This is a genomic window from Streptomyces sp. NPDC001407, assembly GCF_042895325.1.
Lineage (GTDB): Bacteria > Actinomycetota > Actinomycetes > Streptomycetales > Streptomycetaceae > Streptomyces.
The window spans coordinates 1-55,996 of the sequence record NZ_JBIAWF010000013.1 but is presented as its reverse complement, the minus strand read 5'-3'; the positions used below and the strand labels follow the sequence as shown (position 1 = coordinate 55,996).

The window sequence follows — 55,996 nt, the reverse complement described above, 5'->3', positions numbered from 1 at the left end:
TCCCGGCGACGGAAGTTATCCACAGGCTGTGACACCCCGCGACACGATGTCGGACCCGCGGCGCAGAATGGGGCCATGACTGAGAGCAACGGGGCCGAGCTGACCGGCGGGACCACGCAGGCCGAGGGGGGCACGACGGGCGAGGCGGCGACACGGGCGGCCATGCCCGACTGGGAGAAGCGCTTCCGGGCGCCGCGGATCGGACTGCCGCAGTGGGCGGAGGACGCCCCGGACCGCTCGCTGTTCGTCTCGAACGTGACGGGCACCTTCGAGCTGTACGCCTGGGACCGCGCGACGGGCGAGCAGCGCCAGGTGACCGACCGGCCGAACGGCACGACGGGCGGGGTGCTGTCGCCGGACGGCGAATGGATCTGGTGGTTCTCCGATTCCGACGGCGACGAGTTCGGCGTCTGGATGCGCCAGCCCTTCCACGGCGGGGCCGACGAGCCGGCCGCGCCGGGCCTGGCCCCCTCCTATCCCGGCGGCCTTGCCCTGGGCCGGGACGGCACCGCGGTCGTCGGCCGGTCCACGGACAAGGGGGGCTCGACGGTCCACGTGGCGCGCCCCGGCGCCGAGCCCGTCGAGATCTATCACCACGAGGAGTCCGCGGGCGTCGGCGACCTCTCCCACGACGGCACCCTGATCGCCATCGAGCACACCGAGCACGGCGATGCCATGCACTCGGCGATCCGCATCGTGCGCACCGACGGCACCACCGTCGCCGAGCTGGACGACACCCGCGGCGGCACCGAGGAGCTCGGGCTGACGGCCATGGGCTTCGCCCCGGTCGACGGCGACTCCCGGTTGCTCGTCGGGCACCAGCGGCGCGGCCGCTGGGAGCCGATGCTGTGGGACGCGGCGACCGGCGAGGAGACCACGCTGGACCTGGACCTGCCCGGTGATCTGCACGCCGACTGGTATCCGGACGGTTCCGCGCTGCTCGTCGAGCACAGCTTCCAGGCGCGCAGCGAGCTGTGGCGGTACGGCCTGGCGGACGGCTCCCTCAGCCGGCTCGACACCCCCGAGGGCACCGTCTCCGGAGCGCTGCCGCGGCCGGACGGCACGGTGGAGTTCCTGTGGTCCTCGGCGGCGACGCCGCCCGCCGTCCGCTCCACGAGCGGTCAGCTCGTGCTGGAGCCGCCGCGGGTGCCGGGCGGCATCGGCCGTGCCCCGCGCTCGGTCCCGGTCGGCGACGCCTGGGTTGAGGGGCCGGGCGGCAAGGTGCACGCCCTGGTGCAGAAGCCGGAGGGCGAGGGACCCTTCCCGACGGTCTTCGACATCCACGGCGGCCCGACGTGGCACGACAGCGACGAGTTCGCCGCGGGCCCCGCGGCCTGGGTCGACCACGGCTTCGCGGTGGTCCGGGTCAACTACCGCGGCTCGACCGGCTACGGCCGCGCCTGGACGGACGCCCTCAAGCACCGGGTGGGCCTGATCGAGCTGGAGGACATCGCGGCGGTGCGGGAGTGGGCCGTGGCCTCCGGCCTCGCGGACCCCGAGCGGCTGGTCCTCTCGGGCGGCTCGTGGGGCGGCTATCTGACCCTGCTGGGCCTGGGCACCCAGCCGGACGCCTGGGCGCTCGGCCTGGCGGCCGTGCCCGTCGCCGACTATGTGACGGCCTATCACGACGAGATGGAGGCGCTGAAGGCCCTGGACCGCACGCTGCTGGGCGGCACCCCGGAAGAGGTGCCTGAGCGCTACGCGGCGTCGTCACCGCTGACGTACGTCGACGAGGTGCGCGCGCCGGTCTACATCTCGGCGGGCATGAACGACCCGCGCTGCCCGATCCGGCAGATCGAGAACTACGTCGACCGGCTGAAGGAGCGCGCCCACCCCCTGGAGGTGTACCGCTACGACGCGGGCCACGGCTCACTGGTGGTGGAGGAGCGGGTCAAGCAGCTCCGGCTGGAGATCGCTTTTGCGGAGCGTCACCTGGGCCGCCGTCCGGACCGCTCGGAGGGGTAGGGCCGGCGCCGCCCGTGGGGCCGGACGGTCCGGCCGGTCCCGCGGGCTCGTCCGGGGCGATGCCGAGCGCGAGGTCCCGCGCGGCCTCCGCCTCGCGGCGGAAGAGCCGGAACCACATGAAGACGACGAAGCCGGCGAAGACGAACCACTCACCGGTGTAGCCGAGGTTCTGGAAGGACTTGAGGTCAAGGCCGCTGCCGGGCGCGGCGGTCGCGGGCACGGGGGTCATCGCCCCCTGGGCCTCGGGCGCCGTGATCCACGCGTCGTAGACCTCGTACGGCACGAGGTTGACCAGCGTGGCCGCGCTGATGATGCCGACCTGTCCCTTGGGCAGGCCGCTGCCCGCCCGTACGCCCTTGGAGCCGGGGCTCTCCGCGGACTGGAGGGCTCCGGTGACGGTGACATGGCCGGCCGGCGGGGCGGGGACGGCGGCGGTGTCCGACCGCGAGTCCGCGTCGCCGGGCAGCCAGCCGCGGACGACGGGCAGCGCCTTGCCGCCGTCGGTGCGCAGCAGGGTGAGGACGTAGAAGCCCTTGCGCTCGTTCAGGTCCCGGTCGGGGACGAGCAGCTGGTGGTCGGTGTCGTAGCGGCCGCTGGCGACGGCCCGGCGGCCTGAGGTCTCGGTGCTGACCGGCAGCAGGCCTGCCAGGGGCTCGGCCGCGGCGGACCGGGCGTCGTCGGCCTGCGTCTGCGCCGCGCGGTGCGAGTCGACACGGGATTCGAAGCGGCCGAGCTGCCAGCTGCCCATGAAGAGGCAGAAGGGGATGGCCAGCACGGCGAAGGCGTTGATCCCCCACCAGCGGGAAGTCAGCAGGAACCGATACACACCCCCACGGTACGGGCAGGCCACCCGCTCCCGGCCAGCGCCCCCGGATCCCGGGCCGGGCCGGAGCCCCGGCTACGGCGCCGTGGCGAGGGGTCCCGTGCGGTACACCGTGCCCGCGCAGGCTTCGTTGATCTTCGTGTCCGCTATCGCGGGCTCGCCGACGTCGGGCGTGTGGCTGAGCACCACGCTCGGCGGGGGCGGCGGCGGGGGCGGGTCGGAGACCGTCGGCTTGTTCTCGGCGGCGGAGGCGCCCGCCGACGACGAGGGTGCCGCGCTGCCGCCGCCAGGGGTGGGCGTGGCCCCGCCCGTGTTCTTCGCGCAGCCGCTGGGGCCGCCGTCGGGGGCCGGGATCCAGGCGAACTTCACCTCGTACGCCTGGCCGGGCTGGAGGATGACCTCGCTGGGCTCCGCGGTCGGGTTGGGCAGGCCGGTCGCGGCGTCGCCGGGCGTGTGGTCCACGACGGAGACGCGTGCGCTGTCGGCGCTGCCGCGCGCGCTGACGGCGACCGTGCCGGGCCCGGCCACCGTACAGACGGAGTGCGAGACGTTGACGACGCGGAAGGCGCCGTAGACCCGGCCGTTCTTGTCGGCGGCGCCGACCGTGCCGGAGCCCTTGCCCAGCTGGTCGCGGTCGCACGTGGGCGAGACGGCCGCGAAGGTGCTCGCGGGGTCGGGGATCGTGCCGCCGGGGGAGCCGGACGGCTTGATCTCGTTGTCCGGCTTGTTGCCCTCGGGCTTGCGGCCCTCGTCCGCCTGCCGGTTCTTGCCGGCGGGGGCGTCCGGCCGGGACCGCTCGCCACCCTCGGCGACGCCGTCGCTCAGGCCCTCGTCGGTCTCCGGCTGGGCGTTCTGCGCGCTGGCGGTGTTGGCGTGGCGTTCGTCGGTGGCGGTGCCGGTGGCCGCGACGTGCAGGAGCGCGGGCAGCGCCGTGCCGCCGAGGATCACCGCGGCCGCGACACCGACGAGCGCCTGGCGGCGGCGCGTACGCCGGGCGGGCACGGCGCGGCGCAGCTGCTCCAGCGCGTCCGCGGAGGGTTCGAGGTCGTCGACGGCGCCGCGCAGCAGCCGCCGCAGGGCCTGCTCGTCGAGCGACTCGGGAGACTCCGGAGCCTCGGGCGAGCCGTGGGACTCAGGCGACTCGGACGAGCCGGGCGGCGTCGGCCACCCGCTCCGGCCCTCGCCCGGACGCTCGGCGGCGCGACGCTCGTCGGCCGGGCCCTCGCCGTGCGGGGGGCCGCCGGGAAAGTGCTGGTTCATGCCGGAGCCTCCATGGCGACACGGAGCGCCGCGATGCCCCGGGAGCCGTAGGCCTTGACCGATCCGAGCGAGAGGCCCAGGGTCTCGGCGACCTGGGCCTCGGTCATGTCGGCGAAATAGCGGAGGACGAGCACCTCACGCTGGCGGCGCTGCAGTCCGCGCATCGCGGTGATCAATTGGTCTCGCTCCAGCTGTTCGTACGCACCCTCTTCGGCGCTCGCCATGTCGGGCATCGGCTTGGAGAGCAGCTTCAGCCCGAGGATGCGGCGGCGGAGCGCTGATCGGGACAGATTGACGACAGTCTGCCTCAAATAGGCGAGGGTCTTCTCCGGCTCCCGGACGCGGTTGCGCGCGGAGTGCACCCGGATGAACGCCTCCTGCACCACGTCCTCACAGGACGCGGTGTCGTCGAGAAGCAGCGCCGCCAGGCCGAGCAGCGACCGGTAATGGGCGCGGTAGGTCTCGGTGAGGTGGTCGACTGTGGTGCCCGCTGCCATCGCCTCGTCAGCGTCCCCACGCTGGGGCGGCAGCTGGGTGGTGGTGCGGGTGGCCGGCCAGGGAGCGATCACCGGCATACCGCCAGGCGTGCGCGGACGCACAGCGCTGCCGCGCCGCGGGGCGGTTGCGATGCTGATGACCTCTGCCACGCCTGTTGGACACGCTTCCCCCCGTCAGGGTTGTACGCGCGAGGCAGCCCGTCCGTCGGAACACCGCTCGACGACGCGTCATATGCCCTCATGCGTACCAGCTCTTCCTCGATGCCCCGATTTTGATGCCACCCCGAGAGACGGCAACAAAGACGCTCCCCGCCCGGCCGGCGGTTGCGGTGCGGGGCCGCGGCCGCACCGTCGGGCAGGGGTGTGAATAGTCGAACACACCATCTGCCCAGCTCAAGAGGTCTGGACCAACGACTTGATCACAGGACCTTCACACTTCCCCGGATCAGGACGGCCTCCGGATCGGGAGCCGGCCCCGGATCCGCAAGCACACCGGGAAGCGGCCGTCCGGCTCAGGGCGAGCCGAGCTCGGCCGCCACGACCTCCGCGATCTGGGCGGTGTTGAGCGCGGCCCCCTTGCGCAGGTTGTCACCGCAGACGAAAAGCTCCAGGGCCTTCGGGTCGTCCAGCGAGCGCCGTACGCGGCCCACCCAGGTCGGATCCGTGCCCACCGCGTCCGCGGGGGTGGGGAACTCCCCCTCGGCCGGGTCGTCGACCAGCACCACGCCCGGCGCGTTGGCCAGGATCTCGTGCGCCTGCTCCACGGTCACGTCCTTCTCGAAGCGCGCGTGCACGGCGAGCGAGTGCGTGGTGAGCACCGGCACGCGCACACAGGTCGCGCTGACGCGCAGATCGGGCAGCCCCAGGATCTTCCGCGACTCGTCGCGGACCTTCAGCTCCTCGGACGACCAGCCGGCCTCCCGCAGGGAACCGGCCCAGGGCACCACGTTCAGCGCCAGCGGAGCCGGGAAGGGCCCCAGGTCGTCGCCGACCGCGCGCCGCACGTCTCCGGGCTGGCCGCCCAGCTCCGTGCCGGCGACCGCGGCCAGCTGGGCCCGCAGCGCCTCGACGCCGGCCTGCCCCGCGCCCGAGGCCGCCTGGTACGAGGAGACGATCAGCTCGCTCAGACCGAACTCGGCGTGCAGCGCGCCCACCGCGACGATCATCGACAGCGTGGTGCAGTTGGGGTTGGAGACGATCCCGCGCGGCCGCAGGAGCGCCGCGTGCGCGTTGACCTCGGGCACCACCAGCGGAACGTCCGGATCCATCCGGAACGCCCCGGAGTTGTCCACGACGACCGCGCCCTTGGCCACGGCCACCGGCGCCCACTGCGCGGCCACCTCGTCCGGCACGTCGAACATCGCGACGTCGACGCCCTCGAAGACCTCTTCGCTCAGCGCGAGGACCTCGGTCTCCTCGCCCCGGACGGTCAGCTTCCGGCCCGCCGAGCGGGCGGACGCGACGAGGCGGACCTCGCCCCACACGTCCGCGCGCTGCGACAGGATGCCCAGCAGCACCGTCCCGACGGCGCCCGTGGCGCCGACGACGGCGAGGGTCGGCCTACGGCCCGTACCCCCCGAGGGGACACGGGCCGCAGAGCCGGTGCCGGTCATCGACCGGTGCCTCCGTAGACGACGGCCTCGTCGCTCTCGGTGTCCAGGCCGAAGGCGGTGTGCACGGCGCGCACGGCCTCGTTCACGTCGTCGGCACGCGTGACCACCGAGATGCGGATCTCGGAGGTCGAGATGAGCTCGATGTTCACCCCGGCGTTCGACAGCGACTCGAAGAACGTCGCGGTGACGCCCGGGTTCGTCTTCATCCCCGCGCCGACCAGCGAGATCTTCGCGATCTGGTCGTCGTAGCGCAGCGAGTCGAAACCGACCCGGTCCTTCGTCCGCTCCAGCGCCTCGATCGCCTTGCGGCCCTCCGTCTTCGGCAGGGTGAAGGAGATGTCGGTCAGACCCGTGGACGCCGCCGAGACGTTCTGCACGACCATGTCGATGTTGATCTCGGCATCCGCGATCGCCCGGAAGATCGTCGCCGCCTCGCCCGGCTTGTCCGGCACCCCGACGACCGTGACCTTGGCCTCGGAGGTGTCGTGGGCAACACCCGAAATGATCGCCTGCTCCATCGGCTGGTCCCCTCGCGGTTCGTTGCTGACCCAGGTGCCCTGGAGCCCCGAGAAGGACGAGCGCACGTGGATCGGGATGTTGTAACGGCGTGCGTACTCGACGCAGCGGTGCAGCAGCACCTTGGACCCGGAGCTCGCCAGCTCCAGCATGTCCTCGAACGAGATCCACTCGATCTTCCGGGCCTTCTTCACGACCCGCGGGTCCGCGGTGAAGACACCGTCCACATCGGTGTAGATCTCGCACACCTCGGCGTTCAGCGCGGCGGCCAGGGCCACGGCGGTGGTGTCACTGCCACCCCGCCCCAGGGTCGTGATGTCCTTCTTGTCCTGGGACACACCCTGGAAGCCCGCCACGATCGCGATGTTGCCCGCGTCGACGGACTGCTGGATCCGCCCCGGCGTGACATCGATGATCCGCGCTTTGTTGTGGACCGAGTCGGTGATGACCCCGGCCTGGCTACCGGTGAACGACTGCGCCTCGTGGCCGAGGTTTTTGATCGCCATCGCCAGCAGCGCCATGGAGATGCGCTCCCCGGCGGTCAGCAGCATGTCGAACTCACGCCCGGCAGGGATCGGGGAAACCTGCCCGGCGAGATCGATCAACTCGTCCGTCGTGTCACCCATCGCGGAAACCACGACAACCACACGGTTGCCGTTCTTCTTGGCTTCCACGATTCGCTTGGCAACCCGCTTGATGCCTTCGGCATCGGCAACGGAGGAGCCTCCGTACTTCTGCACGACAAGGCCCACGTGCGCTCCTCGCAGCTATGTGTAATGCGGTCGGCTCAGTCTAACGAGCGACTGCTTTCGGCCATGCGGATACCGCATGCTGAGACGGTTTCGCTCTCGCCGGTCCCTCTGCCCGCCGCGTCGGCTCCCACGCTCGAAGGTAACTCAGCTCACACCCCCGCCGCCGCCCGAGCCGGGCCCGCGCGCCCCCTCGCCCGGTGCCGGGGCGAGGAGTGATCCACAAAAGGGCCGGGGGAAAATACGCGCATGATGATCAAGCACTTCTGCTCCGCGCTGCGGAACATGCGCATGCTGCTGAGCTCGCGGTGAGCACCGAGCGCCCACCCGCTCCCGCGCCCGTCCCCGCCTCCGCTCCCGCAAGGGCCCGTACGGGTCGGCGGTCGACCCTGGTCGCGGCGGTGGCCGGCGCGGTCTGCGCGATCGCCTCGGCGTATCTGCTGCTGGTCACCGTGCCCGGCGCGCGGGCCGAGGAGCGGCAGTTCCGGGCCGCCGCCTCGTGCCGGGCGGACGCGGTGGCGAAGAAGTGCCTGCGGCCGGAGACGGCCACCGTGGCCGGGACCGAGACGGTGACCTCGGGCAGGTCGGCGCAGTGGTGGCTCTCGGTCACCCAGGACGACGGCACCGGCCACCGCATCCGGATGACCGGACGGCCCCGCGTCTTCCACGAGGTCAAGCCCGGTGACCGGGTGACCGTCACCTACTGGCACCACAAGAGCCGCTATGTCGACTTCCGCAACATCCGGGAGACCACGCACGACGACCCGCGGAACGGCTACCGCCTGCCGTACGCGCTCGCCCTGGCCCTGCTGCCCGCGGCCGCGGGCTTCCTCTGGGCGGCGTACTGGTGCGGCCGCCGCTCCACGGCCCCGGCACGGCCTTCGCCCCGGCAGCTCGCTCTCCCCTCGGCGGCGGCCCTCTTCGCCTGCCTGACGGCCGCCGCGTCGCCGTGGTACGTGCACGGCGTGTGGGAACCCCTGCTGATCACGGGCCTGGCCACCGTGCCCCTGCCGGTCTGCGCCGCCCTCGCCGTCCTCCGCCGGCGCAAGCGGCCGGACGGGCCGACCGCGCCCGCACCGTCCGGCGGCTGAGGGCCGAAAACCGCGCGCCTCAGGAGCGAGGGAGGCCCAGCGGGCCCCCTATCTCCGCCGCCATCACGCGCCCCGCCTCCTCGGCCAGCTGCTCCTCGGTCGCCGCCGCGTCCGTGTCCAGCCCGTCCAGCTCGTCCAGCGGCTGGTCCAGGCGCACGTGCGCGACCAGCGACTGGAGCGCCCGGAGCGTCGCGGAGGCCGTGGGTCCCCAGTTGGTGAGGTAGGAGAACTGCCACCACCACAGCGCCTCGCTCACGCGGCCGTCGCGGTAGTGGGCCATGCCGTGCCGCAGGTCGGTGATGATGTCGGCGAGGTCGTCGGAGATCCGGCAGGCGACGGGCGCGCTGCGCGGGACGTACGGGTCGAAGACCTCGGAGTAAACGTCCACCGGGTCCAGCAGCCGGGCGAACCGCTCGCGCAGCTCGTCGACGTCCGGCTCCGGGCCGACGTCCGGCTCGTAGCGCTCGTCGGGGAGGAAGTCCTCGTGCGCGCCGAGCCGCCCGCCGGTGAGGAGGAGCTGGGAGACCTCCAGCAGCAGGAAGGGCACGGCGCTGTCCGGCTCGTCGCCGCGCGACACCTCGGCGACGGCGACGATGAAGCTCTCGATCGAATCCGCGATCTGGACGGCGAAATCGTCGGGATCGCGCTTGGCGTCATGCAGCGTTGCGTCAGACATCGAGAAGTCGTCTCCCTTCGAAGGCACGCCCGAGCGTGACCTCGTCGGCGTATTCAAGGTCGCCACCCACAGGCAGACCACTGGCCAGCCGCGTCACCTTCAAACCCATGGGCTTCACCATGCGCGCGAGGTACGTGGCGGTGGCCTCCCCCTCCAGGTTGGGGTCCGTGGCGAGAATCAGCTCGGTGACGGTGCCGTCCGCGAGCCGCGTCAGCAGCTCGCGGACGCGCAGGTCGTCGGGGCCGATGCCCTCGATGGGGCTGATGGCCCCGCCGAGCACGTGATAGCGACCGCGGAACTCACGAGTCCGCTCGATCGCGACGACATCCTTGGACTCCTCCACGACACAGATCACCGCGGGGTCGCGGCGCGGGTCCTGGCAGACCCGGCACCGCTCCTCCTGGGCGACATTGCCGCAGACGGCACAGAAGCGGACCTTCGCCTTGACCTCGGTCAGGGCGTGCGCGAGCCGGCGGACGTCGGCGGGCTCGGCCTGAAGGATGTGGAAGGCGATCCGCTGCGCGCTCTTGGGCCCGACGCCGGGCAGCCTGCCCAGCTCGTCGATGAGGTCCTGGACCACGCCTTCGTACACGGATCGAACACTCCTTCTGCTTCTGCGGTTGTCGTACGGTTCCCGGGCCGGCTGTTCCCCGGCCCGGCGGGTTTTTAGGACCCGTCCTAGAACGGCAGGCCGGGCAGGCCGCCGCCCAGGCCGGCGGTCAGCGGGCCGAGCTTGTCCTGCTGGAGCTGCTGCGCGGCCGCGTTGGCGTCGCGGACGGCGGCGACGACGAGATCGGCGAGCGTCTCGGCGTTCTCCTCCGGGCTGCCCGCCTCGGGGTCCACGGCCTTGGGGTCGATGACCAGGTTCTGGAGCTCACCGGCGCCGGTGACGGTGGCCTTCACGAGGCCGCCGCCCGCGGTGCCCTCGACGGGCGTGCGCGCGAGCTCCTCCTGGGCCGCCGCGAGGTCCTGCTGCATCTTCTGGGCCTGCTGGAGCAGCTGCTGCATGTTGGGCTGGCCACCACCGGGGATCACGGTTTCGCTCCTGGCTGTCGACGTCAAACCTTCGGTAGCCCGAGCCTACGTGTTCGCCGCTGCCCGCGCCCTATGGTCTACGGCTGCGCTTCCTGTTCGATCCGCGGCTTGACCGGGAGCGGGGCACGAGTGGGGCCGCTGGGGCGCGCGAGGGCGCCCCGAGCGCCCGTCCTACTCGTTGGCGATCTCCTCGATCACCGTCGCGCCCAGCTCGCGGACGATCAGGTCGTGGCCGGTGAGCGCGGAGTCCACCAGATCCGGATCGTCCTCCTCCGGCATGTCGTCCTCCAGCGCGACCGGCGGGGGCTCCGGCTCCCGGCGGGCGGGCGCCGCCGGGGGCGGGCCCTGGCGCTGCTCCTGCGCGGGAGGCGCCGCGGGCGCCTGCGCGGGCCGCGGCGCGAAGCCCGGGGACCCCTGGGGCGCGGCCGCGGGCCCGCCCTGACCGCCGCCGGAGCCGTGCGTACCCGCGTAATTCACGACCGGAGCGGCGCCGCCACCGCCACCGCCGGGCGAGACGACGAGCTCGACCTTCCACTGCACGTTGAGCGCATCGGTGATCGCCTGCCGCAGGACCTCTTCGCTGCCGCTGTTGGCGAAGCTGTCCCGCGCTCCGGCGTTCGCGAAGCCGACCTGGAGGGTCGTGCCGTCGAAGCCGACGACGTCCGCGTTCTGGCTGAGCACGATCCACGTGAAACGGCGGCGGTTCTTGACCGCCTCCAGGATCTGCGGCCACATCTGCCGCACCTGGCTCGCGTCCCCGGAGGGCTGGGCCTGGGCCTGCGGCTGCGGGGCGGTCTGCTGCGGCCCGCCGTACGACGCGGGGGCGGGTGTGGCCGCTCCCTGACCGGGCGCGGCCGCGGACGGCCACGCCCCGGCGGCGGGCTTCGCCGCCCCGCTTCCCTGGCCGGGAGCGGCGGCGGAGGGCCAGGCGCCCGCGGGCCGAGCGGCGGCGGCCGGGGCCGTCTGCTGCTGAGGCGCGGAACCGGGCGCGGCCGCGGAGGGCCAGGCTCCGGCGGGCGCGCTCGGCTGGGCGGCGGCGGGGGCGGGGGCGGGCTGGGCCGGGGCTGGGGGTGCGGCCGGGGGTGCGGCCTGAGGCGCGGGAGTCACAGGGGCCACAGGAGTCGCAGGGGCCACGGGAGCGCCTCCGGAGACCGCCGCCCGTGCGGCCGCGGGCCCGGAGAGCCCGGGGACGGGCGCCCCGCCGTGGGCCTCGGGCCCGGGGACGTACCCGGCGGGGGCGCCCCCGCCGGTGAAGCCGCCCGCGAGCGCCGCGCGCTCCAGCTTCTCGAGCCGGGCCCGCACCGAGCGCTCGTCCTCGTACGCCGCGGGGAGCAGCACGCGCGCGCAGATCAGCTCCAGCTGGAGGCGCGGCGAGGTCGCGCCGCGCATCTCCGTCAGCCCCTCGTTGACCAGGTCGGCGGCGCGGCTGAGCTCCGCGGCGCCGAAGACGGAAGCCTGCGCCTGCATGCGCTCCACGACATCCGCGGGGGCGTCGATGAGCCCCTTCCCCGTGGCGTCCGGCACGGCGGCGAGGATCACCAGGTCACGCAGCCGCTCCAGCAGGTCGGCGACGAAGCGGCGGGGGTCGTTGCCCCCCTCGATGACGCGGTCGACGACCTCGAAGGCGGCGGCGCCGTCACCCGCCGCGAAGGCGTCGATGACGGAGTCGAGCAGCGAGCCCTCCGTATAGCCGAGGAGGGACGTCGCCATGGCGTATGTCACACCGTCCTCGGCGGCGCCGGCGAGGAGCTGGTCCATCACGGACATCGAGTCACGCACGGACCCCGCGCCCGCCCGGACGACCAGCGGCAGCACGCCGTCCTCGACGGGGATGTCCTCCCGGCCGCACACCTCGCCGAGATAGTCGCGCAGCGTGCCCGGGGGGACGAGGCGGAACGGATAGTGGTGCGTACGCGACCGGATCGTCCCGATGACCTTCTCGGGCTCCGTGGTCGCGAAGATGAACTTCAGGTGCTCCGGAGGCTCCTCCACCACCTTCAGCAGGGCGTTGAAGCCCGCCGAGGTGACCATGTGGGCCTCGTCGATGATGTAGATCTTGTACCGGCTGGAGGCGGGGCCGAAGAAGGCCTTCTCCCGCAGCTCACGCGCGTCGTCCACGCCACCGTGGGAGGCGGCGTCGATCTCGATCACGTCGATCGAGCCTCTGCCGTTGCGCGCGAGGTCCTGGCAGGACTGGCACTCACCGCAGGGCGTGGGCGTGGGGCCCTGCTCGCAGTTCAGACAGCGGGCGAGGATGCGCGCGCTGGTCGTCTTGCCACAGCCGCGCGGCCCACTGAACAGATACGCGTGGTTGACCCTGTTGTTGCGCAGCGCCTGCTGCAACGGGGTGGTGACATGCTCCTGCCCGATGACCTCTGCGAAGGACTCGGGGCGGTAGCGGCGGTAAAGCGCGAGGGACGACACACCTACGACGATATCGGGCCCCACTGACAAGTGGTCTCGATCACAAGGACCGCCAGCCCGCGCACCCCGCGAAGACCCCGGGAAGCACAAGGGCCCCCCACGCACCCGCCAGAGCCCACTTACCCTTGCTGCCTTCCGGCCCTGGGGGAGTTCGGTGAGTTAGCGCCACGTGAGGGGCTTGCCCCCAGCCTAGCCGATCCCCACCCCTGCTCGTGCCCCCTCCCCCACCTCGCCCCCACCTCGGCAGAACGTGTTCGCGAGCACCCCTCCACGTCTTGTATTGTTTGCGGCGGAGGATTCGCCTAGAGGCCTAGGGCGCACGCTTGGAAAGCGTGTTGGGGGCAACCCCTCACGAGTTCGAATCTCGTATCCTCCGCAGTCGCCTGACCAGGCGAAACGAAGAGCCGAGCCGCGATTGCGGCTCGGCTCTTCGGCGTGCGCTGGTTGCATTTCTGGTTGCACTTACATGCCTCTCTTCGGGACATTTCAACTCTTCTGTGAGCGACGCCGCTCATGAGATGCCGACGCCCATGGGGAATCCGCCTACTTCGACACCGGCGGCGAAGTCGAATGCGCCATGCTGGGCCCCTGTGCCGGAGCGGCTCCGGTGCTGTTGCGGCCCGGCGTGACGAGGTGCACCCCTATGAAGTCCCGATCGACGCTGGGAGCCTGGCTGGGCCGTCTCGACGGCCCGCGCCTGGCGCGCGTACTCGCGACGCGGAACGACGCGGTGTCACCTCCGGAGCCGCGCACGGTGGGGGAGCTGGCGGACCGCCTCCAGCGCCCGGGGTCGGTGGCTCTCGCCCTGCCACGGCTCACGCTGCCGTGCCTGCAGGCAGCCGAGGCGCTGGCGGCACTGGGAGGACCAGCGACGCCGAGCGCCCTGGCGAAGCTGCTGGGAGCGACAGGTGGCGAAGCCGCCCGCGGATTGGACGCCGTGCTGGAGACACTGGCCGATCACGCGCTGGTCTGGCCGGACGGTAACGGGACACTCCGCATGGCCGCATCCTTGCGGCAGGCGTGGGACGCCCCTCTGGGACTGGACGCTCCCCTGGAGAAACTGCTGGCAGGCGCTTCCTCGGACGAGCTGCGCGGCATGCTGGTGGCGCTGGGCATCAAGCCACCCGGCACCAAACAGCAGCGACTGGCTGCCTTGGTGGAACACCACAGCGACCCGGAAGCCATCGCCAGAGTGGTGGCACGAGCACCCGCGATCACGCAGAAGCTGCTGGCCTGCCGAGCGGGGTCTGCGCCGAGGCAGCCGCAGGTCATCACGTTCGGTACCCCTGACCCCGTCCTCGAACCTGGGGCACGGTGGGCACTCGACCGGGGGCTCCTGATCCAGGACCGCCACGAGTACGGTCCTGTGCGCATGCCCGTCGAAGTCGCGCTGGCGTTGCGCGGGTCCGGCTGGCAGGCCCCCTTCGACCCGCTTCCGCCCCCTGCTCAGCTGGTGTCCGTCACCTCCGCCGAGGTGGAGCGGGAGGCCGCCGCAGCGGCCACGGCGTTCGCCGCCCATGCCACCTCGGTCCTCTCGGCCTGCTCCTCGACTCCGCCGGCCAGACTCAAGTCCGGTGGGATCGGCGCACGCGAGCTGGCCCGGATCAGCAAGGCCGCCCAGGCCGACGATGCCGTCGTCCGCATCACCCTGGAGACCGCGTACACGGCCGGGCTGCTGGCCCGGGACGGCGATCGCGTGGCGCCGACCAAGGCATACGACGTCTGGGCGGAACAGGAGCCCGCGGAGCGGCTTGCCATGCTGCTCCAGGCATGGCGCAACCTGCCGCTCACCCCCACCCAGGCGCGCGACGAGGACAACAAGGTGCTCCCCGCCCTCGCGGGGGCACCGCCCTGTAGCGGCTGCCGCCAGGCCCGGCACGGGCTGTTTGCCGCAGCGGCGCAGCTCCCGGCCGGCCAGGGCGTGAAGGCCGCCTCCGATCTCGGACCGACGGTGGCCTGGTGCCGCCCGCTCGCCGACACCTTGCCCATGGACGCCACCCCGTTCGCCGCGGTGATCCGCGAGGCCGAATTGTTCGGAGTGATCGCCCGAGGCGCCCTGTCGGCTCTCGGCGCCCATCTGCTCACCGACGACGCACAAGGACTGACTGCCGCCTGCCGACGGCTGCTGCCCCCGGCCACTGGAACGGCCCGGATCGGCGCCGACCTCACCGCCGTCGTCGCCGGCACACCGGCCGCGCGGCTCGCCGTGCTCCTGGATGCCACCGCGGACCGGGAAACCAGTGGCACTGCGTCGGTGTGGCGGTTCAGCTCCGGCAGCATCCGACGGGCCCTGGACGCAGGCCGCGCCCCGGGGGACATCGCAGCCGAGCTGGCCGCCATCGCCGCCGGGCCCCTGCCCCAGCCGCTGTCCTATCTCATCGCCGACACCGCGCGCGGCCACGGCCGCGTGCGCATCGCTCCGGCCGCCTGCGTCCTCCATGGCGAGGAGCCGGCGCTCCTCGCCGAGCTCGCCGCCCACCACAAGCTCGCCAAGCTCGGCCTGCGGCAGCTCGCGCCGACTGTTCTCGTAAGCCGCAGCTCGCTCGACACGACCCTCGCAGCACTCCGCGCCGAGGGCTACGCCCCTGTCGCCGAGACGGCCGGGGGAACTGTACGCGTCGAGAAGGTCCGGCCCCAGCGGGCGGCCGCTCCCGTTCCGGCCCCCCGGAAGACCGGCGACAAGCGCGGCACCCGAAGCACAGCCACCCGCACGTCGGAGGGCCGGGCCGCCGCCGACATGGATGTCCTGGCCGCCCGACTGCTGGCCGCACCACCGACCGCGCCGGAACCCGACCCGTTCGGCAGTGGGGTCCCCTTCGGGACGGACACCGAGGAGATCGTCGCCGGATACGCGAAGCACCTGTCGTACAGCGATGTCCGTCAGCTCGCCCACGCCATCGACGCCGGCACCGCCATCACGGTCGAGTACGTCGCCACCTCGGGCCGTCGCACCGTCCGCACCCTCAGCAGCCTGGAACTCGACCCGCCCTACCTGGAAGCCTGGTGCCACCTGCGCGAAGCCGAGCGCGTCTTCACCCTCTCCCGGATCCACGGCGTGCTGCCCGCATAGAACCCGGCGATCCGACCAGCACCTGATGCGCCTCGCACGATATACTTGATCCCATATCCGATATCAGGAGGCGCGCATGAGTCGGACCGTCATCGATCTGGACGACGAGCTGGTCGCGGACGTGGCGAAAGCCCTTGGGACGAGCACCAAGAAGGAGACGGTCAACACCGCCCTGCGCGAGGTGCTGGAGAACCGGCGCCGTGCCCTGGCGCTCACCCGGCTCCGCGCCGCGGCCGACGAGGGCGCTTTCGACCTGGAGCTGTTCGAGAACAAGGGGAACTACCGGCGGTGAACGCGGCGCAGTTCCTGATCGACACCAGCGCGCTCGCACGCTTCCTGCGTGGGGACGCGGAGCAGTACGGCTGGGACCAGGCAGCAGCCGCCGGACTCATCGCCACATGCCCCATCACGGAGTTGGAGTTCTTCTACAGCGCCCGCTCGGCCGCGGACCGGGCGCGCGGTATCGAGGACATGCGGTTGATCTTCGGCTGGGTTCCCGTCGACGACCGCGCCTACGACCGGGCCTGGCAGGTACAGGAAGCCCTCACCAAGCAGGGGAAGCACCGAAGTGCGGGAGCGGTCGACCTCGTCGTTGCCGCGACGGCTGAGCTGCAGGGGCTCACCCTGCTCCATCGCGACCACGACTTCGAGTGCATCGCCGCAACGACCGGGCAGCCCCTCCAGTGGTACGGCCCGGAACCCGGCAAGTAATTCGGCAGTGGTTGCGGTTCTGGTTGCATTCGCCTCCGTCCTGGGCCGCCCAGTGGGAGGCAGTCAGGCCGCTACTCCACAGGCCAGGACAGTGATGCCCCCTGTCGGACGGGCAGACGAACATTTGGAAAGCGTGTTGGGGGCAACCCCTCACGAGTTCGAATCTCGTATCCTCCGCCAGTGCCTCACCGGGCACGAACCGAAGGCCCCGACCGGGAAACCGGCCGGGGCCTTCGTCGTTCCGCGCTCCCGGCCCACCGGCGCCCGCGCCCCGCGGCCGGACGGGCACCGAAGAAATCGTCGCGGGGCCCGCCGCCCGCTGTCCCTCGCCGGCGTCCGGAAGCGACACGTGCGCACTCGCCATCTCCCGGATCCACGCAGTCAGGCGGCCGTTACGATCGCCGGTCATGGACTGGCTCGAGCGCACGGCGAAGCTGCGGCAGTGGAGCAGAAGCGAGACCCGCGCTCCGCACAAGCCGCTGCTGTTCCTGTATGCCCTCGGCCGGTTCCAGCAGGATGCCGGCGGCGAGCTGCGGTACAGCGCGGTGGAGGAGGATCTCAGCCGGCTGCTGAGCGAGTACGGGCCGCCCAACAGGACGACGCCTGCCTATCCGTTCCACCACCTGGTGAGCGACGGCGTGTGGGAAGTGCGCACCGACCGCGGGCCGGGCAGCCCCGGCACCGGTGTGCGGGAGTTGCGGGCCGTCGGGGCCAGGGGGCGGCTGGCGCCTGATCTGCGGGCGGCGCTGCGGCGGGAGCCCTCGCTGCTCGGCCGGATGGCCCGGGTTCTGCTCGACCTGCACTTCCCGCCCTCGCTCCACGGCGATCTGTGCGAAGCCGTCGGCCTGGAGCTGGAACCCGCGGCGACCGGGCAGGTGCCGACGGCGCGCAGGCGGCGGGATCCGCGGATGCGTGAGCGGGTCCTGACGGCCTACGAGTACCAGTGCGCCTTCTGCGGCTACGACGGCAGGATCGGCGCGGTGCCGGTCGGGCTGGAGGCCGCGCACGTGCGGTGGTGGGCATTCGACGGCCCGGACGACGTCGACAACGGGCTGTGCCTGTGCTCGCTGCACCACAAGCTCTTCGACAAGGGCGTCCTCGGCATCGGCGACGGTCACCGCGTCCTCGTCTCGCAGCGCTTCGTCGGCCGCGGCCCCGCCGCCCGCGAGCAGGTCACAGCGCTCGCCGGCCGCCCGCTCATCGGGCCTCAGCCGGGTGCCGAACCCGTCGCTGCGGCCCACCGCTCCTGGCACACCAGCCAGGTCTTCCACGGCAGCCCGCGCCCCGTCACGGCCGTCTGACCCTCCACGTACGGCAGCGGAAAACGCCAGGTCAGAGGCCGCCCCGACGCTCAAGTCCCCGATGTCAGCCGAGTGTTAGTGAAACGGCAGTCCCGCGATAGCGGGTCCGGTCAGAGTGGGTGACGTACCGAGACAACGACTGCCCCGGGGGGATCCGGAATGAGCTCCAGCGTCACTGGCCGCACCACTCGTCGCCGCACCCTGCGCGTTGCCGCCGCGACTCTCGTCGCGGCGTCCGCGCTCACCCTGACCGCCTGTTCCGGCTCGGACAGCAGCGCCGCGAAGCCCGCGGGCCAGGCGGAGACGAGCGCGGCCGCCGCCGAGCCCGGTGGCGCGGGGCCCTCCGCCGGAGCGCAGACCTCCGGTGCCAGGGCGGGCTCCGGTGACAAGGCGGCCGGCGCCAAGGCGAGCCTCGCGGGCAAGCACTCGGGCGGCGCGCACTCCGGTACGGCCAAGGGCCCGGTCCACACCCAGCCCCTGGCGGACGGCAGCAAGGCCGAGATCCACGAGCTCGGTGACCAGCACTATCTCGCCAAGATCGTGAGCCGCGGCTCGGTCCTGGCCACGCTGGAGGCGAACCAGCGGGACGCCGGGCTCGACGCCAACGACATGTTCGTCGTGCTCACGCCGGACGGCCGGGTCCACTCCTGGATGGGCGGCGGCAACAGCGGACCCGGCACCTTCGAGCTCGCGGGCGGCTGGAAGGCCAAGGTGACGAAGACCGGCGAACTCCACTACCGCGCGGAGATCATCGGCCGGGAGGGCTCCGTGGACGGCACGCTGGAGGCGAACGAGCACGACGCCGGGCTCGCCGCCAACGGCGTCTACATCGTCCTCAGCGCCGGCGGCGTGATCAGCGCCCACGAATAAACCGCCCACGAATAAACACGGACGCCCGCGCTCAGGAAAGCAACCGCTGCTCCTTCGCCACCGCCACCGCCCCCGCCCGCGTCTCCACGCCCAACTTCTCGTAGATCCGGCCCAGATGCGTCTTCACCGTGGCCTGGCTGATGAAGAGGGCGCGGGCGATGTCGCGGTTTCCCAGGCCCTGGGCGAGCTGGGCGAGGATGTCGAGTTCGCGGGGGGGGGCAGGGCGGGGCGGGCCGCGCCGCCCGTCGCGGCCGTCGGCGTGGCCGGCGCGCCCAGCGGCGACCTCGACGAGAGGTTCGCGCGGGCGGGTGTGGGCGCGCTGGAAAAGTAGCCGGAAAGCAGGCGGCCGGGCGCGGCGACCGGTGCCCGCGCCCGGCCTGCCGACCGGTCTACTTCACCTCCACCCGCACCTTCCACGGCGCGATCACGAGCGGGCACAAGTGTCCCTGATCCGCATGGCAGTGCCGCTGTGCGCTGAGGACGGCGATGCCGGCCCGCTCCGCGTGGAAGCGCGCGGTGGTGTCGCCCCTCGGGGTCGTGCTGCCCGCCGTCCGGTGGAGGACGGCGGCATCGCTCACCGGAACGCTCCAGGAGTAGGTGAGCCCAGCCTCGTGAGAGCCGGTGAGGTTGACCTGGACGTCGTCACCGGTGTGCACGGTCACGGGATGACCGTTGTCCGCGTTGGTGAGGGTGACGCGCCCGGCCCGTACGGACGGGGTGGCCTCGGACACCGGTGCGCAGACGGCCAGCGCCGTCAGTGCCAGTGCAGCGGTCAGGGGGACAGCCTTCATGAATGCTCCCGGCGAGGACGGAGTCCGGCGTAAGTGCCCCATATTTCCGGGCAGTTCACGCCGTCAGCGGCGAAACCACCGGAAGACCACTCCTTCGGGTCACGGGTCGGAGTGGATTCCCGCCCGGCCGGTGTCGTCGGCCCCGCCGGGCCGTTGTTCCTCAGGCGATACGGCGATGGAGCGACGCTCGCGGAGGAACCATGGCAAACGGAACGGTCCTGTTCGGGGTACGGGAACTGCCGGACGGCGGAGGTGCGGCCGCGGAGCAGTTGCGCAGGATCCGCGAGGAGTTGGAGACCCGTGGGTTCGAGGTGCGCTGGGCCGCCACGAGTGACGACGCCCAGGCGGTGCTGCGCACCGAGGCCGGTCTGGCCGCCGCCGTCGTGGACTGGGACCTTCCGGCACCGGGCGGGAGCGACGCCGGGACGGGCGGCGGCGAGGTGCTGCGCAGCACCGGCCGGCGCTTCCAGCATCTGCCGGTCTTCCTGATCACGGCGGGCGAGGACCTCGACAATCTGCCGCTGTGGGTCGCGGAGACCGTGATCGGCTACATCTGGCCGCTGGAGGACACGGCGCCCTTCATCGCAGGCCGGATCGCGAGCGCGGCGCGCGGCTACCAGGAGGACCTGCTGCCGCCGTTCTTCAAGGCACTGCGCCGCTTCGACGACGCGCACGAGTATTCGTGGCACACCCCGGCCCACTCCGGCGGCGTCGCCTTCCTCAAGTCCCCGGTCGGCCGGGCGTTCCACGACTATTTCGGGGAGCGGCTGCTGCGCAGCGACCTGTCGATCTCCGTCGAGGAGCTCGGCTCGCTGTTCGAGCACACCGGTCCGGTCGGTGACGCCGAGCGCAACGCGGCCCGTATCTTCGGCGCCGAGCGCACGTACTTCGTGCTGCACGGAGACTCGACCTGCGACCGCATGGTCGGCCACTTCAGCGTGACCCAGGACGAGATCGCGCTGGTGGACCGCAACTGCCACAAGTCTGTCCTGCACGGGCTGGTGCTCTCCGGGGCCCGGCCGGTCTATCTCGTCCCCACCCGCAACGGCTACGGGCTCGCGGGCCCCCTGCCGCCGGCGGGGACCGAGGCGCGGGCGGTCGCCGACCGGATCGCCCGCAACCCGCTGACCAGGGGCGCGGTGTCGCCCGAAGCGCAGTACGCGGTGCTCACCAACTCCACCTACGACGGGCTGTGTTACGACGCCGTCCAGGTGGCGCGGGCCTTCGCGCCGAGCACGCCCCGCCTGCACTTCGACGAGGCGTGGTTCGCGTACGCGCGGTTCCACCCGCTCTACGCCGGGCGCTACGGCATGTCGGTGGGCCCGGACACCTTCCCGGAGCCCGAGCGGCCCACCGTCTTCTCCACGCAGTCCACGCACAAGCTGCTGGCCGCCCTGTCGCAGAGCGCGATGGTGCACGTGAAGCCCGCGCCGCGCGCGCCGGTCGAACACGACCGGTTCAACGAGGCGTTCATGATGCACGGCACCACCTCGCCACTGTATCCGATGATCGCCTCGCTGGACGTGGCCGCCGCGATGATGGACGGCCCGCAGGGCCGCTGGCTGATCGACGAGGCGGTGACCGAGGCGGTCCGCTTCCGGCAGACCGTCGTGCGCGTCGGCCGGCGGATCGCGGCCGCGGCCGACCGGCCCGGCTGGTTCTTCGGCGTCTGGCAGCCGGAGACGGTGACCGACCCGGCCACCGGTGACCGCGTGGCGTTCGCCGACGCCCCGGCCGAGCTGCTGCGCTCCGAACCGGCCTGCTGGCAGCTGGAGCCCGGTGCCGACTGGCACGGCTTCGCCGGCCTGACCGAGGGCTACTGCCTGCTCGACCCCGTCAAGGTCACCCTCACCTGTCCCGGCATCGACGCCACCGGGCGGATGGGCGACTGGGGCATCCCCGCGCGCGTCCTCACCACCTATCTGGCCACCCGGAACATCGTGGTGGAGAAGACCGACAGCTACACCACGCTCATCCTCTTCTCCATGGGGATCACCAAGGGCAAGTGGGGCACACTGATGGACGCGTTGATGGACTTCAAGGCGCTCCACGACGAGGACGCCCCGCTGGAGCGCGTACTGCCCGAGCTGGTCGCCGCGCACCCGCTGCGCTACACCGGAGAGACCCTGCGCGGGCTGTGCCAGGAGATGCACGACCATCTGCGCGAGGCGCGCCTGGTCGAGCTGCTGGACACCGCCTTCCAGGACCTGCCCGAGCCGGTCACCCCGCCGCAGCACTGCTACCAGCGCCTCATCCGCGGCGGCACGGAGCGCGTACGGCTGGCCGAGGCCGCGGACCGGGTGGCCGCGGCGATGGTCACGGTCACCCCGCCCGGCATCCCGGTCCTGATGCCCGGTGAGAACACCGGTGCCCCGGACGGTCCCCTGCTGCGCTACCTCGCGGCGCTGGAGTCCTTCGACCGGCGCTTCCCCGGCTTCCACAGCGAGACGCACGGCGTCACCCTCGACCTGGAGAGCGGCGACTACCTCATCGAGTGCGTGCGTGGCATCCCGGCGCAGCAGGCCGGGGACGGGAGCGGGGCGCGGCAGGAGGCGGCGGCGCGCTCCTGAGGACACGGCGGACCGGGTGGGGCCGGTGGGCCCCGCCCGGTGCTCGCCGTCAGGCCGCCGGTGACTCGCGGTGGGGCGGGCCGATGGCCGCGCCGAGTACGGCGTTGTTGGGGATGAGCGTCCTGCCGTCGTCGGTGCGCAGCTCGACGAACAGCAGGGTCATGTCGGTCACTTCGCCCTCGATCCGGCCGCCGAGCGGGCCCGACTGCACGCTGATCCGCTCGCCGATGGTGAACGGGTGCGCGACCATGAGCACCAGGCCCGCGAAGATGTTGCCGAGCACCGGCTGGGCGGCGATGCCCAGCAGCACACCGGTCAGCGCGCCACCCAGCAGCAGCTTCCCCCACGGCACGCGGAGGAGACTCAGGGCGCCCAGGATCACCAGCGCGTAGCCGGACAGCAGGCATATCACCCGCAGCGCGGCGGAGCGGTTGTCGCCGATCCGGCCGGCGAGCACCTTCACCAGGTCGTCGGTGGCCCCGCGGACCGCGATCAGGGCGCCCACCAGGAAGACGCCCGCGCTGACACCGGCGATCACCCGGGAGGTCAGCGACTGGTGGCTGTCCGGGCTGCCCAGCAGTCCGCCGAAGGTGAGCGACACGACGAGCCCGCCGAGCGCGAGCGAGGTGATGACGACGGCCCGCCGCGTGCGGATCACCCCGCGCCAGTGCAGCCGGTGCCCTGCGGCGGCGGGGTCCGCGGTCACGGCGGCGTCTGCGGTCATGCTGTCGTGGTCCACCGGTGAGCCCCTTGTGGTGCGGATGTCGCGGAGCAGACTACCCACGCTCCCCGGGCACCGAATGCCACGCTCCGGCCCACGCCGGTGCCACTCAGGGTCAAGGCTCGGCCAAACGGTTGCACACTTGCGCAAGTAAGGGTCTATGCTTCTGGGGGTTCGAAAGCAAGCAGGCACCTCGTTCGGTGAGGCGTCTGCACGGACACAGGCCACTGACCCCACGACGTCGAGAGACGCCCAGGGTCAGGACAGGTCTCCCCGACTTAAGGGGTGACCCCAAGTGGCTTCCCCGCCAGCGGGGATCACGCCGTGCAGTGCCAAAGCTCTGACGAGTTGGGGTGAACCGGGCCATGCCCGGTCCGCTCCTTGCCGAGTCGTCGACGCGACGCGCGTCCCGGCCGGAAGGAGGCGAGAGACATGGATTGCGGTTGCAGTAGTCCGGGCCATAGTCGCCCCCCGTTCCGCATGCCCTCGCCCTTCTCCGGCACACGGTAACCACCTTCCCCGCGGGCACGACCGTGCCACCGCCCTCACCCGTCCGGCACCATGCCGAACCGGGTCGCAGTGCTGCGCGCCCGCGGGTGGAGCGTGGCCGCGCGCCACCGACTCCTCGCCTGCCCAGGCGTCCGGGAGGCTCCCCATGACCGACCTGATCACCGACACCACGATCCCGGCACCGCGCAGCGCGGTGCTGGACGACGCCCACCTCGGCGACATACGCGGCGCCCTCGGCACCATCAGGCAGGACGACCACGGCGAACGCCGCGGCCTGTCCGCCAAGTTCAAGACGCTCCTCGCCATCGTCGGGCCCGGCCTGATCGTGATGGTCGGCGACAACGACGCGGGCGCCTTCGCCACGTACGGCCAGGCGGGCCAGAACTACGGCACCAGCCTGCTGTGGACCCTGCTCCTGCTCGTCCCGGTGCTCTACGTGAACCAGGAGATGGTGCTGCGGCTGGGCGCGGTGACCGGGGTCGGGCACGCGCGCCTGATCCTGGAGCGGTTCGGGAAGTTCTGGGGCGCCTTCTCCGTCATCGACCTCTTCCTGCTCAACGCGCTGACGCTGGTGACCGAGTTCATCGGGATCACCCTGGCGACCGGATACCTCGGGCTGCCCAAGGTGGCGTCGGTGATCCTGGCCGCCGCGATCATCATCGCCTCGGCGTTCACAGGGTCCTTCCGCCGCTTCGAGCGCGTCGCCATCACCCTGTGCGCGGGCAGCCTGCTGCTCGTACCCGTCTATTTCCTGGTGCACCCCAAGTCCTCGCAGATGGGCCACGACTTCGTCGTCCCCGTCATCCCCGGCGGCTCCGGCGAACTGGCCACCGTCATGCTGCTGATCATCGGCATCGTCGGCACGACCGTGGCGCCCTGGCAGCTGTTCTTCCAGCAGTCGTACGTCATCGACAAGCGCATCACCCCGCGCTTCATGAAGTACGAGAAGGCCGACCTGTGGCTCGGCATCGGCGTGGTCGTCATCGGCGCCGCCGCACTCACCGGCATCGCCTCCGCGGCCTTCGCCGGCACCGGGGGCGCCGGGAACTTCACGGACGCCGGGGGCCTGGCCACCGGCATCGAGGCGCACGCCGGGAAGCTCGCTGGGGTGCTCTTCGCGATCGCCCTGCTGGACGCCTCCGTCATCGGCGCGTTCGCCGTCTCGCTGTCCACCGCCTACGCCATCGGCGACGTCCTCGGCATGAAGCACTCGCTGCACCGCGGCATCAAGGGCGCCAAGGGCTTCTACGCGGTCTACGCCGGGCTGGTCGCCACGGCCGCCGTCATCGTGCTGATCCCCGGCTCCCCGCTGGGCCTGCTCACCGAGGGCGTCCAGACGCTCGCCGGGGTGCTGCTCCCGTCCGCCTCCGTGTTCCTGCTGCTGCTCTGCAACGACAAGCAGGTCCTCGGACCGTGGGCCAACGGCCCCAGGACCAACGCCTTCACGGCGGCGGTCGTCGGCGTCCTGGTGACCCTCTCGGTCATCCTGACCGCTTCCGTCCTGTTCCCCGGCATCACCGCCGGCGCGATCCTCGACATCATGGCCGCCTGCGGCGTCGCCGGAGTGCTCGCCGCCGGATACGCCTTCACCCGGCGCCGCACCGGGACGAAGGAGGACCCCATCGACCGCACCGGCAGGGACACCTGGCGGATGCCCCCGCTGGAGACCCTCACCCGCCCGGTCATGGCCACCGGCCGCAAGATCGGCATGGGGGCGCTGCGGACGTATCTCCTGGTGGCGATGGTCCTGGTCGTCTTCAAGATCGTCCGGGTGGCCCTCGGCCAGTGAGTCCGGCCCGGGCCGGACGTCACCACACCAGCGCGTCCGCCGGGTTCGACTGCCAGTAGGTGACCGCCGCCGAGTCGTCGATCCACGTGCCCTCGGGCAGGGTGAGCGTGGCGGAGGTGTCGGTGGCGCCCTCGGCGTCGGGGAGGAAGACCTCGAGCTTGCGGGCCGTACGGCCGTGCCCGGCGCTGCCGTCGCCGGCCGAGAGGCCGATGCCCGCGTACGCGGACTCGCCCGGGGCCAGGGTCACCACGGCCTGGGGCCGGCTGTCCTCGACGGCCCGGGTCACGGCCTGGTCCTCGTCGAAGCGCAGGTAGGGGAAGGCGTACGCGTTGCAGGCGGTGCGGCCGGTGTTGGTGACGGTCAGCAGGTCGTGGTTGATCGGGCGGCTGACGGTGCGCACGGTCAGCTCGGTGCCGCCCGCGGCGCAGGCGGCGGTGGTCGCACCGGACGACGCAGCGGCCTGACCCGGCGTGGCGGTGAGGGCGATGGCCGCGGCGGCGAGTGCGGCGGAGGCGGTGAGGCTGAGGGTACGCATGGTGGTCTCCCGAGGAATGTGCTGACGTGGCACGTCAGATGAGGCCGAGAAGAAGCGCGAGCATGGTGGTGCCGGACGTGCGGAGCACGACCCGCCGGGCGTCGCTTTCGTGCCCACAGCCTGCGATCCGGACCGTCCCGGCGACAAGACCCGCCGGGCCTTCGGGGACGCCGGAACGCCCCCGTATAGGCTCAGCAGGGGGGAATCCGCGCCCTGGAACGCGGTCCTGGGACGGGAAGTGCCGGTATGGCCGACGGTATCCAAGAGTTCGCAGCCCGGCTCAGCGCACTGAAGGAGCGTTCGGGCCACAGCTACAGCACCCTGGGCAAGCGGCTGCACATGAGTACGTCCACGGTGCATCGCTATTGCAACGGTGCGGCCGTGCCCACGGAGTACGCGCCCGTCGAACGCTTCGCCCGGCTCTGCGGGGCGTCGCCCGAGGAACTCGTCGACCTGCACCGCCGCTGGATCCTGGCGGACGACGCGCGACGGCGGAAGGCGCAGGGGGCGGGTGGGGGCGCGGGGACCGCGAACGCGGTCGCGGAGGAACCACCGGCCGAGCCTGCCGGTGCGGCGGAGCCGGCGACTCCTGAGCCGGTCGCGGCCGAGCCCGCCGGTGCGGCGGACCCCTCGGCTCCGGGACCGGGTCCGGCCGGGCCTGCCGGTGCGGCGGAGCCGGCGACTACCCAGCCAGGCCCGGCAAAGACCGCCCCTGCGACGGAACCCGCACCTCCGCAGCCGGGCGCAGCCGAGCCCGCCGGGACGACGGACCCCACGCGTTCGGTCGCGCCCGAGCCCACCGGCACGGCCGGGGCCGGAAGCCCCGAACGAATACCCACCGGCCCCGCCCAGGCGAAGAGCTCCGAGCCGATACCCGCCGCTCCGGCCCGCACAAAGAACTCCACCCCCAGACCCGCCGCCACCCCGCCGCGGCGGACCGGCGGAGCCCCCCGCTCCCGCCGGATCGCCCTCACCGCCGCCGCCGTCGTCGCCGTGCTCGCGCCCGCCGTCGTCGTCGCCGGTTACGCGGCCGGCTCTCCCCGCGCTCACCGCGCCGGGACGAACGCGACGGCGGCCGGGCCGGACGCCGACGTCACGTACCGCGCGTCCGGGCGGGCGTTCGCACCATCCGGCAGTCCGTCGCCCGGCGGAGCCACGCCTTCCGCGACGCCGGGCACCTCCCCCGGCCCCGACGGCGGCACGCCCACAGCGGTGCCGGAGGAGGCGAAGCCGGACGGCAAGCGGTCCGCGGAGCCCACCGGCACGCCCCTGACCGCCGACGTCCGCCCGTACGTCCTGCCCGATCACTGCGACCAGATGTACGTCTCGGGCCGCCTGCCCGCACAGGTCCCCGAGCCGCCCGCCGGGGACGACGCGCGCGACTGGGCGACCGCGGTGCGGGCCGTGCCGGGCGGCCAGACGCGCATCGAGGTGGCCGTTCAGGGGAAGAGCGGGCAGGCCGTCGTCCTGCGCGCGCTGCACGTACGCGTGTCGGGCCGGGCGGCACCGCTCGCGTGGAACGCGTACGCGATGGGCGACGGCTGCGGCAGCGGGATCGCCCCGTCCCACTTCGACGTCGACCTCGACCGCGACCACCCCGACGCCCGGCCCGTGGCCGGCAAGCAGGGCGACATCACGGTCCCCGCGACCGACTTCCCCTACCGGACGAGTTCGACGGACCCCCAGGTGCTGGACGTCCGCGCGCACACGGGCACGCAGGACGTCACCTGGTATCTGGAGCTGGAGTGGAGCAGCGGCGACCGGCGCGGGACGCTGCGGATCGACGACCGGGGGCAGCCGTTCCGCACGAGTGCGGTCAAGTCCCGCCCGCAGTACGTGTACCGGTACGACACCAAGGCGTGGGACCTGCTGCCCGACTACGCGCGTCGGTGAAGGCGGGTCCGGACGCCGCCCCGGCCGGGGTGACGTCCGGACGGGTGCCTCACTTCTTGAGCGAGCAAGTGGCCCGGGCCGTCTTGCCCGGGTCGCTCTCGGAGCGCGCGGTGAGGGTGACCGTGCCCTTGTGCTCGGCGCCCGACGTCGCCGTCACGGCGACGTCCACGGGGACCGGGGTGCCGGGCGTGGCGGAGGTGAGCCGGCTGGGCAGCCACGCCGACCAGCCGCGGCCGGAGGCGGTGGCCGACAGGCGGTAGATGTCCGTGGACCGCGGCGAGCCGGTGTTCGCGAGGGCGAAGGTGCACAGGGCCCGCCCGTCCCCCGCCCTGCCCTTCGCCGTGCCGTTGCCGAGGGCGAGGCCGCGGGCCTGCGTCCCGGCGCCGTCGAGGGACTTCACGCCGACGCCGTAGGAGAGCACGCCGTTCGCGTCGCGCCGCACGTCGAGGATGTAGAAGTGCAGCCGGTTGGCCTCGTCGACGTATTCGTACTGGCTGCCGCTGTCGGCGCCCGCGTGGAAGAGCGCGTCGCTGAGCTGGCGGTAGTCGCCCATGGTGATCTTCTGCGGGGTCCCGTCGGGGCGCCGGAAGTCCACCAGGCCGATGTCCTCCGGGTGCGCGTCGATCACCCAGGCGAAGGGCGCGCGGTCGGCGTTCTTGGTCTTGGTGAGCAGGACGCCGCTGTCCGGGGTGAAGGAGTCCATGCCCATGCGGTCGACGACTTCGAGGGTGTAGTTGTCGTAACCCCCGCCGTCGCAGAGGGGGTCGGTGTTCCGGTCGCAGGACGGGGAGAGGTCCCGGCCCATGGTGACGTTGATCCCGGTGAGCCCCTTCTCGCCGGGCGGCGCCGACCGCGCGGTGACGCGGGCCACGACAGGGCCGGAGTCCTTGAGGGCGTCACGGTCGAGGCGCAGGACGTTCTTCGCGTCGACGATGTCCAGCTTCATCTTGTCCCGCAGCACGTGCTCGGCGCCCATGGAGCCCCCGGCGGTGGCCGGTATCCGCCAGCGCGTGTGCGGTCCTCCCGGGCCGTTGAACGAGCCGCGGGATAGCATGCCCCAGATGCCCGTGTAGGAGCGGCTGAGCGGGGTGCCGTAGGGGTTGTTGTAGTTGTCGCCTATCCCCAGGATGTGGCTGAACTCGTGGGCGAAGGTGGCCATGCCGGAGCTCTCCGCCTGGGTGGACGAGCCGTTCTCGGCGTTGGGCCAGATGCGTGCGGCGGCCTGCCACGAGGTCCAGGGCACGTAGCGGGTCCGGGCGGTGTTGCCCCCGCCCGCGACCGGCGACGGCGGGCCCCAGGCGGCGGGTACGTCCTGGGGGTTCTGGAACCTCATCTGCCCGAACTCCTGCCAGACCGAGGATTCGTCGACTCCGGCGGTGAGGTAGAAGACGAAGTCGAAGTCCGCCGTCCTGCTCTCCCCCACGTCGGCGACCCAGGCGCGCCTGCCGTCGGCGCGGATGTCCTTGCCGCAGGTGTCCTGCCGGGGGCAGGCGCCGGGGTTCATCCCGTCGTCGATGCCGTACTGGTACGACTTCCCCGGCATGCGGTACGCGCCGAAGGCGGTGAGGTCCACGCCGATGCGCCCGCCGGAGTCCTCCATCCAGTATTCGTTGATGGTGTGGCCGTGGTTGAGCGGGCCGGGTTTGTTCAGGAAGTCCTGGTAGAAGGCGGGTACGCGCTCGCGGGGGATGCCGGACGCGGTGCTCTGCGGATTGCCGAAGAGCGTGGAGCCCGGGGGTTTGCTGACCGAGAAGTCCTCGTCGGGGTAGTCCAGCAGCACCAGGGCGCCCTTGAAGGTGCGCCGGGTGGGTTTGACGGCGGGGTTCGCCCAGTCCGTGCCGGGCACCGAGCGGTATTCGGCCCACGTCATGTCATCGGGATTGCGCCACCGCTGCGGGTCGATCGGCCGCACCAGCGGCGGCCGGTGCCCGGCGGCGGCGTCGGGCAGGGCCCGCGCGGTGCCGGAGGCCAGGGCGGCCACGACACCGAGCAGCAGGGCGAGGATGCCCAGCCGGCGTAATCGCCGGGGGCGCGTGCGAGGGAAGTACATGACTCACCTCGTGTCTGAAGTCATCGGACAGTCGTCGGAAGAGACATGGCAAGTCGTGCGATGGATGTGCCCATCGGGGCCAAGGTAGGACGAGGGGTCCGAAGAAGCCAGGGTGCCGACAGAGGTGCGGGCGCCACCTCAATCGGCCGTCCGGCCAGGGGACTTGAACACGATCGGGTGAGTCACCGCATGTCCACACATACCGCTGGGCATTCATGGCCACGAATCGGCCCAGCCGCCCGATTCACGCCAAATACCCTACGGATGAAGGGAGTCACCACCCACCGCGACGCCTCCGCCGCGGCGCGACGTCCGGACCCCGCGACGCACCACGACACGGCCGTCGGCCGATGTCCACCCATATGAAGGAAACCCGTCCATTCTCCCTTCCCAGGGCCCCGCGGCACCAAGAATGCTCGCGCATCAAGAGCACGGCTCCCGTCGGGCAGCAACCCCCACGGGGCCCAAAGCAAGGAGAACGCATGTCTCGCGCATCGATGCGCCGTATCGCGGCTGTCACCGCCTCGGCCGCCCTCCTGTCCGGAATCGCCGCCGCGGCCGGCACCGCCGCCTACGCCGGCACGAACCCCCAGCCGGCCCCGCCCAGCAGCGCGCCCATGCACGGCCACAAGGGTGAGCACGGCAAGGGTCACGAGCAGCACGGGAAGGGCGAGCACGGCAAGGGCCACGAGCACGGCAAGGGCGAGCACAACAAGGCCGGCGAGCACGGCAAGTCCGCCGGTCTCCACCTCGGCTGGGAGAAGGGCGTCGACAAGAAGAAGGACCACTGGGACGCCAAGCGCAACTGCTGGCAGCGCTACGACGACGACTCCCACAGCTACGCCCAGTGGGACGAGAAGGCGCACTGCTGGAAGCGCATGGTCAACGGCCACTGGCAGAAGTGGGACACCGCCCACAAGGCGTGGAAGTAACCCCTGACCCGCGCTAGGCCCAGGTCGTACGGCACGCTCTCACAGCGCGCCGTACGACCTTCCGGCCCGTGTCACGCGTCGGTGCCGTAGAAGCGGTCTCCGAAGTCGCCGATGCCCGGCATCATGTAGGCGTTCTCGTTCAGCCGCTCCTCGATCGCGGACGTCACGATCTTCACCTTCGGGAAGCGCTCGCAGACGGTGGCGATGCCTTCCGGCACGGTGATGAAGTTGATGAAGACGATGTTCTCCTCCTTCACCCCGTGGTCGAGCAGGAGCTGGATCGCGGCGAGCGCCGTGCCGCCCGTGGCGAGCATGGGCTCAAGCAGCAGCACGTGCCGCTCGGCGATGTCGTCCGGCAGGTTCGAATAGTAGAGCTTCGGCAGCTTGGTGACCTTGTCCCGCTGCATGAGGATCTTGCCGATGCGTATTCCCCGGCAGACGGCGCGGAGTTCACCCTCCATGCTCTCTCCGGCGCGGATGATCGGGACACCGCAGAGCTTTCCGGAGAAGCGCAGGCCGTGGTATTCGCGGCCGACCGGCGTCTCGACGATCCGCTCCTCGAAGGGCAGCAGGTCGAGCCCCGCCTCGATGAGCATGCGGATGATCCGCTCCGAATGGAAGACGAAGTCCTCCCGGCGTGCGTGGCGGTCGCGGATGACCGTGTGCAGGGCACGCAGCTGCTTCGTCTGCGGCAGCAGGTGCACGTTCTCGCCGAGGTATTTCTCGATCGACACGGTCGGCTCCGTCGCTGTGGTCGTGCTGGACATGATGGCTTCTCTCCCCACCCTCGGATGTGTTTTCCGGCGCCTCGTGCGGCGCCGCCCTGCTCTGATCCCTATTCGGTCGGCGGCTGCTCGAAGGACGGGGGAAGGCCCGGCGTCACCGTGAACTGCCCGGCGGTGGCGCGGTAGACGGACCGGAGGCCGGTGCGCTGCCACATCCGCCGCATCACATAGACCAGCTTGGGGTTGTGCTCCTCGTCCTCCTCGAAGGCGCGGAGGATCGTCTGCCGCCAGTCCTGGGCCCACACCTCGGGCACGTCCGCGTCGACGGCGCCTTCGAAGGCCGCGTGCAGGCCGGCCAGCTTCGCGCGGGCCGGGAAGTCGGCGCCGGAGAAGATGACGCAGAGCATGCCGATCCAGAAGCACTTGACGACGTGCTTGCGCTCCTCGGCGGGCAGCCGGCTCGCGATCTGTTCCATCGCGTGCAGGGAGGTGATCAGGTGCAGGAGGACGAAGTCCCCCGGCACGGCCAGATAGAGCAGGGACACCACGTAATAGAGCTGTTCCCAGCTCTCCTCGACGTCCTGCTCGTCGATCCACGCGGGCGTGCGGTAGATCAGCGGGTGACCGGCGCCGAGGAGCCTGGCGATGCGGTATTGCAGGCCCGAGCGGGCGAGTTCGGGGTGAATTCCCTCGGCGATGCCGACGGCGGTGTCGCCGACGAGTTCCCGGACCCACTTCTGGAGGGTGTCACGGTCGTCCTCCCAGGCGCCCGCGACACGGAGCAGGGAATCCACCGCCCGCTCCCCTGCGGCGCCGCCGTCCTCCGCTCTTTCCGGGTGGCAGGAGACGTACGAGAACGCCATGTACGCGAGGCCCTCGATGGTCATCCACCGGTTCTTCGCGTCGATCGCCCAGCCCAGGTGGATGGTGGCGTGCGTGAAGGCGCCGACCCAGCCGGGCAGCAGCGCGGGGACGTAGCGGCGCAGGAGTTCGTCGGTGCCCAGCTCCTTCTCCTGCTGGTCGAAGAAGGCGCAATAGGCGGAGAAGCTGGTGCGCTGCCCGAGGAAGTCCTGCCAATTCTCCTCGGTGATCTCGTACTTCGACTCCTTCGGCGGCTCCAGGCCGTAGCCGTAGGTGGTCAGCCGCGCGTAGTTCTCGTAGTACGCCTTGATCTGCTCGGGGCTCGCGCCGAGGCCGTCGAGGGCGATGACCGCGTGCTTGACGTGGTTGCTGAGGTGACCGTTGAACTCGATGTGGTACGTACGGTCGTTCAGCAGTTGCTCGACCACAGTGGCGTCAGTCATTTCCCTTGCCTTTCTCACGGGCCGCGCTTGTCACCCTGGACAAGTACATTCCGGCGATCACGATGACGACGCCCAGGACGCGCAGTGCGCCGGGCGCCTTGTTCTGGTTGTGGAAGTCGATGAGCACCGCGGTGATCATCTGGCCGCTGATCACGAGCAGCGCGGCGTTCATCGCGCCGAGCCGCGGGAACACATAGCTGTTCACGGCCACGAACAGGGCCCCGAAGAAGCCGCCGAGATAGGCGGCCAGGGGCGCGGACCCGGCGTCGTCGAATTTCCAGTCGCCGAGGACGAGGAGCACGAGCGTGAGGAAGAGGAAGCCCACGACGTGATTCCACAGGGACGCCCTGAAGGGGCCGATTTCCATGCTCAGCCGGCCGTTGACCGCCCGGCTGGTGCCGATGACCATGCCGTTCAGCAAGGCCAGCAGGATGAAGGGGAGCACCGGTCACTCACCGCCGAAGATGATGAGGGCGCTGCCGGTGAGGACGGCCAGCACCACGAGGAGATCGGCGAGCACCAGCCGGCGCCTGGGCGTGCCGAAGAGGCCGAAGGAGTCCGAGACGATGCCGAAGACCACCTGGCCCACCAGCATGAGCGCGATGGTGCCGGAGAGCTCCAGGCTGCTGTTCACCGCGATGGCGGCGAGCATCACGGTGAAGGCGCCGGGAATGCCGCCCAGGTAGAACCAGAGCGGCCTCTTCCCGCGCTCTCCCTCCGGCTTGCCGCCACCGGACCGGAATGCCTTGGTGGCCAGCAGGACGAGGACGAGGGCGGCCACTGCACCGATGCCGTGGGCGACCCACGAACCGAACACCGACGAAGTGTGCTTCGCCAGCAGGCTGTTGTAATTGGTCATCAGCGCGAGGAGGACTCCTCCCGCGATGCCCGCGAGCCAGTCCTTCGACCGTCCGAGCACGATTACCGGCCCTCGCCCGTACCGGGGTGGGCGGCGGCTATGCACGTCAGCACCTCGTCGAAGGAGTCGGCGATCCACGTCGGATCGGCCGATTTCAGCTCTTCGAGGCTGTGGATTCCGTAGGTGACGGCGATGGAGCGCATTCCGGCGGCCTTGGCCATCAGCAGGTCGTGGGTCGTGTCGCCCACCATCACCGTGCTGTCGGCGGTGACCTGGAGCTTCTCCATGACGGCGTGCCCGGATTCGGGGTCGGGCTTCGGCTTGCTCACCTGGTCCGCGCCGATCACGACGGTGAAGAGATCCCGCAGGCCCGCGGCGGTGAGCAGCGCGTCGGCACTCGCGTAGAACTTGCTCGTCGCGACGGTGAGCACAAGTCCCTTCTCGTGCAGGGCTCTCAGGCCCTCGGCGACTCCCGGGAAGAGCAGTTCCCCGGCTCGGGGGAGGATGATTTCCCGGAACAGCCGCTGGTACTGCCGGACGCCCTCGGCGACGCGGGCGTCGTCCAGCGCGATTCCCAGGAGCTTGCCGAACGCCTGCTCCAGCGGCAGGCCGATGGTGGCGCGCACGGCCGACGGGTCCGGTGCCGCCACCTCCATGGCGGCGAATGCCGCCGTGAAGGTCTCCACGATCGCGCGGGGTGTGTCGACGAGCGTGCCGTCCAGGTCGAAGACTACGACCTCTGTCATGTCAGTCCCTAAGAATGTGAGGCGGTGCGGGGAAGGGGAGCGGGCGTTCAGCCGCGCTCGCGCAGCAATTCGGCGTGTGCGGCCGCGATGCGGCCCGCGGCCTCCGCCGTGCTGATGAGGACCGCCATATTGGCCTTGGCGGAGCGTCCTTCGGTGACCTTGTCGACCGCGTGCATCAGGAATTTCGTGAGCGCGTTCCCGCGCACGCCCTCCTTCTCCGCGGCGAGCACGGCGTCCTCGATGGCCTGCTCGACCTCGCGGCTGTCGATGGCGTCCTTCTCGTCGACCGGGCTGGTGACCAGGAATCCGGTGTCGTTGCCCAGCGCCCAATGCGCCTCGATCGCACGGGCGATGACCTTTTCGTCGTCGATCCGGTGCGGGCTGCGGTATCCGCTGGAGAGGCAGTAGAAGGCGGGGAAGTCGTCCGACTTGTAGGAGACCAGCGGAACGCAGTGCGTCTCCAGGAACTCCATGGTGAGCCCGAGGTCGAGAATGTTCTTCGCACCGGCGCAGACCACGGCGACCTTGGAGCGGGTGAACTGGATCAGGTCCGAGGAGATGTCCATGGACCGCTCGGCACCCCGGTGCACACCGCCGATTCCCGCGGAGGCGAAGAAGGGGATGCCCGCGAGCTGCGCGGCCACCAGCGAGGAGGCGACCGTGGTGGCGCCCATGCCGCCCCGGGCGATCGCGACGGGCATGTCACGGCTGCTGACCTTGGGAATGCCGGGGGTGGACGCGAAGCGCTCGATGTCCGCGTCGGTCATCCCGACCAGGATCCGGCCGTCCTCGATGCCGATCGTCGCCGGGACCGAGCCGCCGGCCCGCACCGCGGCCTCCACCTTCCGGGCGGTCTCCGCGTTGTGCGGATAGGCCAGCCCGTGGGTGATGACATTCGACTCCAGGGCCACGACGGGAAGGCCGGAGCCGATCGCGTCGGACACCTCTTCGGTGAATACCAGGGGTACGTTCGCGTGGTTGTTGCGCACTGTCACTTCTCGTTTCGCGTCATGGGTCGGCGGCTTCGGGGGACGGCCGGGCCGGGCGTCCGGCCGTCCCCCGAGGGGTTCGTCAGTAGTTCGGCGTCTTGTGCAGCAGGTCCTTGCGGCCGACGATCTCGGGGGCGTAGACCCGCTCGTCCCAGTCCGCTTCCGCGACCGGTTCCAGGGCGATCGAGATCACCCCTTCGTCGCACCCGAAGGCCTTTCGCACCGCGGCGGTCAGGTCCGCGACCAGCTCGCGGCGCTGCTCTTCGGTGAGCGGTGCGGGAAAGTGCTTGAGGTTAATGTGCGGCATAGTTCTCCTGCTCCTTCCCGGCGCGCAGCCGGTGGCCGATCCCGTCGGTGAGCTCGGCGATGTCGGGGTCCTTGAGCAAGCTGTAGTGATCGGCTTCCAGCTCGATCACGGTCGGCTCGGTGGCGGAGTATCCGCTGCTGTTCTCGATGAACGAGTAGTCGTCGCCGCGCGCCTTGAAGATGGTGACCGGGGCGTCGAGGCGGCGCTCGGCCAGCTCGTGGAAGGCGTACTCGAAGGAGTAGGTCCGGTGCACGATCCTGGTGACGCGGCGCACCAGTTCGGGGTCGAGGCCCTCGAAGTTCTCGCCGATGAAGGCCGCGAAGCTCTCGTCGTCGTGCGCGGTCTCCAGGCATTTCTCCAGCAGCGGCCCGGAGATGGCGCCCGCGAAGACGGAGAAGAGGATCGTCACGTACGCCTTGTTGGCATAGGTGGATTCCCTGCGCAGCTCGGCGGTCCGCACCTTCGGGTTTCCGGGAGCGATGAGGAAGAGGTTCTCCACCCGTTCGCCGGCCTGCTCCAGCTGGTACGCGGTCTCGAAGGCGACGCGGGCCCCGAAGGAATATCCCCAGAGGGTGTACGGGCCTTCCGGCTGCCGCCGCCGGATCTCCTCGATGTCGGCGGCGGCCATCTCCTTGATCGTGGCGTAGGGCGTCTCGCCGGGGTTGATGCCGTGGGCCTGCACTCCGTAGAAGGGCCGGCCGGTCTCCGCCCGGTCGGCCAGGAGCCGCAGGTTCATGGTGTAGCCGCCGAGGCCGGGCCAGCAGAAGACGGGGCTGAGGGAGCCCTTCCGCCGCAGCCGCACCAGGCGGGAGGACGCGTCCGCACTCTCGCCGTCGACCCTGCGCGCCAGCTTCTCGACGGTCGGGGACTCGAAGAGCACCTGGAGCGGCAGCGAGCAGCCGAACTCCCGGTTGATCTTGTTGATGAGCGCCACCGCGATGAGCGAATTGCCGCCGGCCTCGAAGAAGTCGTCCTGGACCGATACGGAGTCCCGCTTCATGCCCTTCTGCCAGAGCTCGCCGATCCGCTTCTCGGTCTCGGTGCGCGGGGCGATGAAGGGCCGGTCGACGAGCTCCACGTCCCGCTCGGCCAGCGCCTTGAAATCGACCTTGCCGTTGGCGGTGAGCGGCATCCGGTCCAGCACCAGGACGCGGTTGGGCATCATGTAGTCCGGCAGGAAATTGCTCAGGTCGTCCCGGACCAGCTCCGCCGGGCCCTTCATGTGGACGGTGTCCTCCTTCATTCCCCGGCTGCGCAGCTGCTCCTCGCTCACGCGGCCGCCGACGAAGAAATAGGAAGGGCCGGTTTCCCTGCCGTCCGCCTTCAGGATCGCGTCGATCCTCCGGGCCGACGGGAGGGGATGGCCGGACTTGGAGCTGTAGCCGGAGGACATGAAGCCCAGGTCCACGTCGTTCATCTCCAGCCGCTGGAGTCTGCGGCCGAGGTCGATGTAGCTGCGCCAGTCCTCGGGGGTGCGGCTCAGCACCGTGATGCCGATGCTCGCCCGCTCGTAGACCTGCTGGTTGATCGCGATGACGTGCTTCTTCAGGACCAGTTCGGAAGAGATCCGCTCCAGGTCACCGTCGGAATAGCGGTACTGCCCGGCCGGGAGGTCCGCGACCTTTCCGGGATGGGCCTGCACATAGATGTCGAGAAGGTCGTCCGGCCGCGGCACGGCCTGCCCGGATATCTCGTACGTGCCCAGGTAGTAGTCCTCCTCCGCGCACTCCAGATGCTCAACGACGGCAGGCGTGAATTCCAGGTCCTGGATGTTCAGGCCGTGGGCGGGGAGGATCTTCTCGAAGAGGCCGACCATGTGCCCGGCCTCGATCTCCAGGACTTCCTGGATGTTGTTCCTGTAGACCGGCTCGATGGCCCGCTTCTTCCCCATGAAGTGGACCTTGATCCGTGGGGTGTCGCTCTCGGCGCCCGCGCGGATCAGCACCAGTTCGTGGTGCACGGGGTGGTAGTAGTGGAAGCCCGGTTCGAGACCGGCGATCCCGGACAGCTCCAGATACATCTGCGTGGCGTACAGCGAGCCCGGAGAGGCATAGCCGTATTTCGGCAGGAGCCGCTCCTCGCTGGGGTACTGCCCGAAGTACCGCAGGATCTCGCCGAATTCGGCGAGGCCCAGGTCCTTCACGTCGCGGGGGGCGGCGCCGGATATCTTGTCGCCGAGCAGCCGGAGGATGTCGGCCTTCCCGACCGGGCCGCCCTCGTAGAAGCGGTAGGTCTTGCGGGCGAAGACCAGCTCCTGCTGCTCCGCGGTCGGTGTCGCGCCCGGAAGAGTGACGGTCGGCTTGCCGTCGAGCTCCTGCGACTCCCGGCAACCGGCGTTCGACAGCTGGGCCTTGACCTGGAGCTTGTTCTTCTTGGACTGATGGTGGGCACCGTGATTGCCCTGGTCCATCAGCGCGGCTTCCTTCGGGTTGAGCTCGATGAAGGAGATGAGGTTCTGGAAGCCGGTGCGGGGGTCCTTCTTCACGATGACCGCGGCGTTCTTGACCCAGTCGTGAGTCTCGATCGCCAGCTTGATCTCGTCGAGTTCGACGCGGAATCCCCGGAGCTTGACCTGGTTGTCGGTGCGGCCCGCGAACTGCACCGTGCCGTCGGCGTTCCAGTGCGCGAGGTCGCCCGTGCGGTAGAGCCTGCCGCCCCGGCCGCCGTCCGCCAAGGGGTGCTCGATGAAGCGGTCGGCGGTCAGGTCCGGCCGGTGCAGATATCCGCGCGCCAGCTGGATGCCACCGATGTAGAGCTCGCCGATCTCCCCCGCGGCCACCGGCGAGAGCTGCTCGTCCAGGATGAGGTACTGCGTGTCGTGCACCGGCGCGCCGATGGATATCGCGTGCGGCCCTTCCTTGACGGTGTCCCGGTCCACGGTGAACGCCGAGGAGTTGATGGTGCATTCGGTCGGCCCGTAGACGTTGATCAGGTCGCACCGCGGCATGGCCTCCAGGCACTCCACCGCGAGGTTCCTGGTCAGTGCCTCACCGCCGCTGAAGATCTGGGCCAGGGAGGTGCAGGTGTGCAGTTCCTCGGTGTCCAGGAGCGCCTGGAGCAGGGTCGGGACGCACTGGAGCGTGGTGACCTCGTGCCGGACGATCGTCTCGACGACCCGCTCGGGGTCCCGGTAGATGCCGGGGTCCCCCATGACGACCTTGCTGCCGCAGGCCGGGGCGAGGATCTCCCATTGCGCCGCGTCGAAGCTCATCGGCGTCTTCTGCAGCACGGTCCTGCTCCGGTCGATGCCGTGGGCCTCGCGCAGCCAGCGCATCTGGCTGACGATGCTGCGGTGCTCGATCATCACCCCCTTGGGCTTGCCCGTGCTGCCGGAGGTGTAGATGACGTACGCCAGGCTGTCCGGGCGCGGGCCGCTGCCGGGCTCTTCGCGCTCGCTGCCCGTGCGCGGGGCCGTGGCCGCCTCGACGTCCCGCAGCGTGACGATCCGCGTGCCGTGCGGGGCGAGTTCGGCCAGCCGCGCCGTGAGGTGCTCCTGGCAGAAGATCACCTGGGTGCCGGTGTCCTCGATCATGTACCGCAGGCGCTCTTCGGGGTACTCCGGCGACAGCGGCAGATAGGCGCCCCCGGCGAACAGGATGCCCCAGGCGCCGATCATCAGCTCCATCGACGGCTCGACGAACAGGCCGACGCACGTGTCCGCGGCCACGCCGAGTCTTCGCAGGTGGGCCGCCAGAGCTGAGCCGCGTGTCACCAGCTCGCGATAGGTGAGGGTGCTGTCCGCCTGGACAACTGCGATGTCGTCGGGGTGCTGCTTCGCCTGTTCCCGGAGCAGGTCGGGGAGACGGTCGGTGAGGCGACCGCCTCCGGTGAATGCGTGGTCCATTTCGCTGAACTCCTTAGTGACCAGGCTGTTCTCGCCGGTCAGGCCAGGCAGGATCAAGAGCTTCGGGCAGCTCGCCCCATGCGCCGGGCCGGATCCGCGCACGGCCGGCACCGGGCCTTGTGCGCTGCGGACACGGCGGCGCGCGGTGGCGTCACACCGCGCCGGGCGCGGGGCGCGCCGGACCCCGGCCGCGGCACGAAGCGCGCGGACGAGGGCACGGCGAGGCCGCGGCCTGAGGAAGGCCCCGGACGTGACACACGACGGCACCCGGGGCCACTCGGGCCCTACGGGCGCCGGCCCCTGCCGCCGTCGGCTCCGTTGGCGACGGCGTGCGGAGCGGGCTGGGTTGGCAACTGTGTGGACTGAGACAGGAGTTGAACGAATGGAAGTCGACAAGGTCTTTCATGCCGCCCCCAGGCAACACCCTTGCAGTGACGAATGCGGGCACCCGGAATCCACCCCCGGGGCGACCCTCGTCAGAAATTGCGGCGCCGAACGCATTCATCGGAATCGGCGCTCGATCTCAATGTTTTCCGAGCGTCATGAATGTGCGCGAATTATCGCGGCGACGGCATCAGTGCGCGGCGACTCGTTTGTGATCCATGCCGGATCCTTCCCCCCATGTATAGAGCAACTGACCGGCTGGACAGCACAGCCGACGGGATCCTGGCCACTGAACGGAGGGCCGGGTTCCGATCGCTTGTCGTCGTGAACCGGTGTGCTGATCCTCTGGGTTGCCCGGCCGTGTGTCAAGAGTTGTCCACTACCACCCTTCCGGCCTTCGCGAAGACGTAACAGCTGATCAAGTCGGTCGTGGCGCGCCTCCACCGGAACGCCCGGCACCCGTGGTAACCCCCGGCGGGCGAGGGGTCGGGAGAAGTAAAGTCCGGGCGTATTCCAAGTGTCCCTAAAACATTTGACGGACACTTGACGGCAATCTTTACGGACGGCTATCGCGCCGCGCCGGGCACACCGACTACACCATGACGCGTATCCGGATCACCCCGTACGCCACCCGTCGGCAGCCACCTTCCGACAACTCCCTTAGAGAAGTGGAGGATTGATTATCGATTATTCGCTCCGATCTTTCATGAATTCACGGCCGATGCGTCAACTACCCCTCACGACAAGCTCGTACGACCCCTGGGGCCCGGCGTCCGGCACCCCTGGTACGCCTCAGGGTCGGCTCCGGGTCCACTGGGGGCGACCCCGGATGATCAATGGACGCGCGGTCGCCGGCATGGAGCCATGAACTCCTTCTCCCTGCCCCGCCGCGCCCTGGTCGGCGCCTCCGTGGCCGGCGCGCTGCTGCTGACCGCCGCTCTTCCCGCGAGCGGCGCCGCGGCCGCCGGCCCCACGGTGCCGCCCCTCGACACCAAGGCGCTGCGCGCGGCGATCTCCGACCTCCAGCACCCGCAGGCCACCGCGGCCCAGCTGCGGGTGAGCGGACCGGCCGGGCAGTGGTACGGCACGTCCGGCGAGGCCGACCTCCGCACCGGCCGGGCGGTGCGCGCGGACGACCGGTTCCGGATCGGCAGCATCACCAAGGTCTTCATCGCCACCACCGTGCTCCAGCTGGTCGCCGAGCACCGCGTCGGCCTCGACACCCCGGTCCAGCACTATCTGCCGGGCCTGCTGCCGAAGGACTACGCCCCCATCACCGTCGGCCAGTTGCTGAACCACACGAGCGGCCTCCCCGACGCGACCGGCCCGGACGTGCCGGACATGTCGACGCCGGAGCACGTCCTCGATCACCGGAACGACCAGTGGACGCCGGAGCGGCTCGTCGCCGTGTCGACCCGCGGTCCACTGAAGTTCACGCCGGGCACCGAGCAGGAGTACCACGGCATCAACTACGTGCTGGCCGCGATGCTCGTCGAGAAGGTGACGGGCCACCCGTACGGCAAGGAGATCGACGCCCGCGTCCTGCGCCCGCTCGGGCTGCGGAACACCTCCGTCCCGGGCAACGACCCCAAGATCCACGGGCCGCACGTGCACGGCTACTTGGCGATGTCCGACGGCACGCTGAAGGACGCCACCGACTTCAATCAGTCGGAGGCGTGGGGCGAGGGCGAGATGATCTTCACCACCGGCGATCTGGACCGCTTCGTCTCCGCGCTGTTCTCCGGCAAGCTGCTCCCGAAGCCCGTCCTGGACAAGATGTTCACCCTGCCGTCCCCGGACGTGCGGATGACGAACGGCTCCCCCGCCTCGTACAGCATGGGCCTCCAGTCGGTCACCGTGAACGGGGTCACCCTGTGGGGCAAGACCGGTGAGCGGTGGGGCTACAACTCCGCGATGTTCTCCACCAAGGACCGCGAGCGCCGCGTGGAGTGCTCCTTCAACCCCACGCACCGGGACCAGACGCAGGGACAGATGACGCGGCGCATAGCCGACGCGGTCACCAAGCAGGCGCCCGAGCGGCACTGAGCCGTACGCCCGCCCCACCCGGCGTCAACGGCCCGCCCGGAAGATCCGGCTCCCGGGGTCGCCGGCCGTCGGCGTGCCGGGGAGCGGCGGTGCGAGGTTGTGTGGGAAGACTGGGGCATGAGCAGCGCTGCCAGAGCATTCCTCGAAGGTGGGCCGGACGAACTGCCCGAGCGCGTCGTGCCGATCACGCCGCCCGGGGTCGAGCTGAAGATCCCGTTCCGTGGCGGGTACGAGCACTTCAAGGTCACGTCACGGCACCAGGAGACCAAGGACGGCCGGCTGGTCGTCTACGAGTGGTGGGAGCGCACGGAGATCGCGGAGTAGCCACGTCCGCCGCTCCGGGACGGCCCCGGTGATCGAACACCGCAGCGATAGAATCGCGAAGGTCACCGGGGCCGTCCCGGAGTGAGGGAGGCCCGCGATGGCCGCTGAGAGCGAGAAGTGGCGCGAGAAGCAGGTCGCCCTGCGCGTCCTGGTCTACGTCTTCGTCACCCACCTCTTCGCGGGCTTCATCATGCTGCTGTTCTATCTCGGCGGCCACGCCGACAAGTGAGCGTCCCCACGGACCTCACAGGCCCCACGGTTCCCCCGGTTCCCCCGGTTCCCCCGGGGCGTGGGACCGCACCGCGCGCCCGCCCCGGCGCGATCATCGGGGCATGGACATCACCCTTCACCTCGCCCAGCGGCCCGAGGCCGACGCGTTGCTCGGCCGGAGCCCGCTCGCCGCGCTGACCGGCATGCTGCTGGACCAGCAAATCCCCATGGAGTGGGCGTTCTCCGGTCCGTACACCATCGCCCAGCGGCTGGGCCGCGAGGACCTGGACGCGTACGAGATCGCCGCGTACGACCCGGAGGCGTTCGCGGCGCTGCTCTCGGAGAAGCCGGCGGTGCACCGCTACCCGGGGTCGATGGCCAAGCGGATCCAGCAGCTCTGTCAGTACCTCGTCGAGCACTACGGCGGTGACGCGAGCGCCGTGTGGAGCGGCGTCGGCAGCGGCGCGGAGCTGCTGGAGCGGCTGAAGGAGCTGCCCGGCTTCGGCGAGCAGAAGGCCCGGATCTTCCTCGCGCTGCTGGGCAAGCGGCTGGGCGTGGCACCGGAGGGCTGGCGCGAGGCGGCCGGGGCGTACGGCGAGGAGGGCTCCTACCGCTCGGTGGCGGACATCACCGGGCCCGAGTCGCTCGCCAAGGTGCGGGCGCACAAGCAGGAGATGAAGCGGGCGGCCAAGGCTGCCGCCGCCAAGAAGCCCGCGCGGACGGCCCGGACGCCGAAGAAGTGAACCACCGGCCGGCGGCCGGGCGTACGCGACCGGTGGTGCCGTCCCGCCCGGCCGCCGCTTCGCGATCCGGTGGGCGGCGGCTCAGCGCACGAGGCGGGTGACGGACCGCAGCCCGGGGGCGCGCTCGCGCAGCCGCCCGAGGAGGTCACCGGACGCCGCGTCGAGCTCCTCGAAGGTCAGCGGGTCGAGCCGTTCGAGCAGGAAGAGCGCGGAGGTCGTCGTTTCGGTGATCCGCGTGCGGACGCACTGGCGGTGGTTCCAGCGGCGGCAGGTGACGCCCAGGTCGTCGCACCACACGACCTCGCCCGGCTCCGGGTGCTCGACCGCGTGCTCGCCGCTCGCCACCGTGTCGAAGCGCTCGTCGCCACGGGCGCGGACCAGGCGCGGTGCGCCCTCGTACGCGCCGAGGTCCTCGCCGCCGACCGGCAGGCGGTGGGTGACGGAGACGGCGTTGTAGACGTCGACGAGGAGATTGACCTCCGGCAGCCCGGCGGGCGCCCGGCGGATCAGGGCCTCGGCGCTGTTGCGGGTGCGGCCGGGCTTGGCGCCGAACGCGGAGTACGCCTGCCGCCAGGCGGCGATGTGCGGCTCGGCCGTGACGTCCAGGCCGGCGGCGGTCCCGGCGGCGTCCTTGAGGAGGCCGCGCGACCAGGCGTCGGTCGGGCCCGTCGGCAGCCCGTCCGCCGCGATCACCAGAACGGCGAAGTCGGGCCGCAGGGCACGCACGGCGTCGTCCACCCGCACGCTCCCGGCCACCGAGTCGAGATCCACCGTCATACCGGCCTCCTGTTGGTCATTCCACTGCACTTGACGGTAACACCGAACGACCGGAAGTCGAAGTTGCGGGAAGATGGGCGGCATGAGCTCCGACAGCACGCCCGCCGACGACCGGCCCGCCCCGGAGGGCGCCGGGCCCGCCGACGACCGGTCCGTCATGGAGGCCGTCGCCGCCCGCGCCCGCGCGCTGCGCAAGGAACGGGGCTGGAGCCTCGACACGCTGGCCGGGCGCGCGCACGTCAGCAAGGGCATGCTCGTCGCGCTGGAGAACGCCCGCTCCAACCCCAACCTCGCCACCCTGATCCGCCTCTGCGACGCCTTCGGCGTGCCCCTGACCGACCTGCTCCAGCAGCCCGCCGCCCCCCTGCTCCAGCCGTCGCCGCCCGACGACCAGCCCGTCCTGTGGAGCGGCCCGGACGGCGGCTCGGGCACCCTGGTCACCGGCACCACCCAGCCGGCCGGCGGCGAGCTGTGGCACTGGCGGCTCGCGCCCGGCGAGGAGCACCACAGCGAGGCCCACCTCGCCGGGACGGTGGAGCTCCTGCACGTCCTCGACGGCACGCTGACGGTCACCGTCGGCGGCCAGGAGGCCGTCCTGCCCGCGGGCCACGGGCTGCGCATGGCCGGCGACCGCCCGCACTCCTACGCCAACCGGGGGACGACCGCCGTCGCGTACACGGGCGTCGTGCTCGTACCACCGAACAGCTGACCGCCGCCGGAACCCGTTATTTCCGGCCGCCCGCACGGACTTCACTCCGGTATGCGGCCGATTGCCCCCTTCGCACTCCCGCGCCGTGGCTGCGCCGGGGACCGCTGGCCCGGTAGGCTTTCCGTGTGATCTTCAAGCGCATCGGAAACGGGCGGCCGTACCCCGACCACGGCCGGGAGAGCACCCGGCAGTGGGCCGACGTCGCCCCCCGCCCGGTGCGGCTCGACCAGTTGGTGACCACCAAGCAGCAGCTCGACCTGGAGACCCTGCTCGCGGAGGACTCCACCTTCTACGGCGACCTCTTCGCCCACGTCGTGAAGTGGCAGGGCGACCTCTATCTGGAGGACGGTCTGCACCGCGCCGTGCGCGCCGCGCTCCAGCAGCGCCAGGTGCTCCACGCGCGCGTGCTCGAACTGGGCTGACCCGGCCGAGCCGACCACCCCGACTGATCAGCCGACAGGTCAACACCCGTACGGGCGGCCCCGAATGGCGCCTGATCCCGGCCGCTGTTCGGCCTTTCGGGTTGGCGTACGCGAACCTGTTGATCATCTAGTAGGCAGCGGCTCCGCCCCGCACTACGCTGCGCCCATGAGCATGCTCACCCCTCCCGGCATGGGCGGAAAGTACCGCATCACGGGCCGTCGCTTCCCGCACATGCGCCGCCCAGGAAATCGCCGCAGGATCGTGCTCGCCGCCGTCTCCGTCGCCGCCGCGCTCGCGCTGGCCGGCTGGGGGACGCTCCAGCTCGTGGACGTCTTCTCCGGTGGGAGCGACGAGACGACACAGGCGGCACACGGCAAGGGCGGCCAGAGCACGAAGAACGGGAAGGGCGACTGCAAGCCGGCTTCGGCCGACGAGGCGGACGCCCCCAAGCCACTGCCCAGGCCCGACGAGATCACCGTCAACGTCTACAACGCCACGCCGCGCGGCGGGCTCGCCAAGATCACCGCGGACGAGCTGAAGCGGCGCGGCTTCAAGATCGGCAAGGTGGGGAACGCCCCCGAGCTCTACGACAAGAAGGTCGGCGGCGTGGGGCTCCTGCTGGGCGCCCCGGAGATCGCCGACGGCTCGCTCAAGGTGCTCGGCACCCAGCTGGGCGGCACGGAGGTCAAGAACGACCAGCGCACGGGCGAGGACGTCGACCTGATCCTCGGCGCCGAGTACAAGGAACTCGCGGCGAAGCAGGACGCGGACCGGGCGCTCACCGAGATGGGCGGCGAACCGGCCTCGGAGGCTCCCTCGCAGGAGGCGTCCCCGTCGCCGTCGCAGCCCCCGTCCTCGAAGGCGCCCGCGCCCGCCAAGTGCTGACCGCTCACCGCCCGGCGCGGTGAGCGGCCCCGGGCCGTCCGCCGCCTGCGGCGGGGCGCCCCCGACGTGCCGGAATGCGCACCCGCCGGCCCTGGTCCGTCCGGCTGGAGGACACCGCCGCGCAGCGGTGGTACGGGAGGAGGCCACGCACTGAGGCCGGCCGGTCCTTCGGGACCGGCCGGCCTCAGTGCGTCATGGGCTCCCGCCCGGGGGCCCTTCGTTCTTCGCCGGGGGCGTCAGCCCGCCGTGCCGTACATGCGGTCGCCCGCGTCGCCCAGGCCCGGGACGATGTAGCCGTCCTCGTTCAGCCGCTCGTCGACGGAGGCCGTGACCACGGTCACCGGCGCACCGGCGAGCTCGCGCTCCATGACCTCGACGCCCTCGGGGGCGGCGAGCAGGGTGATCGCGGTGACGTCGTCCGCGCCGCGCTCGATCAGCTCGTTGATCGCCGCGACCAGCGTGCCGCCGGTGGCAAGCATCGGGTCCAGCACGTAGACCTGGCGGCCCGAGAGGTCGTCCGGCATCCGGGTCGCGTACGTCTCCGCCTTGAGGGTCTCCTCGTTGCGGATCATGCCGAGGAAGCCGACCTCGGCCGTCGGCAGCAGCCGGACCATGCCGTCGAGCATGCCCAGACCGGCCCGCAGGATCGGCACCACCAGGGGGCGCGGGTGGGACAGCTTGACGCCGGTGGTCGCCGTGACCGGGGACTCGATGGCCACCTGCTCCGTGCGCACGTCGCGCGTGGCCTCGTACGCGAGCAGGGTGACCAGCTCGTCGGCGAGACGCCGGAAGGTGGGAGAGTCCGTGCGCTTGTCGCGCAGCGTGGTGAGTTTGTGCGCCACCAGCGGGTGGTCGACGACGTGGATCCGCATGACATCGACATTAACCGGTCTTTCGGGCACCAGCTCCCGCGCGGTCGGCGGCAGCTGGTGCGCGGAGCCCTCCGGCAGTCTGTCGCAGCACTGGCATCAAACCACCACTTAGGGGGAAAGTGGGCACGTACGCCCGGTCTGTCACCCCGGGCGAGACCCTCGGCGCGAGGTGGTGCTGCCCATGGCTGACCGCGAGATCCGCGAGAATCCAGACACACCAGACACGGCGGGCACGGCGTGCGACCCGGACACCCCGGGCGGCTCGTACGGCCCCGAGACGTACGGGAGCGGACCCGTCGACGCCTCCGGGGATACGCGGTCCCCGGAGGACGAGAGCGACGCGGAGCGCCGGCGCAGACGGGCGCAGTTCCTCCGTGAGCTCAACGAGGCGAAGGAGCTGCGCGACCGGGTGCAGCCGCGCCGGGCGCGGGCCGCCCGGATGCGGCAGCAGATGCGGATGCGGACCTTCCGCTGGTGAGCCGCCCGCGGTCCCGTCCCGCCGTCCGCCGGCCGGTCCCCGGCGCGACACGCCCGTACCCGCGACGCCCGTACGGAGCCCACGTGAGGCACATCTCTTCGGACTGCTGCACGACGCAGCGCGGAAGACCTCTCGCAACGGCCGGGTTTCTGCCACGATTCCGAGTGGGCGGGGTGGTCCCCGTCCGGCCCGGCACCGCCTATGACCAGTGGGAGAGTCACGGTGTACTTCGCCGCACTGCTCGCGCGCACCGAAGACGGGTGGCAAGCGAGCGACACAGAACTCGACAACGTGGAAAGCCTGTCCGACCTCGCCGACCTGGCCCGTGAGTCCTCGGTCGACGACGACACGGTCCTGGTGCTCATCGAGCAGGAGGACTCCTGGTTCGGTGTCGTCCGGGTGGACGGCGAGGACGACCCCCGGGTCTACCTCTCCGACGCCGCGGCCGCCCGCCGCAACGCCTACGGCTCGATGCTCACCGACGAGCTGCTCGGCCGCGACGACGCCGAGGGCGACCTGGGCAGCCTCCCCGACCTCGACGGCACGGAGGACGGCGAGCCCGAGCCGGACGAGGACGAGGCCGACGCCCCGGACGCCGCCCGGCCGGTGCCCGCCGGGCCGCTGGGCGACCACCTGATCCTCGACGACCTCGGCGTGGGCTCGCGGGAGCTGCGGTCCTTCGACGGGGACGCGCTGAGCGGCATCGCGGACGCGCTCGGCTGCACCGAGGTCCTGGAGGCCGTCCGCTGACGCACACTGGTGCGATGAACGAAGCCGTCCCCGGCCGGTCCGGCCACCGGAGCGATCCCGTATCCGCCCCCGACCCCGTACGGGATCCCTGGCGCGCTCCGATGCGGGCCGCCCTGGCGGAGGCCGCGCTGGCCCCCGGCACCGGTGACGTACCGGTCGGCGCCGTGGTCCTGGCCCCGGACGGCTCCGTCATCGGCCGCGGCCGCAACGAGCGCGAGGCCACCGGCGACCCGACCGGCCACGCCGAAGTGCTCGCCATCCGCGACGCCGCGCGGGCCGTCGGCGAATGGCGGCTGTCCGGCTGCACCCTGGTGGTGACCCTGGAACCGTGCACGATGTGCGCGGGTGCGATCGTCCTCTCCCGCCTGGACCGCGTCGTCTACGGCGCGGTCGACGAGAAGGCGGGCGCGGCCGGCTCCCTCTGGGACGTCGTCCGCGACCGCCGTCTCAACCACCGCCCGGAGGTCGTCGCGGGCGTCCTCGCGGACGACTGCTCGGCCCTCCTCACGGACTTCTTCCGCACCCGCTGACCCGCACCGGAGCCCCTCGCACCCCCTCGAACGGGACGCGATTTCAGAGCACGGGCAAACGTCCGCTAAGCTCTCTCTCGGTAGCGTGTCCGAGCGGCCTAAGGAGCACGCCTCGAAAGCGTGTGTGGGGGCAACTCCACCGTGGGTTCAAATCCCACCGCTACCGCCAGCGACACCCCTCCGACCGTGCGAACGGCCGGAGGGGTGTTTTGCATGACCGGCCTCCGACCGGCCTCCGCACGGTCACCGCTCGTGGACGCTGCCGAGCCAGAGCGAGTCACGGGCCCGGGTCATGGCGACGAAGAGCTGGCTGCGGGCGAGTTCGCGGCGTTCGTGCGCGCTCTCGCTGCCGGGGGCGCCGCCGTGCAGGGCGTCGTCGTGCCGGGGCAGATAGACGTGCTTGAACTCCAGGCCCTTGGCCCGCCGGTAGCTGCCCAGCTTGAGGCCGTCCACCGGCTGCCCGTCGTAGTGCTCCAGCAGGCACACGGGGATGCCCGCCCGGGTCAGGAGCCGCTGGTAGTGCTTGAGGGCGGCCCAGGAGGGGCAGAGCACCGCGGCGTCGGCCCAGGGCCGCGCGGACCGCGACGCGGCGTCGGCGCGGAGCGCCTCCAGCAGCGCCTGGTCGTGCTCCGCGACCGTGGCTTCCGTCACGCGGACGACATGACCGTCGTGGTAGGTCGGATCGACTTCCCGGCGCCCGGGGAGGCGTACGCCGTCGAGGTCCTCGAAGGCGTCCTCGGCGACCACGGCCAGGGCCGCGTCCAGGATCTCCTTGGAATTGCGGTAGTTGACGCGCAGCACCTGCCCGCGGCTGCCCCGGATGTCGATGCCCGCGTCCGACAGGCGGAACCCTCCGGGGTAGACGGCCTGCTGGCCGTCACCGATCAGGAGGAGACCGTCGGGGGCGTCGCCCACCAGCGCGTGCAGGAGCCGGACGCCTACCAGGCTGAGGTCCTGGACCTCGTCGACGACGACCGCTCCGTACGGCGACCGCTCCGGGTGCGCGCGGGCCTCCTCCAGGGCGAGGGCGAGGATGTCGTCGAAGTCGTGCACCTCGCGGTCCTTCCGGATCCGCTCGTACTCCTCGTAGAGGGCCCAGACCGCCTCGCGGTGGGTGCGGCGCAGGCTCGTCGACCGGCGCCGCCTGGGCAGCACCGCGTACTCGTCGAACGCCGTGATCCCACGCCCCTTGATCACATAGCGGATCTCGTCCTGCCAGTAGCCGGGTGGAGCCTCTATCGCGCCGAGGCAACTGTCGCGGCCCACGCCCTTCCAGGCCAGGCTGAAGGCCGTGTCGGCCTTCTCCTTGTGCAGGCGGCTGGCTATGCCGCGCTCGTGGAGGAATTCCTGGGCCCAGGCGTGCAGGCTGCGGAAGTCGACGCGATGGGCCACGGCCGGCGCCATGGTCCTCAGGAAGGTGCCCTGCACCCGCGGCAGGTTCTTCGCGAAGGTGACGTAGAGGACCCGGCCGCTGGTCCGCTGCGCGAGGTGGGCGGCGCGGTGCAGCCCGACCACGGTCTTGCCCGTGCCCGCGGGCCCGCTGATCCGCGCGGGCCCCGACCACCGGCGGCCCACCAGGCCGGTCTGGTCGGGGTCGAGGAAGGTCATCCATTCCTCGATCGGCGCCTCGCGGGCCGCCGCCATCGCGGCATCGCGCAGCTTCTCGACGTCGAACAGGCCCGTACTGTCGTCGTCTTCGCGCCCCTGCGGAGACGCGGGTGCCGCCACTTCGACAGCGGACCCCTCGTACGCCGGGAAGACCTGCTCCAGGTGGTCGGCCATGGCGCGGACCACCGCCGGGCGCAGCCGGACCCGCTCGGCGAGGAGCGCGGGCCCCACCTCGCCCTCGCCCAGCAGCCGCACGCGTCCGAGCGCGCCGCTCACCCGCTGCCCGGCGAAGACCATCAGGGGCTGGACGGCCACCGGTGACATGCCCAGAGCCGAGACCGCCTGCTCGGCCGCCTTCGTCACGGCCAGCAGCTTGCCGTAGTCGCTGTCGCGGGACTCGCCCCCGGCGCTCAGGTGGCCGTCCGAGACCTCCGGGCGCGATCGCCAGTTCTTGACGTCGATGACGAAGACGCCACCCGGACCGACCAGCAGCATGTCGACATTGGCGGAGCGCGTCCCCGGCCAGCGCCGGTCCACCAGCAACCGCCAGCCGCGCTCCGTGAGGACGAGCAGCTGCGCGGCGACCCGCTGCTCCCCCTCGCTCGCCGCTTCCCACCGGCCGGCCTCCCGGCGCGCGGCCTGCCACTGCTCCCGCAGCAGCCGTTCCTGCCGCCGCGCCTCCTGCGCCCTGCGCGAGGCCGAGTCACCTGCCGCCATCTGCGCCCCCTCCCGTCGGAGTTGTGATCATAAAGCGCTGTACCGGCGTTGTGACAGTCCGTCATCTTCCTTGCGGGGGCCGCTTACACTCCGGGAAACCGGAGAGGGCGACGTGACTGACTGGCCGTACGGCTGGTTCCGGCCAAATCCGCAGGGCCCGCGGCGACCCTGCCGACGCCCTCAACTGCTGCCCTCTGTAGGGGCCACGGCGGGCGGCCGGATGGCCGGGGGCTTCCGCACGGAGCGGTTGACGTGGCTGTACGCGACGCCGGCCGTCGGGGCCTCCTGATGACAGATTTCGGCCGCGCGCCCAAGGCCGGTGCCGTGCCCGGCGGCTGAGCGGGGCCAAAATGGAGTGGGCCGCTCCCCTTGACCGGCGGCCGCGGAACCCCCGCCGCGGCCGCCGTCCGGGCGTGGGCGGTACCGAACGCCGGTCGCAGGGCGGGGCGTTCGGCCGGAGGCGAGGGGCGCACGCGCCTGGCATCCGGGCGCGCGGGTGTGCGAGGCCGGTGGGGCTCACCGCGATGGGCAACCATGAAGGTGGAGGTGGTACTGAATGGTTCTCCTTGACCTGCAAGCCATGAGGCCCGGGCCGGACGAAGAGGCGCTCCAGCACTTCGGGGCCAGCGTCGGCACCAGTGACGTCAGCCTGTTGCTCTGCCCCGAGGAACCGGAAGAACTGGCCTGAGAAAAAGTGGGGCCACCTGCCGCAAGCGCCCCTCCCCACCGCCCGGAATCCCGCACAGCTAGACGGCGAGCTTCTCGGCGGCCGTGACCCGGGAGTATTCCTCGCGGAGGAAGCCGGCCAGCATGGTCAGTTGTGGTGTGGTGCGGTCGGTGCGCCAGATCAGGCCCATCTGCGACGGCTCGTCGAGGCCGTCGATCACGACGTAGCGCACATCGCTCCTGGTGACGCGCTCGGCGAGGGGACGGCAGATCAGCATGGCGTGGTCGCCGGCGGCCGCGAGGCCGAGTCCTTCCTGGATGGTGGAGATCGCCGTGGTGGAGCGGATGGGCGCTCCCGCGGGCGTGGTGCGTGGCACGCGGGCGGCCATCCAGTAGTCCGGGGCGTCTCCGGTCGGGCGCAGCACGTCCAGGCCGGCGAGCTCCTCCACGTGCACACGGCCGTCGTCGGCCAGCGGATGGGATGTGGCCACGGCCAGCAGCCGGTCCTGCGGGGGAAAACGGAATCCGACGGTCAGCGCGGGATCACTGACCGGGAGTTCGACCACAGCGGCGTCGAGCCGCCCTTCGAGTACGGCGGAGAAGGGCGACCCCAGGGGGATCTCGCTCAGCAGCACGGTGACTTCGTGGTCGGCGCGCAGCCGGCGCGAGGCTTCGGTGACTTCTTCGTAGACGCTGCCGCTGAAGCCGATGCGCAGCTGGCACAGGGCGCCACTGCGGGCACGCTCATGCGCCTGGGCGAACACGGTGACCAGCGCCGCGTAGGCCGGACGTACCTCATCGACGAACTGCGCGCCGAACCTGGTCAGTTCCACCCGGCGACTGGTGCGCTCGACGAGTCGCACACCGATCCGCCGTTCGAGGCCTGCGAGAAGCTGGCTGACCCGGCTCTGGGAACACCCCAGGCGTACGGCCGTCCGGCCGAAGTGCAATTCCTCGGCCAGCGTGAGCAGGCACTCGATCTCCTGGACGTGGACCTGGTTCACGGCACCCTTCCCGGGCCCCTCGCGCGGCAACCCATCGATCAGCGTAGCTCATCGATCGTTGAGGAGATCGGTGTTGTTCACCCGCTGCCGCATCGCTTGGCTGGCACCATGAGTTCACCTACGTCGGTCCAAGGCTCCGTATCCCTGGTGGAACGCACCACACCCTGGCAGTGGGTGGCGGTCGTCGTGTTGTCGTTGAGCACGTTCGTGGTCGTGACATCGGAAATGCTGCCGGTCGGCGTGCTGACTCCGATGGCCGACGGCCTCGGGATCAGCCAGGGTTCGGCCGGGTTCAGCCTGTCGATCACCGGCCTGGTGACAGCCGTCACCGCCCCGGCGGTCACCCGCCTGCTGAGGGACCTCGACCGGCGCGTGGTGCTGGCCGTGGCGATGGTGGTCCTGCTCGCCGGCAACACACTGACCGCCGTCGCCCATGGCTTCGGTCTCCTTGTCGCCGCCCGCGTCGTCCTCGGCCTGGGGATGGGGACGGTCTGGGGTCTGTCCTCCGCCGTCGCGCCCCGGCTCGTGGCGCCCCGCGACGCCACCCTCGCCGTGACCCTCTCCATCAGCGGAGTCGCGGCGGCCTCGGTCATCGGCGTGCCACTGGGCACGCTCGTCGGCAACACCTTCGGCTGGCGGGTCGCGTTCGGCTCGCTGTCCGTCGTCGCGCTGCTCCTCTCGGTGGGGCTGCTGCGGGCCCTTCCGCACCTTCCCCGACCGGCCGGCGCGGCCGGCACTGACGGCCGCACCGGCCGCGAACCGCTGCTCCGCAACGCCCCGGTGTCCGCCGGACTGGTGCTGATGGCGTTCCTCGTCACCGCGCACTTCGCCGCGTACACCTATGTACGCCCCGTCCTCGAAGAGCGCACCGGTTCGGCACCTGGCACCATCGCCCTGCTTCTGCTGGTCTACGGTCTCTTCGGGCTGATCGGCAACTTCGCTTCCGGTGCCCTGGCCGCACGCCGCACGCGGCTCACGGTGGTGGGCCTGACGGTGGGCATCGGCGCCTCGATCGCACTGCTCGCACTCCTCGGCGGCATCGCAGGCGTCGCGGGCGTCGCCATCGCCCTGTGGGGCCTGTCCTACGGCGGGTTGTCGGTCTCCGGCCAGATCTGGATGACGCGGTCCGCGCCGCACCGCGTCGAGCACGTCACCGGGCTCTACGTGGGAGTCTTCAACGCCGCCATCGCTCTTGGCGCCTTCCTCGGTGGCATCGTCGTGGAGGCCGTCAGCATCACTTCGCTGCTGTGGAGCGGCGCCGCGCTCACGGTCGTGGCCCTCGCCGTAGGGGTGTTCGGCCCCGGCCCGTCCGGCGGCCCCGCCGCTCCGTCCGGCGAGGGCTCCACGGGGGTGCCGCCGCGCGAGACGTCTGTCGCTACGGGGGCTGGCGGCATGGCGTAGCCTGCCCCGGGTACAGGGTGCGTTGTCGCCTGCGGCTGGCTTTTCCCCCACCCCGCCCCTTCCCGGCTGCATCTCATGTGCGGCTCCGCCGCGTGGGGGGCTCTGCCCCAGAGGGGCTCTGCCCCAGACCCCGAGCTGCGGGTCCGTTGCCTCCCCCAGCTACCTCCCCCAGACTCCGTCCGGGGGTGCCCCCAGAGGTGCCCCCAGCGGCGGGAGCGCACTGCGTGCGCGTCCTCACACTCCCCCAGCTACCTCCCCCAGACTCCGTCCGGGGGTGCCCCCAGAGGTGCCCCCAACGGGCTGAAAAACAAAAGCATGGCGCGCCCGGCGAAAAGAAAAGGCTGGCGCGCCCGGGCTGGAATGGTCGCCCCGGACCGACTGAAAGGAAAAGCGCGGTGCACCCCACAACCTGATCTCACCCACCGGCGGGAGGGGGTGGGGTCGGAGGGTGGGGTTCTGGAACGCGGTGCGTGAATCAGGGCACCCAAAACGCCTTACGGTGCCCGCACCGCGTTCCAGGTCCTCAGCCCGGAGGCCCCACCCCCGGCACCCACAACCACAGCCCGGCCGGCGATTGAGGCCGCCCCGCCGCAGGCGGCAACGCACCCGCACAGTCGGCACACCTACCGGTGAATGCCGCGCTGCCGCGACGTGCGGCGGACGACGCGGCGCTGCTGGGAGATCACCCGACGGCCCAGGTCGAGAGCCATGGGCCGAGCCGTGGCCGTCGGTGGGTCGAGCGACTCGTCGTTGTCCAGGACGGCCTGGTAGAGGGCGCGCATCCGGGGCGACGGTGAGATGCCCAGGTCGCGGTCGAGCGTGTTCGACAGGCGGTGGAAGGCGTCCAGCGCGCAGGCCGCCCGGCCGGAGCGGTAGAGGGAGAGCATCCACTGGGCGTGCAGGTTCTCGTGCGTGGGGTGCCGTACGGTCAACTCGGCGAGCTCGGTGGTCAGTTCGTGGTGGCGGCCGAGGCGGAGGTCGGCCTCGATGCGCTGTTCCTGCGCCTGGAGGCGCTGTTCCTGGAGGACCGTGGCCCGGCCCTGGAGCAGGGGGCCGAGGGGGATGTCCGCCAGGGCGGGCCCGCGCCAGAGCTTCAGCGCCTTGTCCAAAGTGGCCGAGACCATGCGGTCGTCCTCCCGGGCCAGCGCGGCACGGGCGGTACGGACGTGCTCCTCGAAGAGCTCCAGATCGGTGCCGCCGGGCTCGACGACGAGGCGGTAACCGTAGTTGGCGGTCTGGAGGATCCGCTTCGCCTCGCCCAGCGATCCGATGCGCGGAATCCTGCTCATGGCCATGCGGAGGTGGAGGACATAGGTGTGCAGGGTCGAATAGGCGCTCTGTGGAGGATTCTGGTCCCAGAGTTCCTCGATGCAGGCGTCCACGGAGACCGAACGGTTGGAATTCAGAATCAGCAACGCGAGCAGCTGCCGCTGCTTGGGCGGCGTGGGCGTGAAAGGCAGACCGTCATCGGTGGCCAGCAATGGGCCGAGCACTGAGAATTGCATGAACCTAACCCCCCGGTTTACGGGCCGTCCGCGAAGAGCGGGACCCTTAGGCATGAGGGGAAACCTACAGCGCGACCTGACAGACTGCATCCAAGGTAACGGAATTAACGAGTCCGACATCGCCGCGGACGGCGCGGCGGCCGTCAGCCAACTGCCCTGACCTGCGTTGCAGTTACCTCACGTAGCACCACGGGCCGGTCCGTCCCGCGCCTCCCGGTGCTGTGGGCCAGCCCACAAGGCCGGCCCAGACAGACACCAGACGCTCTCCAGAAGTGCATGGAATTCGTCAAATAAAGCTGGTCAATCCTTGATCTCGCAGATGACGGCGCCGGAGGAGACAGAAGCGCCCACTTCGGCACTTATGCCCTTGACCCTGCCCGCACGGTGGGAATTAATTGGCTGTTCCATCTTCATTGCTTCCAGCACCACGACGAGGTCACCCTCGGCGACTTCTTGACCCTCCTCGACCGCGACCTTGACGATCGTGCCCTGCATTGGGGAGGTCAATGCGTCGCCCGAGGCGGCGGCTCCGGCTTTCCTGGCGACCCGCCGTTTCGGCTTGGCGCCGCCCGCGGCGGCCGTACGTCCCAGGGCCGTCGCCAGCGAGGACGGCAGGGAGATCTCCAGCCGCTTGCCGCCGACCTCGACCACGACCGTCTCGCGCGTCTCCGGCTCGGCCTCGTCCAATGAGGCCGCGGAAAATGGCGGGATCTCGTTGACGAATTCGGTTTCGATCCAGCGGGTGTGGACGTGGAAGGGGTCGGTGGTGAAGGCGGGGTCGGTGACGACGGCGCGGTG

The 55,996-nt window shown here is 71.2% G+C and carries 50 protein-coding genes, 2 tRNA genes, 1 other RNA gene, 2 pseudogenes and 1 riboswitch; of the genes and pseudogenes, 26 read left to right on the top strand and 29 right to left on the bottom strand.

Going from position 1 to position 55,996, the window contains the following annotated elements:
• Positions 1–162 precede the first annotated feature (162 nt).
• Positions 163–1,965 carry a prolyl oligopeptidase family serine peptidase gene (locus ACFY1P_RS19050; protein WP_361522354.1) on the top strand — a complete coding sequence of 601 codons (1,803 nt, stop codon included), beginning with the start codon at positions 163–165 and terminating at the stop codon, positions 1,963–1,965.
• Here the strand turns inward: ACFY1P_RS19050 and ACFY1P_RS19045 are convergent.
• From ACFY1P_RS19045 to ACFY1P_RS19025, 5 genes are all read right to left on the bottom strand, one after another.
• Positions 1,892–2,791 (bottom strand): SURF1 family protein, encoded by a 900-nt coding sequence (locus ACFY1P_RS19045; protein WP_361522330.1) that lies wholly within the window; start codon positions 2,789–2,791, stop codon positions 1,892–1,894. The two genes, ACFY1P_RS19050 and ACFY1P_RS19045, sit on opposite strands and share 74 nt — an antisense overlap.
• Before the next feature lie 72 nt (positions 2,792–2,863).
• Entirely contained in the window at positions 2,864–4,048 is a 1,185-nt protein-coding gene (locus tag ACFY1P_RS19040; protein WP_361522333.1) for a hypothetical protein, read from the bottom strand.
• Positions 4,045–4,623, bottom strand: coding sequence for a SigE family RNA polymerase sigma factor (locus tag ACFY1P_RS19035; RefSeq protein ID WP_361522335.1), 579 nt, complete (start codon positions 4,621–4,623; stop codon positions 4,045–4,047). The genes ACFY1P_RS19040 and ACFY1P_RS19035 overlap by 4 nt, the downstream gene beginning before the upstream one ends.
• A 434-nt stretch (positions 4,624–5,057) precedes the next feature.
• A complete protein-coding gene (locus ACFY1P_RS19030) occupies positions 5,058–6,158 on the bottom strand; it encodes an aspartate-semialdehyde dehydrogenase (RefSeq protein ID WP_361522338.1) in 1,101 nt (366 codons plus the stop codon).
• Positions 6,155–7,426, bottom strand: coding sequence for an aspartate kinase (locus ACFY1P_RS19025; protein ID WP_116213049.1), 1,272 nt, complete (start codon positions 7,424–7,426; stop codon positions 6,155–6,157). Before ACFY1P_RS19025 ends, ACFY1P_RS19030 begins: the two co-directional genes overlap by 4 nt.
• Positions 7,427–7,731: 305 nt before the next feature.
• Between ACFY1P_RS19025 and ACFY1P_RS19020 the strand changes: the two genes are divergently transcribed.
• Complete coding sequence (locus ACFY1P_RS19020; RefSeq protein ID WP_390751195.1) at positions 7,732–8,514, top strand: hypothetical protein; 783 nt, start codon at positions 7,732–7,734, stop codon at positions 8,512–8,514.
• Positions 8,515–8,533: 19 nt separating this feature from the next.
• Here the strand turns inward: ACFY1P_RS19020 and ACFY1P_RS19015 are convergent, their stop codons facing one another.
• From ACFY1P_RS19015 to ffs, 5 genes are all read right to left on the bottom strand, one after another.
• Positions 8,534–9,190 carry a DUF5063 domain-containing protein gene (locus ACFY1P_RS19015; RefSeq protein ID WP_361522345.1) on the bottom strand — a complete coding sequence of 219 codons (657 nt, stop codon included), beginning with the start codon at positions 9,188–9,190 and terminating at the stop codon, positions 8,534–8,536.
• A complete protein-coding gene (gene recR, locus ACFY1P_RS19010) occupies positions 9,183–9,782 on the bottom strand; it encodes a recombination mediator RecR (RefSeq protein WP_361522348.1) in 600 nt (199 codons plus the stop codon). Before recR ends, ACFY1P_RS19015 begins: the two co-directional genes overlap by 8 nt.
• 86 nt (positions 9,783–9,868) lie before the next feature.
• The gene (locus ACFY1P_RS19005; RefSeq protein WP_361522351.1) at positions 9,869–10,225 is read right to left on the bottom strand and encodes a YbaB/EbfC family nucleoid-associated protein; all 357 of its coding nucleotides are present in this window, start codon (positions 10,223–10,225) and stop codon (positions 9,869–9,871) included.
• Between the two features lie 171 nt (positions 10,226–10,396).
• Positions 10,397–12,649 carry a DNA polymerase III subunit gamma and tau gene (locus ACFY1P_RS19000; protein ID WP_390751194.1) on the bottom strand — a complete coding sequence of 751 codons (2,253 nt, stop codon included), beginning with the start codon at positions 12,647–12,649 and terminating at the stop codon, positions 10,397–10,399.
• A gap of 86 nt (positions 12,650–12,735) precedes the next feature.
• An RNA gene (ffs, locus tag ACFY1P_RS18995) (signal recognition particle sRNA small type) lies at positions 12,736–12,830 on the bottom strand.
• A 110-nt stretch (positions 12,831–12,940) separates the two neighbouring features.
• Between ffs and ACFY1P_RS18990 the strand changes: the two genes are divergently transcribed.
• The 6 genes from ACFY1P_RS18990 (at position 12,941) to ACFY1P_RS18965 (ending at position 18,601) form a co-directional block, all read left to right on the top strand.
• Positions 12,941–13,025 (top strand) — tRNA-Ser (locus tag ACFY1P_RS18990).
• 267 nt (positions 13,026–13,292) lie between these two features.
• Positions 13,293–15,719, top strand: coding sequence for a helicase C-terminal domain-containing protein (locus ACFY1P_RS18985; RefSeq protein ID WP_390751193.1), 2,427 nt, complete (start codon positions 13,293–13,295; stop codon positions 15,717–15,719).
• A 76-nt stretch (positions 15,720–15,795) separates the two neighbouring features.
• Complete coding sequence (locus ACFY1P_RS18980; RefSeq protein WP_361525789.1) at positions 15,796–16,011, top strand: type II toxin-antitoxin system VapB family antitoxin; 216 nt, start codon at positions 15,796–15,798, stop codon at positions 16,009–16,011.
• Entirely contained in the window at positions 16,008–16,430 is a 423-nt protein-coding gene (locus ACFY1P_RS18975; RefSeq protein WP_361525791.1) for a PIN domain nuclease, read from the top strand. Before ACFY1P_RS18980 ends, ACFY1P_RS18975 begins: the two co-directional genes overlap by 4 nt.
• 407 nt (positions 16,431–16,837) lie before the next feature.
• Positions 16,838–17,731, top strand: a complete 894-nt coding sequence (locus ACFY1P_RS18970) for a phosphorothioated DNA-binding restriction endonuclease (RefSeq protein WP_390751192.1) — start codon at positions 16,838–16,840, stop codon at positions 17,729–17,731.
• 159 nt (positions 17,732–17,890) lie between these two features.
• Positions 17,891–18,601 (top strand): hypothetical protein, encoded by a 711-nt coding sequence (locus tag ACFY1P_RS18965; protein ID WP_390751191.1) that lies wholly within the window; start codon positions 17,891–17,893, stop codon positions 18,599–18,601.
• A 31-nt stretch (positions 18,602–18,632) separates the two neighbouring features.
• On the opposite strand, the pseudogene ACFY1P_RS18960 reads toward ACFY1P_RS18965, so the two are convergent.
• Positions 18,633–18,830 (bottom strand): annotated as a pseudogene (locus ACFY1P_RS18960) (response regulator transcription factor); the annotation flags it as partial.
• Positions 18,831–18,839: 9 nt separating this feature from the next.
• Between ACFY1P_RS18960 and ACFY1P_RS18955 the strand changes: the two are divergent.
• Positions 18,840–18,932: pseudogene (locus tag ACFY1P_RS18955) on the top strand (heme-binding protein); the annotation flags it as partial.
• Between the two features lie 58 nt (positions 18,933–18,990).
• On the opposite strand, the gene ACFY1P_RS18950 reads toward ACFY1P_RS18955, so the two are convergent.
• Positions 18,991–19,392, bottom strand: coding sequence for a hypothetical protein (locus ACFY1P_RS18950; RefSeq protein WP_390751190.1), 402 nt, complete (start codon positions 19,390–19,392; stop codon positions 18,991–18,993).
• A 200-nt stretch (positions 19,393–19,592) separates the two neighbouring features.
• Here ACFY1P_RS18950 and ACFY1P_RS18945 point away from each other — a divergent pair, with 200 nt between their 5' ends.
• Positions 19,593–21,962 carry an Orn/Lys/Arg decarboxylase N-terminal domain-containing protein gene (locus ACFY1P_RS18945; protein WP_390751189.1) on the top strand — a complete coding sequence of 790 codons (2,370 nt, stop codon included), beginning with the start codon at positions 19,593–19,595 and terminating at the stop codon, positions 21,960–21,962.
• Positions 21,963–22,011: 49 nt separating this feature from the next.
• On the opposite strand, the gene ACFY1P_RS18940 is transcribed toward ACFY1P_RS18945, so the two are convergent.
• A complete protein-coding gene (locus ACFY1P_RS18940) occupies positions 22,012–22,701 on the bottom strand; it encodes a mechanosensitive ion channel family protein (protein WP_390751188.1) in 690 nt (229 codons plus the stop codon).
• A gap of 167 nt (positions 22,702–22,868) precedes the next feature.
• A riboswitch (M-box (ykoK) riboswitch) is annotated at positions 22,869–23,043 on the top strand.
• Between the two features lie 295 nt (positions 23,044–23,338).
• Between ACFY1P_RS18940 and ACFY1P_RS18935 the strand changes: the two genes are divergently transcribed.
• A complete protein-coding gene (locus ACFY1P_RS18935; RefSeq protein WP_361525806.1) occupies positions 23,339–24,982 on the top strand; it encodes an NRAMP family divalent metal transporter in 1,644 nt (547 codons plus the stop codon).
• Between the two features lie 19 nt (positions 24,983–25,001).
• Here the strand turns inward: ACFY1P_RS18935 and ACFY1P_RS18930 are convergent, their stop codons facing one another.
• The gene (locus ACFY1P_RS18930; RefSeq protein ID WP_361525809.1) at positions 25,002–25,517 is read right to left on the bottom strand and encodes a DUF4232 domain-containing protein; all 516 of its coding nucleotides are present in this window, start codon (positions 25,515–25,517) and stop codon (positions 25,002–25,004) included.
• A 246-nt stretch (positions 25,518–25,763) separates the two neighbouring features.
• Between ACFY1P_RS18930 and ACFY1P_RS18925 the strand changes: the two genes are divergently transcribed.
• Positions 25,764–27,410 carry a helix-turn-helix domain-containing protein gene (locus tag ACFY1P_RS18925; protein WP_390751187.1) on the top strand — a complete coding sequence of 549 codons (1,647 nt, stop codon included), beginning with the start codon at positions 25,764–25,766 and terminating at the stop codon, positions 27,408–27,410.
• A gap of 49 nt (positions 27,411–27,459) precedes the next feature.
• Here ACFY1P_RS18925 and ACFY1P_RS18920 read toward each other — a convergent pair whose 3' ends face one another.
• Entirely contained in the window at positions 27,460–29,460 is a 2,001-nt protein-coding gene (locus ACFY1P_RS18920; RefSeq protein WP_390751186.1) for a M6 family metalloprotease domain-containing protein, read from the bottom strand.
• A gap of 482 nt (positions 29,461–29,942) precedes the next feature.
• On the opposite strand from ACFY1P_RS18920, the gene ACFY1P_RS18915 reads away from it, so the two are divergent.
• The gene (locus ACFY1P_RS18915; protein WP_361525817.1) at positions 29,943–30,392 is read left to right on the top strand and encodes a hypothetical protein; all 450 of its coding nucleotides are present in this window, start codon (positions 29,943–29,945) and stop codon (positions 30,390–30,392) included.
• Positions 30,393–30,463: 71 nt separating this feature from the next.
• Here ACFY1P_RS18915 and upp (ACFY1P_RS18910) read toward each other — a convergent pair whose 3' ends face one another.
• From upp (ACFY1P_RS18910) to ACFY1P_RS18875, 8 genes are all read right to left on the bottom strand, one after another.
• Positions 30,464–31,096, bottom strand: a complete 633-nt coding sequence (gene upp / locus ACFY1P_RS18910) for a uracil phosphoribosyltransferase (protein WP_390751296.1) — start codon at positions 31,094–31,096, stop codon at positions 30,464–30,466.
• A 131-nt stretch (positions 31,097–31,227) separates the two neighbouring features.
• On the bottom strand, positions 31,228–32,421 hold the full coding sequence (locus ACFY1P_RS18905) for a questin oxidase family protein (RefSeq protein WP_390751185.1): 1,194 nt from the start codon (positions 32,419–32,421) through the stop codon (positions 31,228–31,230).
• A complete protein-coding gene (locus tag ACFY1P_RS18900; protein ID WP_361525825.1) occupies positions 32,414–32,866 on the bottom strand; it encodes a DMT family transporter in 453 nt (150 codons plus the stop codon). Before ACFY1P_RS18900 ends, ACFY1P_RS18905 begins: the two co-directional genes overlap by 8 nt.
• Positions 32,867–32,869: 3 nt before the next feature.
• Complete coding sequence (locus ACFY1P_RS18895; protein ID WP_361525827.1) at positions 32,870–33,340, bottom strand: DMT family transporter; 471 nt, start codon at positions 33,338–33,340, stop codon at positions 32,870–32,872.
• A 2-nt stretch (positions 33,341–33,342) separates the two neighbouring features.
• On the bottom strand, positions 33,343–34,026 hold the full coding sequence (locus ACFY1P_RS18890; protein WP_361525830.1) for an HAD family hydrolase: 684 nt from the start codon (positions 34,024–34,026) through the stop codon (positions 33,343–33,345).
• 47 nt (positions 34,027–34,073) lie between these two features.
• On the bottom strand, positions 34,074–35,015 hold the full coding sequence (locus tag ACFY1P_RS18885; protein WP_390751184.1) for a pseudouridine-5'-phosphate glycosidase: 942 nt from the start codon (positions 35,013–35,015) through the stop codon (positions 34,074–34,076).
• Positions 35,016–35,097: 82 nt separating this feature from the next.
• On the bottom strand, positions 35,098–35,322 hold the full coding sequence (locus ACFY1P_RS18880; RefSeq protein WP_390751183.1) for a tautomerase family protein: 225 nt from the start codon (positions 35,320–35,322) through the stop codon (positions 35,098–35,100).
• Positions 35,309–39,166, bottom strand: coding sequence for an amino acid adenylation domain-containing protein (locus tag ACFY1P_RS18875; protein ID WP_390751182.1), 3,858 nt, complete (start codon positions 39,164–39,166; stop codon positions 35,309–35,311). The genes ACFY1P_RS18880 and ACFY1P_RS18875 overlap by 14 nt, the downstream gene beginning before the upstream one ends.
• Before the next feature lie 1,248 nt (positions 39,167–40,414).
• On the opposite strand from ACFY1P_RS18875, the gene ACFY1P_RS18870 reads away from it, so the two are divergent.
• The 4 genes from ACFY1P_RS18870 (at position 40,415) to ACFY1P_RS18855 (ending at position 42,873) form a co-directional block, all read left to right on the top strand.
• On the top strand, positions 40,415–41,596 hold the full coding sequence (locus tag ACFY1P_RS18870; RefSeq protein ID WP_390751181.1) for a serine hydrolase domain-containing protein: 1,182 nt from the start codon (positions 40,415–40,417) through the stop codon (positions 41,594–41,596).
• Between the two features lie 117 nt (positions 41,597–41,713).
• On the top strand, positions 41,714–41,920 hold the full coding sequence (locus tag ACFY1P_RS18865; RefSeq protein ID WP_361525843.1) for a DUF5988 family protein: 207 nt from the start codon (positions 41,714–41,716) through the stop codon (positions 41,918–41,920).
• A 97-nt stretch (positions 41,921–42,017) separates the two neighbouring features.
• A complete protein-coding gene (locus ACFY1P_RS18860) occupies positions 42,018–42,149 on the top strand; it encodes a DUF6126 family protein (protein WP_361525846.1) in 132 nt (43 codons plus the stop codon).
• A gap of 103 nt (positions 42,150–42,252) precedes the next feature.
• Positions 42,253–42,873, top strand: a complete 621-nt coding sequence (locus tag ACFY1P_RS18855) for an HhH-GPD-type base excision DNA repair protein (RefSeq protein ID WP_361525849.1) — start codon at positions 42,253–42,255, stop codon at positions 42,871–42,873.
• Between the two features lie 81 nt (positions 42,874–42,954).
• Here the strand turns inward: ACFY1P_RS18855 and ACFY1P_RS18850 are convergent, their stop codons facing one another.
• Positions 42,955–43,650, bottom strand: a complete 696-nt coding sequence (locus tag ACFY1P_RS18850; protein WP_390751180.1) for a B3/4 domain-containing protein — start codon at positions 43,648–43,650, stop codon at positions 42,955–42,957.
• 82 nt (positions 43,651–43,732) lie between these two features.
• Here ACFY1P_RS18850 and ACFY1P_RS18845 point away from each other — a divergent pair, with 82 nt between their 5' ends.
• The 3 genes from ACFY1P_RS18845 to ACFY1P_RS18835 all read left to right on the top strand — a co-directional run bounded on the left by ACFY1P_RS18845 (position 43,733) and on the right by ACFY1P_RS18835 (position 45,667).
• Positions 43,733–44,359, top strand: coding sequence for an XRE family transcriptional regulator (locus tag ACFY1P_RS18845; RefSeq protein WP_361525854.1), 627 nt, complete (start codon positions 43,733–43,735; stop codon positions 44,357–44,359).
• A 125-nt stretch (positions 44,360–44,484) separates the two neighbouring features.
• Positions 44,485–44,781 carry a type II toxin-antitoxin system VapB family antitoxin gene (locus tag ACFY1P_RS18840; RefSeq protein WP_003986294.1) on the top strand — a complete coding sequence of 99 codons (297 nt, stop codon included), beginning with the start codon at positions 44,485–44,487 and terminating at the stop codon, positions 44,779–44,781.
• Between the two features lie 166 nt (positions 44,782–44,947).
• Positions 44,948–45,667 (top strand): LytR C-terminal domain-containing protein, encoded by a 720-nt coding sequence (locus tag ACFY1P_RS18835; RefSeq protein ID WP_361525856.1) that lies wholly within the window; start codon positions 44,948–44,950, stop codon positions 45,665–45,667.
• A gap of 236 nt (positions 45,668–45,903) precedes the next feature.
• Here ACFY1P_RS18835 and upp (ACFY1P_RS18830) read toward each other — a convergent pair whose 3' ends face one another.
• The gene (gene upp, locus ACFY1P_RS18830; protein WP_361533952.1) at positions 45,904–46,539 is read right to left on the bottom strand and encodes a uracil phosphoribosyltransferase; all 636 of its coding nucleotides are present in this window, start codon (positions 46,537–46,539) and stop codon (positions 45,904–45,906) included.
• Between the two features lie 181 nt (positions 46,540–46,720).
• Between upp (ACFY1P_RS18830) and ACFY1P_RS18825 the strand changes: the two genes are divergently transcribed.
• The 4 genes from ACFY1P_RS18825 (at position 46,721) to ACFY1P_RS18810 (ending at position 48,466) form a co-directional block, all read left to right on the top strand.
• On the top strand, positions 46,721–47,017 hold the full coding sequence (locus ACFY1P_RS18825) for a hypothetical protein (protein WP_361533949.1): 297 nt from the start codon (positions 46,721–46,723) through the stop codon (positions 47,015–47,017).
• Positions 47,018–47,239: 222 nt separating this feature from the next.
• The gene (locus tag ACFY1P_RS18820) at positions 47,240–47,767 is read left to right on the top strand and encodes a hypothetical protein (protein ID WP_390751179.1); all 528 of its coding nucleotides are present in this window, start codon (positions 47,240–47,242) and stop codon (positions 47,765–47,767) included.
• A gap of 14 nt (positions 47,768–47,781) precedes the next feature.
• The gene (tadA, locus tag ACFY1P_RS18815) at positions 47,782–48,297 is read left to right on the top strand and encodes a tRNA adenosine(34) deaminase TadA (protein ID WP_361533943.1); all 516 of its coding nucleotides are present in this window, start codon (positions 47,782–47,784) and stop codon (positions 48,295–48,297) included.
• 79 nt (positions 48,298–48,376) lie between these two features.
• Positions 48,377–48,466, top strand: a tRNA-Ser gene (locus ACFY1P_RS18810).
• A gap of 74 nt (positions 48,467–48,540) precedes the next feature.
• On the opposite strand, the gene ACFY1P_RS18805 is transcribed toward ACFY1P_RS18810, so the two are convergent.
• Entirely contained in the window at positions 48,541–50,622 is a 2,082-nt protein-coding gene (locus tag ACFY1P_RS18805) for a UvrD-helicase domain-containing protein (RefSeq protein WP_390751178.1), read from the bottom strand.
• A 556-nt stretch (positions 50,623–51,178) separates the two neighbouring features.
• Here ACFY1P_RS18805 and ACFY1P_RS18800 point away from each other — a divergent pair.
• Positions 51,179–51,310 (top strand): SapB/AmfS family lanthipeptide, encoded by a 132-nt coding sequence (locus ACFY1P_RS18800; RefSeq protein ID WP_361533937.1) that lies wholly within the window; start codon positions 51,179–51,181, stop codon positions 51,308–51,310.
• Positions 51,311–51,368: 58 nt separating this feature from the next.
• Here the strand turns inward: ACFY1P_RS18800 and ACFY1P_RS18795 are convergent, their stop codons facing one another.
• Complete coding sequence (locus ACFY1P_RS18795; RefSeq protein ID WP_390751177.1) at positions 51,369–52,292, bottom strand: LysR family transcriptional regulator; 924 nt, start codon at positions 52,290–52,292, stop codon at positions 51,369–51,371.
• Positions 52,293–52,439: 147 nt separating this feature from the next.
• On the opposite strand from ACFY1P_RS18795, the gene ACFY1P_RS18790 reads away from it, so the two are divergent.
• Entirely contained in the window at positions 52,440–53,693 is a 1,254-nt protein-coding gene (locus ACFY1P_RS18790) for an MFS transporter (protein WP_361533931.1), read from the top strand.
• 623 nt (positions 53,694–54,316) lie between these two features.
• Here ACFY1P_RS18790 and ACFY1P_RS18785 read toward each other — a convergent pair.
• Together ACFY1P_RS18785 and ACFY1P_RS18780 are read right to left on the bottom strand one after the other, a co-directional pair.
• Positions 54,317–55,198, bottom strand: a complete 882-nt coding sequence (locus tag ACFY1P_RS18785; RefSeq protein WP_361535779.1) for an AfsR/SARP family transcriptional regulator — start codon at positions 55,196–55,198, stop codon at positions 54,317–54,319.
• A gap of 300 nt (positions 55,199–55,498) precedes the next feature.
• Positions 55,499–55,996 (bottom strand): acetyl-CoA carboxylase biotin carboxyl carrier protein subunit (locus ACFY1P_RS18780; RefSeq protein ID WP_390751176.1); only part of this gene is annotated, 498 nt, incomplete at its 5' end.

Bases quoted from the DNA above. Each gene is read 5' to 3' on its own strand.
- ACFY1P_RS19050 (WP_361522354.1), top strand. From the start codon at position 163: ATGCCCGACTGGGAGAAGCGCTTCCGGGCGCCGCGGATCGGACTGCCG.
- ACFY1P_RS19040 (WP_361522333.1), bottom strand. From the start codon at position 4,048: ATGAACCAGCACTTTCCCGGCGGCCCCCCGCACGGCGAGGGCCCGGCC.
- ACFY1P_RS19035 (WP_361522335.1), bottom strand. From the start codon at position 4,623: ATGCCGGTGATCGCTCCCTGGCCGGCCACCCGCACCACCACCCAGCTG.
- ACFY1P_RS19030 (WP_361522338.1), bottom strand. From the start codon at position 6,158: ATGACCGGCACCGGCTCTGCGGCCCGTGTCCCCTCGGGGGGTACGGGC.
- ACFY1P_RS19015 (WP_361522345.1), bottom strand. From the start codon at position 9,190: ATGTCTGACGCAACGCTGCATGACGCCAAGCGCGATCCCGACGATTTC.
- ACFY1P_RS18985 (WP_390751193.1), top strand. From the start codon at position 13,293: ATGAAGTCCCGATCGACGCTGGGAGCCTGGCTGGGCCGTCTCGACGGC.
- ACFY1P_RS18980 (WP_361525789.1), top strand. From the start codon at position 15,796: ATGAGTCGGACCGTCATCGATCTGGACGACGAGCTGGTCGCGGACGTG.
- ACFY1P_RS18970 (WP_390751192.1), top strand. From the start codon at position 16,838: ATGGACTGGCTCGAGCGCACGGCGAAGCTGCGGCAGTGGAGCAGAAGC.
- ACFY1P_RS18965 (WP_390751191.1), top strand. From the start codon at position 17,891: ATGAGCTCCAGCGTCACTGGCCGCACCACTCGTCGCCGCACCCTGCGC.
- ACFY1P_RS18950 (WP_390751190.1), bottom strand. From the start codon at position 19,392: ATGAAGGCTGTCCCCCTGACCGCTGCACTGGCACTGACGGCGCTGGCC.
- ACFY1P_RS18945 (WP_390751189.1), top strand. From the start codon at position 19,593: ATGGCAAACGGAACGGTCCTGTTCGGGGTACGGGAACTGCCGGACGGC.
- ACFY1P_RS18935 (WP_361525806.1), top strand. From the start codon at position 23,339: ATGACCGACCTGATCACCGACACCACGATCCCGGCACCGCGCAGCGCG.
- ACFY1P_RS18930 (WP_361525809.1), bottom strand. From the start codon at position 25,517: ATGCGTACCCTCAGCCTCACCGCCTCCGCCGCACTCGCCGCCGCGGCC.
- ACFY1P_RS18925 (WP_390751187.1), top strand. From the start codon at position 25,764: ATGGCCGACGGTATCCAAGAGTTCGCAGCCCGGCTCAGCGCACTGAAG.
- ACFY1P_RS18920 (WP_390751186.1), bottom strand. From the start codon at position 29,460: ATGTACTTCCCTCGCACGCGCCCCCGGCGATTACGCCGGCTGGGCATC.
- ACFY1P_RS18915 (WP_361525817.1), top strand. From the start codon at position 29,943: ATGTCTCGCGCATCGATGCGCCGTATCGCGGCTGTCACCGCCTCGGCC.
- ACFY1P_RS18905 (WP_390751185.1), bottom strand. From the start codon at position 32,421: ATGACTGACGCCACTGTGGTCGAGCAACTGCTGAACGACCGTACGTAC.
- ACFY1P_RS18890 (WP_361525830.1), bottom strand. From the start codon at position 34,026: ATGACAGAGGTCGTAGTCTTCGACCTGGACGGCACGCTCGTCGACACA.
- ACFY1P_RS18880 (WP_390751183.1), bottom strand. From the start codon at position 35,322: ATGCCGCACATTAACCTCAAGCACTTTCCCGCACCGCTCACCGAAGAG.
- ACFY1P_RS18875 (WP_390751182.1), bottom strand. From the start codon at position 39,166: ATGGACCACGCATTCACCGGAGGCGGTCGCCTCACCGACCGTCTCCCC.
- ACFY1P_RS18870 (WP_390751181.1), top strand. From the start codon at position 40,415: ATGAACTCCTTCTCCCTGCCCCGCCGCGCCCTGGTCGGCGCCTCCGTG.
- ACFY1P_RS18865 (WP_361525843.1), top strand. From the start codon at position 41,714: ATGAGCAGCGCTGCCAGAGCATTCCTCGAAGGTGGGCCGGACGAACTG.
- ACFY1P_RS18860 (WP_361525846.1), top strand. From the start codon at position 42,018: ATGGCCGCTGAGAGCGAGAAGTGGCGCGAGAAGCAGGTCGCCCTGCGC.
- ACFY1P_RS18855 (WP_361525849.1), top strand. From the start codon at position 42,253: ATGGACATCACCCTTCACCTCGCCCAGCGGCCCGAGGCCGACGCGTTG.
- ACFY1P_RS18850 (WP_390751180.1), bottom strand. From the start codon at position 43,650: ATGACGGTGGATCTCGACTCGGTGGCCGGGAGCGTGCGGGTGGACGAC.
- ACFY1P_RS18845 (WP_361525854.1), top strand. From the start codon at position 43,733: ATGAGCTCCGACAGCACGCCCGCCGACGACCGGCCCGCCCCGGAGGGC.
- ACFY1P_RS18835 (WP_361525856.1), top strand. From the start codon at position 44,948: ATGAGCATGCTCACCCCTCCCGGCATGGGCGGAAAGTACCGCATCACG.
- upp (WP_361533952.1), bottom strand. From the start codon at position 46,539: ATGCGGATCCACGTCGTCGACCACCCGCTGGTGGCGCACAAACTCACC.
- ACFY1P_RS18825 (WP_361533949.1), top strand. From the start codon at position 46,721: ATGGCTGACCGCGAGATCCGCGAGAATCCAGACACACCAGACACGGCG.
- tadA (WP_361533943.1), top strand. From the start codon at position 47,782: ATGAACGAAGCCGTCCCCGGCCGGTCCGGCCACCGGAGCGATCCCGTA.
- ACFY1P_RS18805 (WP_390751178.1), bottom strand. From the start codon at position 50,622: ATGGCGGCAGGTGACTCGGCCTCGCGCAGGGCGCAGGAGGCGCGGCGG.
- ACFY1P_RS18800 (WP_361533937.1), top strand. From the start codon at position 51,179: ATGGTTCTCCTTGACCTGCAAGCCATGAGGCCCGGGCCGGACGAAGAG.
- ACFY1P_RS18785 (WP_361535779.1), bottom strand. From the start codon at position 55,198: ATGCAATTCTCAGTGCTCGGCCCATTGCTGGCCACCGATGACGGTCTG.